The organism is Pseudomonas sp. W2-17 (genome assembly GCF_041060445.1).
GTDB lineage: Bacteria > Pseudomonadota > Gammaproteobacteria > Pseudomonadales > Pseudomonadaceae > Aquipseudomonas.
The window spans coordinates 1-56668 of record NZ_JAUFNS010000023.1 but is presented as its reverse complement, the minus strand read 5'-3'; the positions used below and the strand labels follow the sequence as shown (position 1 = coordinate 56668).

The following is a 56668-nucleotide window of genomic DNA, read 5'->3' as shown; positions in this document are numbered from 1 at the left end:
GTTCAGGTCGGCGGTGTAGTCGGCGTTACGCTGTGCTTCAGCGCGCAGCGTGGTGATCGTGGCCTGGCTTTCCTTATTGGCGTCGACGGCTTCCTGTTTGGCTTTGGCCTCGACACTGATGGCCCCTTGCAACGTGACCACGCGGATCTGCTGGATAGCAATCAACAGGCCCATGACGATGACGATGACGATGACGATGACGATGACGACCGCAATGGCCCGAAATGTAGAGCCGACCCTGGCTACTACGGCGACTGGTTCGAGGCTCATAGCGAGTCCGCCTTGCGTCCGAGGAACCTGATAATCAGCTCGCGGATCGCGGTCACGCCGATGAACCCGATGGTGCCGCCGGCGGCAACGGACAGGCTCGACGGCCAGGCCATCCATTCGATGACGCTGCTGGCTGACAGGCTCAATGCACCACAGATCAGCGCCTCAAGCATAACGCGCCATTTGTTGGCTTCTTTGCCTTCATAGACCACGCGCAATAGAGAAATGGTTGCGGCCATGATCGCTCCTTGCCAGAGCGGCGTCGTGATGATCAGCCAGACGTGGGCCCAGAAGTCAGGTGTTTTTTCTGGCATCTTCGTCGACCTCCGAGAGTCCGCCCTCTCGGGCTCGGGGAATGGGTAAACCCCCCAGCAATCCCCGCACGGAGCGGTGAATGTGGCAGGGCTGAATACGAAAAAGCCCCGGCAAATGCCGAGGCTCTGAATAAGCGCATGCCCCCCACGCTGCCCGTCAGAGCAGCGCAGGTGCTGTTATGTACCGTTCCGGATCGAGTGTTCACACACGCGGTCACTGAAAGAATGGGCAGGAGCCCCCCCTCGAAATGGGAGGCTCACGCTCTGCCAGCCAGACCTACGCTTGCGCGTAACCCCACTGAGTGATGCGCTCAGCAAAGTATGGCTTCACCATCGTAACCGTTGCCGCATGGTTACTCGCTTCGAGGCTCATCTTCTCGCCGTCAGTTCCCGGGCCCGCGACCCATAGGGTGACAGGAATTTTCTCAGCCTTGGCTTTGTCGAGCAGATTCTTCAGCGCGGTACGGCCAGCATCCGTTGGAGGAATGCCAGTCTCACCGATGAATGCTGCCATCTTGTTGGCTTTGGCGTAAGTCAGAAACGGACCCACGATTTGGTCGCGCAGCGCTGTTGGCGAGATTTGGGTGTTATCGCTGTTGTAGGCACCGCTCGAGCCGCCATCGACGTCAGCATAGGCGTGCGCTTCCCACACGATAGAATTCGCCGGATCCACAATCTTCGACTGTAGATTCGCCGAGACACCCGCCCAGTCCTTGGCACTCGCGTATTGCAAGCCACAGATGAAGACTGGCTTTTTGGAGCTGTTGCGTAGCGCTTTAAGAACGGTGTTCATCGTGCTGATGTACAGGGTCTCCAGGTCAGTCGGGGTGATGTAGTCCTTCGCGCCGGTATCACCATTTGAGTACGGCTCATTACCCAGACCCCAACCAAGAACCATGGGGTCGTCGCATGCAACAACCAACTTCTGGTGGAAGTTCGCCAAGTGGACCGCACTCCAAGAGCCACCACCGACGGAGTTACCATCCTGGATCAGAACCTGCTCCGTAACCTTCCAACCGTCTTGGTTACCCGCCTGATCGCTCGGGTAAAGCGCGCCGGTCAGCTGGCCGTTCGCATCGGTCTGGTAGCGATGCAGGCGCATGTAGTGATGCGGATCGGGAATAATTCGAGCCTCACCATTCGACGCCTCTCTGATCAGTTTGAGCATGATCTGCCACTGATCGATGAACGCCTGATTGAGGTTTGCGCCTTGGCCAGGCAGACCGTCTATCGTCGATAGCTGAATCGCACGCTGAAGTTCGAAAGGAAACCGAATCAGGCGTACGCCCAGATCCTTGACCCAGTGGTTGATGGTGTCCTTATTGGGCCATTGATAATGAGTACCGGCCGAACCTGGAAGGATTTGACCAGCATTGGCGACCGAGCCCAGGTTGATCCCTACCAGAGGAATGTTTTTGAGCTGGGGAATGACTGAGCTGCTATTAGACATTTTGATTACCTTGAGTCGAATGATTGTGGGCGGAGACTTCCGCACTCATGTCGCTCACAGGCGATAGCTCGGGGCCCGAGGCCCTCACATGATTCAACGTCCCGCATCGGGAACATTTGATCTGGAGCTCCGTCATCTCACCGATACGGGCGAGAAGTCTTTTGCACTTTCCACATCTGCAATCTTTCAACATTCTGCAAAGCCTTTTGGTCTCTGCCAGGCTCCGCCCCGATCACTCCAGGAATAAAGGCCTTGGCTTGGTTGCACATTGCGCTGCTACGTTGATTTCCCGTCTGGCCCTGCTGCCAAGGCAAGCCAGTGAAATCGGTGATTCCGTTCTGCTTAAAGAGCTTTGATCCAGTCGGTCCCTTGTCGGGGCTGGGAGACCACTTCGCTGGTCCCTGGCTATCTGGCGGCTTCACCAGTCATGTACCGCTGCGGTATGTCGCTGCGATAGATTCAAATTAGCAAACGCTAAATGTGCCGTCAATAGCTAGCGCTAAATTATTTACGTACCTGTAATGGGTGCTTGTCTCTCGAGGCAGGTCGATATTTCTGACAGGGGTTTTGCAAACAGCTGACTGTCGTTATGCTTACGAAAGCTGTACGCATATACAGTAATCAAGGAGAAACTGATGTCCCTGCCAGAGAAGAACAAGCCTCAAGAGCGCGAGCCCATGTCCGGCCTTGAGCGCCTGAACCTAAGGGTCGCGAGCATGATCAACCACCCCATCGCTCAGGATCAGATGTGGGTCACGATCCATAAGCTGGACACCGACGGCGAGCGAGAGTGGGACGAAGTGATGGGGGCTATTGCGGAAGTGGATGGAATAGAGATGGTTTTCAATGATGAAGACAGTTCGGTCACGCTGAAGTGGGAAGCGCCGTCAGATGACGATCCCCGCGTCCAAGTGCGGGACGAATTCGAAGCACTGGAGGAAGCCGCGCCTTTCTGAGTGCACAAAAAAGCCCGCTTGATTGGCGGGCTTCACGACCATCAACTTCACTTTCTGCAGCTTGCCAGGACCAGCAGCAGCTCCAGCACATCAAGCCTGTATTTCTGTTAAATAAATTCATTGCAGATACCGAGACTTGGCCTCTACCGAGCAAGTATTCAAACCACTTCTTCATAGCCCGGGTGCCACATACCAGCTCGCCACCCTCGGTATGAGTCGCCGCCGCATCAGTGTCATTTTGTGCAATGGGCTAGGCCTTCCTGGCATTCCAAATCAATAAAACCTTCGCATGGATCGTCACGTCGTCGATCCTCGCCGTCTGGTTCTCGTAATGCTGATTGTCTGAAATGAGCCTGTAATTCTCTTCGTCCAGTCGCATCACGCGTTTGATATAGAGCTCCTGGTGCCAAGTCAGCACGTAGATCCCCTCTCCAATGAACTCCTGTACGCCTTTGTCGACGATCACCAGGTCTTTATCGTTGATGGTTCCTTCCATGCTTTGACCCCAGCCACTGATCATGGCCAGAGCTGTCTTCGAGGTGTATGTCACACCTTTTTCGCGAAGAATTTCTTCCCTGACAACCAAGTTGCGCACTACCTCATTGTAATCAGGCGGCACCTGTCCGTGACCCATCGCTGCACGTATGTCGTACTGGCGAATGACAATCTCTTCCTGGGTAGGACGAAGCGCGGCGTAATTGGCCGGAAGCACTTCTGTGCTCTGGTCATCCGGGTCGGCAGCCGCCGCCACAATCCGGTCCCGCGCCTCATTTGAAAAGCCTTTCACCTTGGCGAGGGACTGCTTGAGCTGTTCCAGTGCCGAAAGCCCGGCCTTCACTGCTGTCGCGGAAGTCTCGGACGCAGCAGGGCTGACCAGGCTTCCCGAAGGAAGGCCAATCTTCTCTTCCAAATTCGCAGCAGCTTTCTCGCCGAGATTTCTGTGCCCGTTAAGAATCTGGGACAGATACGACGCATCAAGGCCGTGCCGATTGGCGAAATCTTTCTGGGAGGCCCCGGCCATCAGGGCTTTCAGGGCGTCAGCTCTAAGCTTGTTAATGTCCATGTCCCATCATCGCTTCCGGTTAGCATACAGTAAATTACGGCCTGCTATCAGCCACATGATTAGCGCTTGCTAATTTTCACGCAAGCCGGGCAGGATGATCCGAAAGATGAAGATCAAGTGCAGCCCAGCGAAAACCAGACCCCGAAAACGAAAAAAGCCCCGCATATGCAGGGCTTTTTACTGTGTTTGGCGGGGAACTAGGGATTCGAACCCTAGAAACGCTATTAACGTTCGCCGGTTTTCAAGACCGGTGCATTCAACCACTCTGCCAATTCCCCGAAGCATTTGGCGGCGAAGGTTTTTCACCCCTCCGTCGCTTTGCGGGCGCCATAATACCGTAATGAAACAAGCTGTCAAACTCTCCGGCTAGCGCGCTGCCCCGCCTCTGTTATGATCTTTGCAACTTGAGGTTTCAAACCCTTCGTTTTCACCATCAGGAGTAGCGCCATGCGCGAACAGGATTACGCAGTCAACAACCGCGTGCAGGTCGAGCAGCTAGAGGTTAGCCGCGTCCTGCGCAACACTTACGGCCTTCTGGCCCTCACCCTCGCCTTCAGCGGCGTCATGGCGTTCGTTGCCCAACAGATGAACGTGCGTTACCCGAATGTCTTCGTCGTGCTGATCGGCTTCTACGGTCTGTTCTTCCTCACCAACAAATTGCGCGATTCGGCGTGGGGTCTGGTCTCGGCGTTCGCGCTGACGGGCTTCATGGGATTCATCCTCGGCCCGATCCTCAACCGTTACATCGGCATGCAGGGCGGCGCTGGAGTCGTTGCTTCCGCGTTCGCCATGACGGCGCTGGTCTTCGGTGGTCTGTCGGCCTACGTGCTGATCACCCGCAAGGACATGAGCTTCCTCGGCGGCTTCATCACCGCAGGCTTCTTCGTGTTGCTCGGTGCCGTTGTGGCCAGCATGTTCTTCCAGATCAGCGGCCTGCAACTGGCGATCAGCGCTGGCTTCGTGCTGTTCTCGTCGGTCTGTATTCTGTTCCAGACCAGCGCGATCATCCACGGCGGTGAGCGCAACTACATCATGGCGACCATCAGCCTGTATGTATCGATCTACAACCTGTTCATCAGCCTGTTGCAGATCTTCGGCATCATGGGCAGCAAAGACTGATCAGTTTGCCCGCTTCAACAAAAAGCCCGCTTCGGCGGGCTTTTTGCTGTCCGGCGTTCATGAATTCTTTATCATTGCGCCCATGTTCCCTGCCAGCGCCCCACCGAGCCGCCCATGAAGTTCGCCATCGCCCTGCACTCGCCCGCCCACGCGCCCTCCTCCCGACGTGCGTTGCTGTTCGCCAAAGCCGCGTTGGCGCAGGGCCATGAAATCGTCCGTCTGTTCTTCTATCAGGACGGCGTACACAGCGCGTCCGGCAATGTCGTGTCGCCTCAGGACGAGGCGGACACCGCCGCGCAATGGCGTGATTTCGTCACTACCCACCAGCTTGATGGCGTGGTCTGCATCGCAGCGGCCCTGCGCCGGGGCGTATTGAATGCTGAGGAAACAGAGCGTTATTCGCGACCTGCGGCGAACCTGCCGGCACCCTGGGAATTGTCGGGGCTGGGTCAGTTGCACGACGCCGTGCAGGCAGCCGATCGTTTGATCTGTTTTGGGGGGCCGTGAAATGGCAAAGTCATTGTTGATCATCAGCCGTCAGGCACCCTGGTCTGGTCCGGATGCCCGCGAGGCATTGGACATTGCCTTGGCCGGCGGCGCGTTCGATCTGCCGGTCGCTATGCTGTTCATGGACGACGGCGTGTTTCAGTTGGCGACGGCGCAGAACGCCAGCCAGGTGCAGCAGAAAGACCTGAGCGCCAACCTGCAAGCGTTGTCGATGTTCGGTGTGGAAGATCTGTTCGCCTGCGGCACTAGCCTGAACCAGCGTGGGATGCAGCCAACCGGCTTGAGCGTCGAACCCCTTCAGGTACTGGATGACCCGCAAATCACTGCGCTCATTGACCGTTACGACCAGGTGATCACGATCTGATGGCTACCCTGCACGTACTCTCTCACTCACCTTTTACCGACTCGCGCCTCAGCAGTTGCCTGCGCGTGCTAGGCAGTCAAGACGCGATCCTGTTGTGCGGCGACGCGACCTATGCGCTGCGCGAAGAAACCGCTGCCGCCGAGGCACTGAGCGCGAAAACCGACAGCCTGAAGCTGTTCGTGCTCGATGAAGACGCCACCGCTCGAAACATCGCGCTGCCTGACTGGGCGCATGGCGTCGACTATGCCGGCTTCGTCGCGCTCTCGGTGCAATACAACAAGGTCAATACGTGGCTATGAAACAGCTCATCGTCGACGGGCACAGCATCGCGCTGGACAAAGACGGCTATCTTGAGAACATCCACGACTGGTCCAATGACGTCGCCGAAGCCCTGGCCCTTGAAGAAGACATCGCCCTTACTCCCGATCACTGGGAAATTCTCGAACTGCTGCGTGCGTTCTACGCAGAATTTCAGCTGTCCCCGGCCACACGGCCACTGGTCAAGTACACCGCGCTGAAACTGGGCGCCGACAAGGGCAACAGCTTGCACCTGAATCGTCTGTTCAATGGCACTCCCGCCAAACTTGCCGCCAAGCTGGCGGGCCTGCCCAAGCCGACCAATTGCCTATGACTGACTTCGCCTCCCTCGTCACCGAAACCCCTGCCGAGCATCCGTTCGCGCCCTTCGTTCGTATTCTCGGCAAGGGCAAGCGTGGCGCGCGCAACATGACGCGCGCCGAAGCCCGGGAAGCCATGGGCATGGTGCTCGATGAAAAAGTCGAAGACACCCAGCTCGGTGCTTTTCTGATGCTGCTGCGGCACAAGGAAGAGAGCCCGGATGAGCTCGCAGGCTTCACCGAAGCGGTGCGCGAGCGTCTGCATGCGCCGGAACTGACGGTCGATATCGACTGGCCGACGTATGCCGGCAAGAAGCGCCATCTGCCGTGGTACCTGCTGGCGGCCAAGTGCCTGGCACAGAATGGCGTGCGCGTATTGATGCACGGCGGCGGCGCCCACACCGCCGGCCGTCTGTACAGCGAGCAGTTGCTGGAGCTGTTGGGCATTCCGCTGTGTCGCAACTGGCAAGCGGTGGGTGAAGCGCTGGAGCAGCAGAACATTGCGTTCTTCCCCCTCGGCGACTGGGCGCCACAGCTGCAGCGAATGATTGATCTGCGCAACACGTTGGGGCTGCGCTCGCCGATCCACTCGCTGGCGCGCATTCTTAATCCGCTGGGCGCTCGGTGCGGGCTGCAGAGTATTTTCCATCCGGGCTATCAGGGCGTGCATCGCGATGCCAGCAGCCTGCTCGGCGACCACGCCATTGTGATCAAGGGCGACGGCGGTGAAGTCGAGATTAATCCCGACACCATCAGCCACTTGTATGGCACGACTAACGGCCAGCCGTGGGACGAGGAATGGCCGGCATTGTCGGACCGTCGCCACGTGAAGCCGGCCACCCTCGACCCGCAGCATCTGGTCGCGATCTGGAAAGGCGACATCGAGGACAGCTACCCGCAACTGGCGCTGATCGCGACGATGGCGCTGGCACTGCGGGGCCTCGGGATGCCGCGGGATGAAGCCTTCGCTCAGGCAGATCAGTATTGGGCAAACCGGAACAGATCGATTTAGCCGATAGCTACCCCCCAGTCTTTGCGTTATTCGTTCGAACGATTGCCTTTAGACTGATCTCCAACGTACTTCGGTACAGCTCAATTTGGAGTCAGACATGGGCCTTCTCGTTGAAGGACGCTGGCAAGACCAGTGGTACGAAAGCAGCAAAGACGGCGCTTTTCAGCGCGAGCAAGCCAAGCGCCGGAACTGGGTTACCAGCGATGGTCGGCCCGGCCCGTCCGGTGAAGGCGGCTTCAAGGCGGAAGCCGGTCGCTACCATTTGTACGTTTCCCTGGCCTGCCCGTGGGCCCATCGGACGCTGATCGTCCGTAAGCTCAAGGGCCTGGAAAGTTTGATCGACGTCTCCGTGGTCAGTTGGCTGATGCGCGAAAACGGCTGGACGTTCGACAAGCAGAAAGGGTCTACCGGCGACGCGCTGGATGGCCATACGTTCATGTACCAGCGCTACCTCGCCGACACCGCCGATTACACCGGTCGCGTTACTGTGCCGGTGCTATGGGACAAACAACTGAATCGCATCGTCAGCAATGAATCATCGGAAATCATCCGGATGTTCAATTCGGCGTTCGACGATCTGACCGGCAATCACCTGGATCTGTATCCGGAGCCGCTGCGCGACGAGATCGACCGGCTGAACGACCGTATTTACCCGGCCGTGAACAACGGTGTCTATCGCGCAGGCTTCGCGACGTCACAAGGTGCGTACGAAGAGGCCTTCGATGAAGTGTTTGCCGAGCTCGATTCCCTGGAAACACTGCTCAGCGAGAAACGCTACTTGACGGGTGAATACCTGACCGAAGCGGACGTGCGCCTGTTCACCACGCTGATTCGCTTTGACGCGGTGTACCACGGGCACTTCAAGTGCAACCTGCGGCGCATTGCCGACTACCCGAACCTGAGCAACTGGGTGCGCGAGATGTACCAGCTGCCGGGCGTAGCTGAGACAGTGGATTTCGTGCACATCAAGCATCACTACTACGCGAGCCACGCCACCATCAACCCGACCGGCATCGTGCCAAAAGGCCCGCAGCAAGACTTTAGCGGCGAGCATGATCGCGGGCGTTTGAGCGGAAAAGGGATCTTGCAGAACGACTGATGGGTTTCAGTTTAAGACCTGAAACCCATCACCCGGTGCATGATCATTGTGGGAGCGAGCTTGCTCGCGAATAGGCCAGAGCATCCGCAAAATTTTCAGCGGCTGGAAGGCAGTCTTCGTGAGCAAGCTCACTCCCACAAGAATTGTGTAGCTCTCGCGAAGCCAGGCAGGCGCATGTCGTGATCAAACGCTCGCCTGCGCCCCTTCGAACCACGCCAATTTTTCCCGCAACTTCACCACTTCGCCCACAATCACCAGGGTCGGCGCATGAACCTCATGCTCCGCCACCAGTTGCGGCAGATTGGCCAGCGTGCCGGTGAAGACGCGCTGGTTGACGGTGGTGCCCTGTTGAATGAGCGCAGCAGGGGTGTCGGCCGAACGGCCGTGCTTGATCAACTGGTCGCAAATGACCGGCAGTCCGATCAGGCCCATGTAGAGCACCAAGGTCTGCGATGGTGACACCAGGTCTTTCCATGGCAGATCGGTAGAGCCGTTCTTAAGGTGCCCGGTCACGAAACGCACGGACTGCGCGTGATCGCGATGGGTCAGCGGAATACCGGCATAGGCCGCGCAACCACTGGCCGCCGTAATGCCCGGCACGACCTGGAAGGGAATGCCGTGGGCCGCCAGTTCTTCGATCTCTTCACCGCCACGGCCGAAGATGAACGGATCACCGCCCTTCAGTCGCACCACGCGTTTGCCCTGCTTGGCCAGATCCACCAGTTGCTGGTTGATCTGATCCTGGGGCAAGGCGTGATCGGCGCGCTGCTTGCCCACGTAGACGCGGTCAGCGTCACGGCGGCACAGATCCAGAATCGCCGGTGCTACCAGACGGTCGTACAGAACGACATCCGCCTGCTGCATCAAACGCAGCGCGCGGAAGGTCAGCAGATCAGGATCACCCGGCCCCGCGCCCACGAGGTACACCTCGCCGGTGGTGGCCGGCGCATCGCCGTCAATCTTTGCCTGCAACAGCCGCTCGGCTTCGGCGCCCTGCCCCGCCAGTTGCCGGTCAGCAATGGGCCCCTGAAATACATCCTCCCAGAACGCCCGACGCTGCTGAACATTCGGGAACAAGCCTTTCACCTGATGCCGGAAGCGTGCGGCCAGACCGGCCAGATGCCCGTACGTGGGCGGAATCCAGGTTTCCAGCTTGGCGCGAATCAGCCGTGCCAGCACCGGCGCATCGCCACCGCTGGACACCGCAATCACCAGCGGCGACCGATCAACAATGGCCGGGAAGATCACGCTGCACAGCGCAGGCGCATCCACCACGTTGACCGGCACACCGCGCTGGCGGGCATCGGCCGACACCTGCGCATTAAGCGGTTCGTCGTCGGTGGCAGCGATAATCAGCACGCAACCGTTGAGGTCCGACTCGGTGTAGCCGCGCAGAATCTCTTCGCCGCCGCTGCGCTCGATCAGCTCGCGCACCTCCGGGCCGATCTCGGGGGCAACCACGCGCAGCACCGCCCCGGAATCAGCCAGCAGGCGAGACTTGCGCAAGGCAATCTCGCCACCGCCCACCACCAGCACCCGAGCGCCCCGAAGGTTATGGAACAGCGGCAGAAATTCCATTTAGCCGATCACCTCGATGCCACCCATCCATGGCTTGAGGACGTCCGGCACGCGGATCGAGCCGTCGGCCTGCTGGTAGTTTTCCAGCACCGCCACGAGCGTGCGACCCACCGCGAGACCCGAACCGTTCAGCGTATGAACCAGTTCCGGCTTGCCGGTTTCAGGGTTGCGCCAGCGGGCCTGCATGCGACGCGCCTGGAAGTCGCCGCAGTTGGAGCACGACGAGATTTCACGGTATTTGTCCTGACTCGGAATCCACACTTCCAGGTCGTAAGTTTTCACTGCGCTGAAACCCATGTCGCCGGTGCACAGCGCCAGTACGCGGTACGGCAATTCGAGCAATTGCAGAACGCGCTCGGCATGACCGGTCAGGCTTTCCAGTGCTTCCATGGATTTTTCCGGCTCGACGATCTGCACCATCTCGACCTTGTCGAACTGGTGCTGACGGATCATGCCGCGGGTATCACGGCCCGACGCGCCGGCTTCGCTGCGGAAGCACGGGGTATGGGCGACGAATTTCAACGGCAGCTGCTTGGCGTCGATGATTTCGCCGGAGACAATGTTGGTCAGCGACACTTCGGCGGTCGGGATCAGGTACAGATCGGCCTCGCCTTCGCGGGAGATCTTGAACAGGTCTTCTTCGAATTTCGGCAGCTGGCCGGTGCCCTGCAACGCAGGCGCCTGGACCAGATACGGCGTGTAGGTCTCTTCGTAACCATGCTCGTTGATGTGCAGCGTGATCATGAACTGCGCGAGCGCACGGTGCAGGCGCGCAATAGGGCCACGCAACAACGCGAAACGGGCGCCGGACAGCTTGGCGGCAGTTTCGAAATCCAGCCAGCCGAACTTCTCGCCCAGGGCAACGTGGTCCTGAACCGCGAAATCGAACGACGCCGGCGTGCCCCATGTGCGCACTTCGACGTTCTCTTCTTCATCAGCGCCCACAGGCACGGATTCGTGGGGCAGGTTCGGCATGCTCAGGGCCATGGCATCGAGTTCAGACTGAATGGCGTCCAGCTCTTTCTTGCCGGTGCTCAGCTCTTCGGCCATGCGGTCGATGTCGGCCATCAGCGGCGCGATGTCTTCGCCGCGTTGCTTGGCCTGGCCGATGGATTTGGAACGGGCGTTACGCTCGGCCTGAAGCTGTTCGGTGCGGGTCTGCACCGTCTTGCGCTGGGCTTCCAGCGCTTCGATGCGGGCCACGTCCAGTGTGAAGCCACGGGAAGCCAGGCGATCCGCTACGTCCTGAAGTTGAGTACGCAGCAGTTTGGAGTCGAGCATATCGGTCTCTCGTATATTAAATTCGGGTCAAAGACAGGCCAGCCCATGTCGCGAGCAGCCCGCCCAGTACGCTGATGAGGGCGTAACCAATGGCCAGAGGAGCCTGGCCGCTTTCAAGCAGGCGAATCGTGTCCAGTGAGAAAGACGAAAACGTCGTCAGACCACCGAGGAATCCAACCATCAAACCGGCGCGCAGCTCGATCGGCACTTCCGGGCGAATCAGAAACAGACCGTAGAGCAGACCGATCAGCAGGCAGCCCACCAGATTCACGGCAAGCGTTGCTGTGTAGAAATAGCGCGGCCAGTTCGCAGCGACCACGTTAGCCGTCGCGAAACGCAGTAATGTACCAGCCACGCCACCGGCGGACACGGCAAGAATCAACTGAATCACTATTTTCTCCGTTGCCGAGGGCTGGCGCGGTCGAGCGCCGACAGGTGTTTAAGTTTTTCGCCGATCTTCAGCTCAAGGCCTCGGGGCACAGGCTGATAATACTGGCGCGGTTCGAGTTCGTCGGGGAAGTAGTCTTCACCCGCCGCGTAAGCGTCCGGTTCATCATGGGCGTAGCGGTATTCTTCGCCGTAGCCGAGTTGTTTCATCAGCTTGGTCGGCGCGTTGCGCAGGTGCAACGGCACTTCCAGCGAACCGTGCTCGGTGGCTTCGCGCATGGCCATTTTGAAACCCATGTACACGGCGTTGCTCTTCGGCGCGCAGGCCAGATACACGATGGCCTGGGCCACGGCAAGCTCGCCTTCCGGACTGCCGAGGCGTTCCTGCACATCCCACGCCGACATGCACAGCGGCAAGGCGCGCGGGTCGGCGTTACCGATGTCCTCGCTGGCCATGCGCACCACGCGCCGCGCCAGATACAGCGGATCGCAGCCGCCGTCGATCATCCGCGCGAACCAGTACAGCGCGGCGTCGGGGTTGGAGCCGCGAATGGATTTGTGCAGCGCGGAAATCTGGTCGTAGAACGCTTCGCCGCCCTTGTCGAAACGCCGACGGCTGTCGCCGAGCAGGCTTTGCAGCAACTCGGGATCGATTTCGCTGCCGTCTTCCGCCAGGTCCGACGCGTTCTCCAGCAGATTGAGCATCCGCCGACCGTCGCCATCCGCTGCGGCCAGAAGCGTATTGAAGGCTTCATCGCCCAGGGTCAGATGCCGATTGCCCAGCCCGCGCTCTTCTGTCAGCGCGCGGTTGACCAATTGACGCAGCGCCCCTTCGTCCAGGCTCTTGAGCACATAGACCCGGGCGCGGGAGAGCAACGCGTTGTTCAGTTCGAAGGACGGGTTTTCAGTGGTGGCGCCGATAAAAATCAGCGTGCCGTCTTCAACGTAGGGCAGAAACGCATCCTGCTGCGACTTGTTGAAGCGGTGCACTTCGTCGACGAACAGAATGGTCCGGCGGCCATACTGACCGGCCTGTTGCTTGGCGATCTCTACGGCCTGCCGGATCTCTTTGACCCCCGCCAGCACCGCCGACACCGTTTCAAAATGCGCGTCGGAGACTTTGGCCAGCAACCGCGCCAGCGTGGTTTTGCCCACGCCGGGCGGTCCCCAGAAAATCATCGAATGCAGCGCGCCCTGCTCCAGTGCTTCACGCAGTGGCTTGCCGTGGGCGAGCAGGTGCTGCTGGCCGACGTACTCGTCCAGATTGGTCGCTCGCAGGCGGGCGGCCAACGGTTGCGCGATCGGTTCAGTGCTGAACAGGTCCATGAAACAGGGGAACCCCTTTTATTCCTGAATGACGTCAGCGCCTTTCGGGATCTGGAACTGGAATTTGCTCGCCGCGACAGGCTCGTTGGCCTTGACGCCGGTGAACAGGATATTGGTGCGCTGGCCGACGCTGTCGATCAGTTGCATGTCGTTGATCATGCCGTTGCGGAACGACAGACGCAGGCTGTCGAACAGGGTGTCCTTGGACTTGGGCTTGAGCACGAAGTCGATCACGCCACCCGCTTCCTTGGCAGTGATGTCGAAGCTTTCGCTGATTTTCGACACGTCGCCGGACAGCAGCAGCGCCGGGGTCTGGGTCAGACGCTGGTCGAGGGTCTTGATGGTGACCTGCTCCAGATCAGGGTCCCACAGGGAAACCTTCTTGCCATCGGACACCATGGTTTGCTCCTGCGGCGGGTCGGTGTGCCAGTAGAACAGGCCGGGGCGCTGCAAGGTCATCTCGCCGGCGGTTTCCTGCAACTGGGTGCCGCCACCGTCGAGGGTGAGCTGGGAGAAACGCCCGCTCAGGGTTTTCGAGTTTTCCAGCAGTTGGGTCAGGCGCGCCACGTCCTTGCTGTCGGCGTGGGCCGAGACAGCGGAAAAAGCCAGTGCAGATACCAACAGCATGCGGATAAGACGCATGGGATTCCTCTTTGAGTGTGGTTGAAGCCGGGCACCGCCGCGGTGGCGATGCCCGGTAACGCGTGACCGGGAAGTGTCAGTCACGCACAGGGGCTGGCGCAATCACTTCGCGCGAGCCGTTGGTGTTCATCGGCGTCACGACGCCGGCGTTTTCCATGGTTTCGATCATGCGCGCGGCGCGGTTGTAGCCAATCTTCAGCTTGCGCTGCACCGCAGAGATCGACGCACGACGGCTTTCCAGCACGAACTTGACCGCCTCGTCGTACAGCGCATCGCTTTCGCTGTCTTCGCCATCACCGCCGCCACCGCCACCGTCGAAGCCGCTGCCCGGCTCTTCGACGCCGGCCAGGATGTCATCGTTGTAGTTCGGGGTGCCGCGCAGCTTCCACGCCTCGACCACGCGGTGAACCTCTTCGTCCGACACGAACGCGCCGTGCACACGAATCGGCAGGCTGGTGCCTGGCGGCATGTAGAGCATGTCGCCGTGACCGAGCAGTTGTTCGGCGCCGCCCTGATCGATGATGGTCCGGGAGTCGATCTTGCTCGACACCTGAAACGCCATACGCGTCGGGATGTTCGCCTTGATCAGGCCGGTGATCACGTCCACCGAAGGTCGCTGGGTCGCGAGGATCAAGTGGATACCCGCCGCACGCGCCTTCTGGGCAATACGCGCGATGAGTTCTTCGACCTTCTTGCCGACGATCATCATCATGTCGGCGAACTCGTCGACCACCACAACGATCGTCGGCAGCTTGGTCAGCAGCGGCGCTTCGTCGTGAATGCTTTCGCGGTGGTACAGCGGGTCGGACAGCGGCGTGCCGGCTTCTTCCGCTTCGCGCACCTTCTGGTTGAAGCCCGACAGGTTACGCACGCCCATCTTGGCCATCAGTTTGTAGCGGCGTTCCATTTCAGCCACCGACCAGCGCAAGGCGTTGGCGGCGTCTTTCATGTCGGTCACCACCGGGCACAGCAAATGCGGGATGCCTTCGTAGATCGACAGCTCGAGCATTTTCGGGTCGATCATGATCAGCTTGGCGTCTTCCGGCCCGGACTTGAACAGGATCGACAGGATCATCGCGTTCACGCCCACCGACTTACCGGAACCGGTGGTACCGGCGACCAACAGGTGCGGCATCTTGGCGAGGTCGGTAATGACCGGCTTGCCGCCGATGTCGTGACCCAGCGCCAGGGTGACCGGCGATTTCGCGTCGTCGTATTCCGGCGTCGACAGGACCTCGGAGAAGCGCACGATCTGGCGATCTTCGTTGGGGATTTCAATACCGACGGTGGTCTTGCCGGGAATGACCTCGACCACACGGACGCTGGTCACTGCCAGGGAGCGCGCCAGGTCTTTCGCCAGGTTCGAGATACGGCTGACTTTCACGCCGGCAGCCGGCTGGATTTCGTAACGGGTAATCACCGGGCCGGGATGGATCGAATCCACCGTGACCTCAACGCCGAACTCCTTGAGCTTGATCTCCAGCAGATGACCCACCGCTGCCAGGGATTCAGGCGAATAGTTGAGCTGCTTTTTCTCAGCCGGGTCGAGGATCGAGATCGGCGGCAAGGTGCCTTCCACGGCGCTGTCGACGAACAACGGCGCCTGTTTCTCTTTCTGTACGCGTTTGCTCGGCTCCGGTGCCCGTGGAGGTGCCGGCGCAATGACGGCGGGCACGTGCTTCTCGCGGGCGGCCATGTGCTCGGTCAACGCCTGTTCGCGCTCGATCAGGCGCTCCTTGGCTTTGGCCTGCTCCCGTCGATCCGGGGCAACCGGCGCGACCACTTCGTCGACACGCATGTCGACTTCACGCAGCTGAGCCACCATCTGCTTGCGCTCGTTGCGGGCGGTCCACCAGCGGTTGAGCGAGCCCGTGAACAGTTCGATCAGGTCCAGGGTGATCTTGCCGGTGTTGTCCATGACCTTGAACCAGGACAGATCGGTGAACACGGTCAGACCGAACAAAAACAAGGCGATGAACAGCAACGTGCTGCCCTGAACATTCAGCGCGCGCTTGGCCAGATCGCCCAGCACTTCGCCCAGCACGCCACCGGCAGAACCCGGCAGGCCCGATGCCGAATGAAAGTGCAAGTGCGCCAGCGACGCGCCGGCCAGCACCAGAAACACCAGACCGATCATGCGCCAGGAAAACAGCCAGCCGCTCCACTGCCACGGCTCATGGCGATGGCGGAAAACCTGATAGGCCTTGATCCCCAGCAAGAGCGGGAAGATGTAGGCGAAGTAGCCGAGGATCATGAACAGGATGTCGGCAGAGTACGCACCGGCGAAGCCTGCGGCGTTCTGAACCTGGGCAGAATTGCTTGAGCTGCTTGTGTGGCTCCAGCCTGGATCGCCCTGATCGTAGGTCAGCAGCGCCATGATCAGATACAGACACAGCGCGCCGAACGCGATTAGTGCACCTTCCTTGAGCCGGTAGTGCAGGTGCTGCCGCCAGAGCGGAACGGGGGTGGGTGCTATGGTGGATTTCTTCAAAACGCTTCAATTCCTGCGCGCAAGCGCGAACATCTGATGATTGACTGTGTACGACTGCCTTGACGAAATGGCAGTGGTTTTCCCGAACATCGGCCTGAAGATCGGCCCGACGGTCAGCCTGACGACCGAGGAAAACACGACTGCGATGACGCACACTCGACAGGTGACTTGAAATGAGGTTAAACAACATCGGCATTGTACGGATTTGCACGCCGCGCGCTACGTTAGTCTGGCTCGGAGCTTGCCGATCTTCAAGCTTCGACGGCCGCAGACGATTGCGGCACGCATTTTCTTTGCCGACAAAGGCTTATGACGCGTAGCTACTGCTTCCTTGAACTGTCAAAAGGCCATGCCGGGATGAAGAAATCAAGCGTCCGACATCCCGGTTCGATCAGGCGGCTTGTGACCCCGTTTGAAGCACGGAGTTGCAATTCGCAACGGCGAACCGCGCTGACTCCCCTCCCCTCTCGTAAAGTCTGGATGCCATGCTGACCTGGTTACAACGCGACACCCTTGATTTCCCTGCGCTGGAAAAAGCCATGCGCGAACCCAACGGACTGTTGGCCGGCGGCGGCGATTTGTCTGCCGATCGCCTGATCGCTGCGTACCGCCATGGCTGTTTTCCCTGGTATCAGCAGGGCCAGCCGATTCTGTGGTGGTCGCCGGACCCGCGTACCGTGCTGTTTCCGGATGAACTGCATGTATCGCGCAGTCTGGGCAAGTTGCTGCGCCAGGGGCGTTATAGGGTCACGTTCGATCAGGACTTCCCGGCGGTCATTCAAGCGTGCGCCGAACCTCGGGCCTACGCAGACGGCACGTGGATAACCGACTCCATGCAGGCGGCGTACATCGAACTGCACGCGCGTGGCTTCGCCCACAGCGTAGAGGTCTGGGACGGCGACGCCTTGGTGGGCGGCTTGTATGGATTGGCCATGGGCCAGTTGTTCTTTGGCGAATCCATGTTCAGCCGCGCCGACAACGCTTCAAAGGTTGGCTTTGCGACGCTAGTCGAACATTTGCAAACGTGGGGATTTGTCCTGATCGATTGCCAGATGCCGACCGACCACCTGCTAAGCCTTGGCGCTCGGTCGATTCCACGGCAGACCTTCGCCGACTATTTGCGCGAACATCTGGATAAGAGCACTTGCGCCGACTGGCTGCCTAGGCGAGTTTGAGTCTGCTGGCATACACTCTTAACTCAAGGTTTTTCTCGAGGGTTGATCATGACCGAGCTGGCGCGGCTGAAGTTCTATGCCACTCAACCCCACTCCTGTAGCTACCTGCCCGAGGAACAAGCCACCACGCTGTTTCTCGACCCCAGCCAGCCGATGGACGTCCAGGTCTATGCCGATCTCTCGGACATGGGGTTTCGCCGCAGTGGCGACCATTTGTACCGTCCGCACTGCCAGAACTGCAGCGCCTGCGTGCCTGCGCGCATTCCGGTCGGGCTGTTCGTGCCTGATCGTCAGCAGAAACGTATTTTCAGAAGGAACGCCGACCTCGAAGTGACGAGCACCAAGCCGCACTTCAGCGAGGAGTACTTCGACCTGTATCAGCGCTACATCGAGCACCGCCATGCCGATGGCGATATGTTCCCGCCAAGTCGCGACCAGTTTTCCACGTTCCTGGTACGGGACCTGCCGTTTTCGCGTTTTTACGAATTTCGCCTGGAAGGCCGCCTGCTTGCAGTGGCAGTTACCGACCTGTTGCCCAATGGGCTTTCGGCCGTTTACACGTTCTATGAACCCTCGGAAGAGCGCCGCAGCCTGGGGCGTTACGCGATTCTCTGGCAGATCGCCGAAGCCGCACGCATGCAATTGCATGCCGTGTACCTCGGCTACTGGATAAAGAACTGCAAAAAGATGAATTACAAGACCCAATATCGCCCCATCGAGCTGCTCACCAATCAAAGATGGGTCACTCTTTACTGAAGCCCTTGGCTTAAACCTCAATTTTCGGGCACAATGCAGCCCGCTTTTGCCTGGCTGCCGTTTGCACCGGGCCATTCATTGGATACCGAGGGCTTTACTGCATGTCGAAAGAAGACAGCTTCGAAATGGAAGGCACTGTCGTCGACACCCTGCCCAACACCATGTTCCGTGTGGAGTTGGAAAATGGGCACGTCGTAACCGCGCACATCTCCGGCAAGATGCGCAAGAACTACATCCGCATTCTTACCGGCGACAAGGTCCGCGTTGAGCTGACGCCCTACGACTTGAGCAAAGGGCGCATCACTTACCGCGCCCGCTAACAGGTCTTAACAAAAACGCCCGGCTCATGCCGGGCGTTTTTGTGTGCGCGGGATATAGAGGCGGCATCACTCAATCCCACAGACCGCGGCACGTTGCAAAAAAGGCAGAGCACTCGGTCCGTCAGAACGCGGCACGTTTCAACAGATGTAGGAGTGAGCTTGCTCGCGATTGCTTCGTGTCAGTCACCTAATGTGTCTCAGACAAATCGCAATCGCGAGCAAGCTCACTCTTACAGGGTTCTGCACATTCGCACCCAACAAAAAAGGCGCCAATCGGCGCCTTTCAGGTTTGTTGCAATAACCGAAACGTCAGGCCAGTTCAGCCGTGGTTTCGTAATCGAACGAGATCTCGCCGTCCTTGATGTCGATGTGTACCACACCGCCATGCTCGGACAACTCGCCGAACAAAATCTCCTCGGCCAGCGGACGCTTGATCTTGTCCTGGATCAGACGTGCCATCGGGCGTGCCCCCATCGCTGCGTCGTAACCCTCCTCGGCCAGATAACCCCTCACCGCGTCGGTCACCTCCAGCAATACGCGCTTGTCTTCCAGTTGCGCCTGAAGTTCGGTGAGGAACTTGTCTACCACGTTCTTGATAACCTCATGGCTGAGGCGACCGAATTGAATGATGGTGTCCAGACGGTTGCGGAATTCCGGCGTAAAGCTCTTCTTGATCACTTCCATCGCATCAGAGGAGTGATCCTGATGGGTGAAACCGATCGAAGCACGGGCCGCAGTTTCTGCACCGGCGTTGGTGGTCATGATCACGATCACGTTGCGGAAGTCCGCCTTGCGCCCGTTGTTGTCGGTCAGCGTCCCGTGGTCCATCACCTGCAGCAGCAGGTTGAAGACCTCGGGGTGCGCCTTCTCGATTTCATCGAGCAGCAGCACGCAATGCGGCTGCTTGGTGACGGCTTCGGTCAACAAACCGCCCTGATCAAAACCGACGTAGCCCGGCGGCGCACCGATCAGACGCGATACGGTATGGCGCTCCATGTACTCGGACATGTCGAAACGCACCAGCTCGATACCCAGTGCCTTGGCCAGCTGACGCGCTGCCTCGGTCTTGCCCACACCGGTCGGACCTGCGAACAGGAACGAACCGACAGGCTTGTCCGGCGACTTGAGACCTGCACGCGACAACTTGATCGCGGTGGACAGCGAGTCGATGGCCGCGTCTTGACCAAACACGGTCAGCTTCAGGTCGCGCTCCAGGTTACGCAGCAACTCCTTGTCGGAGCTGTTGACGTGCTTCGGCGGAATCCGCGCGATCTTCGCCACGATGTCTTCAACCTGCGGCACTTCAATGCGCTTGACGCGCATTTCCACTGGTTGCAGCCGCTGGTAGGCACCCGCCTCGTCGATCACGTCGATGGCCTTGTCGGGCATGTGGCGATCATTGATGTAGCGCGACGCCAGTTCGGCAGCGGCACGAAGGGCTTCGTCGCTGTATTCGATATTGTGATGCTGTTCGAAACGGCCCTTCAGGCCGCGCAGAATGCCGATGGTGTCTTCGACTGAAGGCTCCGAGACGTCGACCTTCTGGAAGCGACGGGCCAGCGCACGGTCTTTTTCGAAGATGCCGCGGAATTCCTGGAACGTGGTCGAACCGATGCAACGGATATCACCCGACGACAGCAGCGGCTTGAGCAGGTTGGAGGCATCCATCACGCCACCGGACGCAGCGCCGGCACCGATGATGGTGTGGATTTCATCGATGAACAGGATCGCGTGCGGACGTTTCTTCAACTCGCCGAGCAGCGCCTTGAAGCGCTTCTCGAAATCGCCACGGTATTTGGTACCGGCCAGCAGTGCGCCCAGGTCGAGGGAGTACACGACGCTGTTGGCCAGCAAATCCGGCACCTGATTGTCGACGATGCGTTTGGCCAGGCCTTCGGCAATGGCGGTTTTACCCACCCCGGCCTCGCCCACCAGCAGCGGGTTGTTCTTGCGGCGCCGCGCGAGAATCTGAGCGACGCGCTCGACCTCCATCTCGCGCCCTACCAGCGGATCGATGCGGCCTTGACGGGCCAGCTCATTCAGGTTGCTCGCATAGGCATCCAGAGGATTGCCTGAGGAAGAAGACTCACCGCCCTCGTCATCCTGCATATCTTGCTCACCTTCAGATTGATCGCCATGCCCAGGCACTTTGGAAATACCGTGGGCGATATAGTTGACGACATCGATACGGGCAACGCTCTGCTGCTTAAGCAGGAACACTGCCTGGCTTTCCTGCTCGCTGAAGATCGCCACGAGCACGTTTGCGCCAGTGACTTCTCGCTTGCCGGAGCTCTGCACATGAAAAACCGCACGCTGAAGAACGCGTTGGAAGCCGAGTGTAGGTTGGGTCTCGCGATCCTCGTCATGCACGGGGATCAGCGGCGTGGTGGAGTCGATGAACTCCTGGAGGTCGTGTTTGAGTTTGTCGAGGTTTGCGCCGCAGGCACGCAGTACGGTGGCGGCAGCCTCATTGTCCAATAGGGCCAGCAGGAGGTGCTCGACGGTCATGAACTCATGACGTTTAGAGCGGGCCTCCTTGAAAGCCAGATTGAGGGTGACTTCGAGCTCACGGTTTAACATAGCTTCACCTCATACCCAAGTGTCCGGCGTTAACCGTCCTTCTCGATTTCACAGAGTAGCGGATGCTGGCTTTCCCTGGCGTACTGGTTGACCTGCATAGCCTTGGTTTCGGCGATGTCGCGGGTAAACAATCCGCAAACGGCCCGTCCCTCTGTATGGACGGCCAGCATGACCTTGGTCGCCAGCTCACGATTCAGGTTGAAAAACACCTCGAGCACTTCGACAACGAAATCCATCGGGGTGTAGTCATCGTTGAACAAAACCACCTTGTACATAGGCGGCACCTGCAATATCGGCTTGGCTTCCTGTACAGCGGTGCCCGACGCATCGTCCTCATGGGGATGCGGGTCATCCTGATTGAATGTTAGTCGAATCTTGCTGATTGCATGCATGGTAAAGAAGGTTCACAGAGGACGTGATTGAAATAAATGGTGGCGGTGATACCGGTTTTCAACTGGACCGCCGCTTGACCTTGACTATCGGCCAATCGGTGTTACAAACAATAGAACCCACATTGGGTAAAAAGGGTCCGCGCAGTCAACCAAAATTTTTTAGGTCCGGCGGATGAGAGGTGATGATACTCCCATCGGAGTCCTTTGCAGAGGGATGTGACTATGCTAAGCGGTAAGGTCAAGTGGTTTAACAACGCCAAGGGGTATGGCTTCATCGTTGAAGACGGCAAGTCTGAAGACCTGTTCGCGCACTACTCGGCGATCACCATGGACGGCTATAAAACGCTGAAGGCCGGACAGCCGGTTCAGTTCGAAATCATCCAGGGTCCCAAGGGTCTTCACGCCGTCGCGATCAGTGCGCAGGTCACTGCTGTGGTCCAGGAGCCTGTGACTCATCACGAGAGACAGCACGAGAAGCAGCAGGCATAGCGCGACAATCACGCCTGAGCCGGACCGTTCAAGCGCGAGATTCGAGAAGCCGGTCAATCCGTTCAGGGTTGGCCGGCTTTTTTTGTGCCTCTCACCACCCGTTGCGTGCATCTATATAGAAGTGAGCAACATGGAAGTTACCAACGCCATTGCGCCGTTGATGCTCCTTTAGTCGAAATCCGGTGATCGACGGGACAAGGCGCACAGGCCACGAGCTACTGCGACAGGTTGCCGCAGGCCCCGTGGCACAAGGGCTGAGCGGTTTTTCGAGGAAATCATGGCACCTCTCGCGACCGCGACTATTGATCCTGCGACCACAAAGCCGTCACACGAGTACCGTAGTAATGGCCGGGTGCAGTGATATACTCAGCGCCGGTGACCGTTGGGTCATTGGGGGCCGAACCACCTGAAACCAGGCTTTCAGCCCTCGACAGGCCGGACCGCTACCCGGGTCCGACCGTTTGACGCTCGACTGATGCACCCCCTATCACGCGACGAAATTCTCGACTTTCGGCTCATCGATACCTTGGGCGAAAGTGCCTACCCTGCGCATCTCGAAATTTTGTGTACGCTCAGCAAAGAAGAGAGTTATCCCGAATATGTCCAACCGCTCGAAGATCATCTACACCTTCACTGACGAAGCGCCAGCCCTCGCCACCTACTCACTGCTGCCTATCATCGAAGCGTTCACCGCCTCCGCTGACATCGCCGTTGAAACCCGCGACATCTCGCTTGCAGCCCGCATCCTCGCCAGCTTTCCCGAGCGCCTGGGTGACAAGAAGGTGTCCGACGATCTGGCAGAGCTCGGCCAACTGGCGACCACGCCGGAAGCCAACATCATCAAGCTGCCGAACATCAGCGCCTCGGTTCCACAACTGAAGGCCGCGATCAAGGAACTGCAAGCCAAGGGCTACGACATCCCGAACTACCCGGATGAAGTCGTCACCGAAGCCGACAAGGTTGCCCAGGCTGGCTATGACAAAGTGAAAGGCAGCGCCGTGAACCCGGTGCTGCGTGAAGGTAACTCTGATCGCCGGGCGCCGCTCTCCGTCAAGAACTACGCGCGCAAGCACCCGCACAAAATGGGCGCCTGGTCTGCGGACTCCAAGTCCCACGTGGCGCACATGGACAACGGCGACTTCTACGGCAGCGAAAAATCCTCGCTGATCGAAGCCGCTGGCGCCGTGAAGATCGAGCTGATCGGCGAAGACGGCAGCACCACTGTCCTCAAGGACAAGACGTCGGTACTGGCGGGCGAGATCATCGACTGCGCCGTCATGAGCAAGAAAGCCCTGCGCGCTTTCGTGGCCCGTGAAATCGAAGACGCCAAGAAGCTCGGCGTGCTGTTCTCCGTGCACTTGAAAGCCACCATGATGAAGGTCTCCGACCCGATCATGTTTGGCGAGTTCGTCGCCGAGTACTATCAGGAAGCGCTGAGCAAGCACGCTGACGTCCTGAAGGAAATCGGCTTCAACCTGCACAACGGCATCGGCGACCTGTACGCCCGCATCAAGGACCTGCCCGCTGACCAGCAAGCGCAGATCGAAGCGGACGTCAAAGCCGTCTATGCGACCCGCCCTGCCCTGGCGATGGTCAACTCCGACAAAGGCATCACCAACCTGCACGTGCCGAGCGACGTCATCGTCGACGCCTCGATGCCGGCGATGATTCGTGATTCCGGCAAGATGTGGAACAATGACGGCGTCCTGCAGGACACCAAGGCCGTGATCCCGGATCGTTGCTACGCGACCATCTATCAAGCCGTGATCGAAGACTGCAAGCAACACGGTGCCTTCGACCCGACCACCATGGGCAGCGTGCCAAACGTTGGCCTGATGGCGCAGAAAGCCGAAGAGTACGGCTCGCACAACAAAACCTTCCAGATCGAAACCGATGGCGTGGTCCGCGTGACCGACGACAAAGGTCAGGTCTTGATGGAGCAGAACGTTGAAGCCGGCGACATCTGGCGCATGTGCCAGACCAAGGACGCGCCGATTCAGGACTGGGTCAAACTGGCCGTCAACCGTTCGCGCCTGAGCAATACCCCGGCGATTTTCTGGCTGGACCCTGAGCGCGCCCACGATGCGGCGATGATCAAGAAGGTCGAGCATTACCTGAAGGATCACGACACGGCAGGCCTGGACATCAGCATCCAGTCGCCGGTCGACGCGATGAAGGTTTCCCTGGAGCGTATCCGCGCGGGCAAGGACACCATTTCGGTGACCGGCAACGTGCTGCGTGACTACCTGACCGACCTGTTCCCGATCATGGAACTGGGCACCAGCGCCAAGATGCTGTCCATCGTGCCGCTGATGAGTGGCGGTGGTCTGTTCGAAACCGGCGCAGGTGGTTCGGCGCCGAAGCACGTTCAACAGCTGAACGAAGAGAACTTCCTGCGCTGGGATTCCCTGGGCGAATTCCTGGCACTGGCCGCTTCTCTCGAGCACTTGGGCAATGTCTACGACAACCCGAAAGCGCTGGTACTTGCTACTGCCCTGGACAAGGCCACCGGTCAGTTCCTGGACAACAACAAGTCGCCATCGCGCAAGGTCGGCGGTATCGACAACCGTGGCAGCCACTTCTACCTGGCCACCTACTGGGCTCAGGCTCTGGCGGCACAGACCGAAGATACAGCGCTGCAAGCCAAGTTCACGGAGCTTGCAAAAACCCTGGCTGACAACGAAGCGACCATCGTCGCCGAACTGAACAGCGTACAGGGCAAGCCATTGGACATCGGCGGCTACTACTTCCCTACCCCGGAACTGGCCAGCAACGCCATGCGCCCAAGCAAGACCCTGAACGACGCGATCAATGCGTTGAAGTAAGGTTGTAACGCTCGATAACAAACCCCGGCCCCGTGCCGGGGTTTGTGTTTCTGCGCAACGCTGCAATCTGTACACACGACCGGTGGGAGCGAGCTTGCTCGCGAAAGGGTCTCGAGCTTCAACATCACGACCGACAGATACACCGCTTTCGCGAGCAAGCTCGCTCCCACACTGATTGATACCTGCCGCATGAGCGAAATATCTATGACCTGGCATCCCCACATCACCGTCGCAACCGTCATCGAAGACAACGGCCGTTTCCTGTTCGTCGAAGAATTGAAAAACGGCAAGCTCGTGCTCAATCAGCCTGCCGGGCACTTGGAGCCTGATGAGACGTTGCGTGAAGCGGCCATCCGCGAAACCCTGGAAGAAACCGGATGGGACGTCGAATTGACCGGGGTCGTCGGCATTTACCTGTACACAGCGCCAACAAATGGCGTGACATACCAGCGCGTGTGTTTTTCGGCCAAAGCGACGCGACACCACCCCGAGCGTGCGCTGGACACCGGCATCGTCGGCGCGCCCTGGTTCAGCCGCGACGAACTCGCCAGCCAACCGGAGCGCTGGCGCAGCGAGCTGGTATTGCGCTGCATCGACGACTACCTGGCAGGCCCGATTCACAGTCTGGAAGTTGTGCGCGACTGACCGGCCACCCAGCGCAACTGAATAGCTTTTAGCCTTGGCGCCGACTCCCTGCTAGAATCGCGTCCTTTCCTGCTGCTACCCAATCGAATTCCTATGTCTGATTCAGCCTTTTCCGATACAGAAAAGAAGCGCGTCATCGTCGGCATGTCCGGCGGCGTGGATTCTTCGGTCTCCGCCCTTCTGCTCATGGAGCAGGGGTATCAAGTGGAAGGCCTGTTCATGAAGAACTGGGAAGAAGACGACGGAACGGAATACTGCACCGCCATGGACGACCTCGCGGACGCCCAGGCCGTGTGCGACAAGATCGGTATCAAACTGCACACCGTGAATTTCGCGGCCGAGTACTGGGATCACGTCTTCGAGCATTTCCTCGAAGAATACAAGGCCGGGCGCACGCCGAACCCGGACATCCTGTGCAACCGCGAGATCAAGTTCAAAGCCTTTCTCGACTACGCCTTCATGCTCGGCGCCGACCTCATCGCTACCGGTCACTACGTGCGTCGCCGCGACATCGACGGCCGCACCGAACTGCTCAAGGGCCTGGACCCGAACAAGGACCAGAGCTACTTCCTGCATGCCGTCGGCGGTGAGCAGATCGCCAAGACCCTGTTCCCGGTCGGCGAACTGGAGAAGCCCGAGGTGCGTGCCATCGCCGAGAAATACCAGCTGGCGACCGCGAAGAAGAAGGACTCGACCGGCATTTGCTTCATCGGCGAGCGTCGTTTCACCGACTTCCTCAAGCAATACCTGCCTGCGCAGCCCGGCGAGATCAAGACCACCGAAGGCGAAGTCATTGGCCGGCATGCCGGCCTGATGTACCACACCATCGGCCAGCGCCAGGGCCTGGGCATCGGCGGACTGAAGGACGCTGGCGATGAGCCGTGGTACGTGCTGGTCAAGGACCTGGAGCACAACGAGCTGATCGTCGGCCAGGGCAACGAACACCCGTGGCTGTTCTCCCGCGCCCTGCTCGCCTCGGAAATCTACTGGGTCAACCCGATTGACCTCAGCAGCCCGCGCCAGTTGACCGCCAAAGTGCGTTACCGCCAGAGCGACCAAAGCTGCACCCTGGAACGCACTGAAACCGGTTACCGCGCCACCTTCGACGAGCCGCAACGCGCCGTGACGCCGGGCCAGTCCGTGGTGTTTTACGACGGCGAGGTCTGCCTGGGTGGCGGCGTCATCGAAATCGCCGAGCCGTGGCACACCAGGGATGCACGTTGATGACCCCGATTCAGGAACAACTTGTCGCCCTGGCCGGGGTTTTCCAGGCCGCCGTGCTGGTCGATCGCATCGCCAAGACCGGTCAGGCCGGTGAAGCCGCTGTTGGCTGCCTGATGGGCACGCTGCTGGTCATGGACCCGAAAGACACGCTGGACGTGTTCGGTGGCGACGACCTGAATCTGCACGAGGGCTATCGCGCCCTCGCCAGCGCTCTGGAACGCGATCCGGCCACGCTGCAACGGGAACCACTGCGTTATGCCCTGGCAATGCTGGGCCTGGAACGTCAACTGTCCAAGCGCGAGGACATGCTCGACACCATCGGCAAGCGCCTGCCGCAGATCAAATCCCAGGTGGAGCATTTCGGTATCGCTCACGAAAACGTCATTGCCGCCAGCGGCGCGCTGTATCAGGACACCCTGAGCACCTTGCGTCAGCGGATTCAGGTCCACGGCGACATGCGCAATCTGCAGCAACCCAACAATGCCTCGAAAATCCGCGCGCTGTTACTCGCCGGTATTCGCTGCGCGCGACTGTGGCGACAAGTGGGCGGTCACCGCTGGCAACTGGTCATCAGCCGCCGCAAGTTATTGAAAGAACTGTATCCATTGCTTCACCGCTGAGTGGCCAACGCCATTCAGCCCGCTCCGAACCTGACATCGCGCGAGTCATAACGGTCAGCCAGCCTCGGCTGACCGGAATTTTCATGTATGATACGCGCCCCTTTTCGTCGCCTGACAGTCCGAGAACACCCCATGCAGCTTTCTTCGCTCACTGCGGTTTCCCCTGTAGATGGCCGCTACGCCGGCAAAACCCAGGCCCTGCGCCCGATTTTCAGCGAGTACGGCCTGATCCGTTTCCGCGCCCTGGTGGAAGTACGCTGGCTGCAACGCCTGGCGGCTCACCCGCAAATCCCTGAAGTGCCGGCATTCTCCGCCGAAGCCAACGCCATCCTCGATGCCCTGGCTAACGATTTCGCGCTCGAACATGCCGAGCGCGTGAAAGAGATCGAGCGCACCACCAACCACGACGTCAAGGCCATCGAGTACCTGCTCAAGGAGCAGGCGGCCAAGTTGCCGGAGCTGGCCAAGGTCAGCGAGTTCATCCACTTCGCCTGCACCAGCGAAGACATCAACAACCTGTCCCACGCGCTGATGCTGCGTGAAGGCCGCGACACGGTGCTGCTGCCGCTGATGCGGGAGATCGCCGAGTCGATCCGCGAGCTGGCGATCCGCTTCGCCGCCGTGCCGATGCTGTCGCGCACCCACGGTCAGCCAGCCTCACCGACCACCCTGGGCAAGGAACTGGCCAACGTCGTCTATCGCCTGGAGCGTCAGATCGCTCAAGTCGCTGCCGTGCCGCTGCTGGGCAAGATCAACGGCGCCGTCGGCAACTACAACGCGCACCTGTCGGCCTACCCGGACATCGACTGGGAAGCGAACGCCCGCGCCTTCATCGAAGACGAGCTGGGTCTGGGCTTCAACCCCTACACCACGCAGATCGAGCCGCACGACTACATCGCCGAGCTGTTCGACGCGATCGCCCGTTACAACACGATCCTGATCGACTTCGACCGCGACATCTGGGGCTACATCTCCCTGGGCTATTTCAAGCAGCGCACCATCGCGGGTGAAATCGGTTCGTCGACCATGCCGCACAAGGTCAACCCGATCGACTTCGAGAACTCCGAAGGTAACCTCGGCATCGCCAACGCACTGTTCCAGCATCTGGCCAGCAAGTTGCCGATCTCCCGCTGGCAGCGTGACCTGACCGACTCCACCGTGCTGCGCAACCTCGGCGTGGGCTTCGCTCACAGCGTGATTGCCTACGAAGCCAGCCTGAAAGGCATCGGCAAGCTGGAGCTCAACGAGCAGAAGATCGCCGCCGATCTGGACGCTTGCTGGGAAGTCCTGGCCGAGCCGATCCAGACGGTCATGCGTCGCTACGACATCGAGAACCCGTACGAGAAGCTCAAGGAATTGACGCGCGGCAAGGGCATCGGCCCTGAAGCACTGTTGACCTTCATCGACGGTCTGGACATGCCTGCCGAAGCCAAGGCCGAGCTGAAAAAGCTCACGCCGGCGAACTACATCGGCAACGCCGTGGCGCAAGCCAAGCGCATCTGACCGCACTGCACACGCTCTGAACGCCCGGCTGAGCCGGGCGTTTTTATTCCCGTCGTAAAAACTCGTTTTTTCAATAGGTTACACATGAATCCTGACATCCCTCTTCAGCTCCTAGGTGGCATCACAGCGCGCGAGTTCCTGCGTGACTACTGGCAGAAGAAACCTTTGCTGATCCGTCAGGCCATTCCGGATTTCCAGAGCCCGATCGACGCCGACGAACTGGCCGGCCTGGCGCTGGAGGAAGAAGTTGAATCGCGCCTGGTCATCGAGAAAGGCGAGCGCCCGTGGGAGCTGCGCCGCGGCCCGTTCGCCGAAGACGAATTCAGCAAACTGCCGGAGCGTGAGTGGACCTTGCTGGTCCAGGCCGTGGATCAGTTCGTGCCTGAAGTCAGCGAACTGCTGGAACACTTCCGGTTCCTGCCGAGCTGGCGCATCGATGACGTGATGATCAGCTACGCCGCGCCGGGCGGCAGCGTGGGTCCGCATTTCGACAACTACGACGTGTTCCTGCTGCAGGGCCACGGCAAGCGTCACTGGCAGATCGGTCAGATGTGCGACGCCGAGAGCAAACTGCTCGAGCACGCCGACCTGCGCATCCTCGCCGACTTCCAGGGGACCGACGAATGGACGCTGGAACCGGGCGACATGCTCTATCTGCCGCCACGTCTGGCCCACTGCGGCGTCGCGGTGGATGAGTGCCTGACGTATTCGGTGGGCTTCCGCGCGCCAAGCGCCGCTGAAGTGCTGACCCACTTCACGGACTTCCTCAGCCAGTTCATGTCTGAAGAAGAACGCTACACCGATGCCGACGCGCAACCGGTGAGCGATCCGCACCAGATTCAGCGTGATGCCCTCGACCGCCTGAAAGGCTTGCTGGCCGAGCACATGGGTGACGAGCGCCTGCTGCTGACCTGGTTCGGCCAGTTCATGACCGAGCCGCGTTATCCCGAGCTGGTGGTTGGCCCGGAACTGGCCGAGAGCGAGCTGCTCGACAGTCTGGAACAGGGCGCCGTGCTGATCCGCAACCCGAGCGCGCGACTGGCGTGGTCGGAAGTCGACGACGACCTGCTGCTGTTCGCCAGCGGTCAGAGCCGTCTGTTGCCGGGTCATCTGCGTGAATTGCTTAAAATGATTTGCGCGGCCGATGCGCTGCACATCGACAATCTGGGCCAATGGCTGGCAGATGACGATGGACGTAACCTGCTCTGTGAGCTGGTCAAACAAGGAAGTCTGGGGTTTGCTGATGAATAAAATCCACGTACGGGTAGCCGACTGGCAGAAAGACAACGCCGACATCCGGCGCATTCGCGACGCTGTATTCGTGTCCGAGCAGTCGGTGCCGCCCGAACTGGAATGGGACTCGGAAGATGCAGACGCTCTGCACTTTCTGGCGCTGGAAGGCGATTACGCCGTGGGCACCGCGCGCCTGTTGCCGGACGGTGAGTTCGGCCGACTGTCCGTGCTCAAGGACTGGCGTGGCCTGAATGTGGGTGAAGCGTTGATCACCGCGATCCTCGCCGAAGCGCAGCGCCGCGATCTGAAACAGACGCGGCTCAGCGCTCAGGTTCATGCCACCGCGTTGTATGAGCGCTTTGGCTTTACCGTGGTCAGTGACGAGTTTCTCGAAGCCGGCCTGCCCCACGTGGACATGGTGCGCAACGCGCACTGATTGCCCATCGCTGCATCCGGCGCCCCGGCGTTCGCGCTTTAGCTGTCTATGCTGAAACGCGGGCGCCGGGGCGTTTTGCTGCCTGGGAATTCAACTTGGCGCTGCGCAGGCCGACAAACTGGCAAACTCGTCGTTTAGACGTGCCTTTCGCGGAGACCACATTGATGTCATTACGCACCCTGCTCGCTTCATTGCTGTTGGCCTGCAGCTTCACGGCTGCGGCCGCCACTGAAGTCATCCCCCTGAATTACCGCACCAGCGACGATCTGCTGCCCACCGTGAAGTCGTTTCTGGGCAATGAAGGCAGCGTCAATGCCTATGGCAACAAGCTGATCGTCAACGCCGAACCGGACAAGATCAGCGAGCTGCGCGACCTCCTCGGCCAGCTCGACACTGCGCCCAAACGGCTGATGATCAGCGTCGACACCAGCGACAGCACGGTCCAGAGCGACCAGGGCTACTCGGTCAACGGCACCGTGCGTTCCCAGGACGGACGCATCAGCGCCGACGGCCGGACCCGCATCCAGAATTACGGCACCGCCAGCCGCGACGGCGGCGTGCAGCAGGTTCAGGCCAATGAAGGTACGCCGGCTCTGATTCAGATGGGCCAGAGCATACCGATCACCTCGGTGCAGTCCGATGCTTATGGCTACCCGCAGACCAACACGCAATACCGCAACGTGACCCAGGGCTTCTATGTCACCGCGACGGTCACCGGCGACATCGTCCACCTGAGCATCAGCACCAACAACGACCGCATGAGTCAGCAACAGGCCGACGCCATCAAGGTGCAGAGCACCGACACGCAAGTCAGCGGTCGGCTGGGTGAGTGGATTACGCTCGCCGGCGTCAGCGACCAGTCCCGCGCCGACGAGCATGGTGTGGCCCGTCGCTACTCAACGCAGGGCAGCAACGACATGCAGCTGCGGGTGAAGGTTGATAGCCTGGATTGAGGGGAACCGCTCGTTATCACGACGCTAGACCCCATGGTGTGCTGGCCACTGCACAAATCTTGTGGGAGTGAGCTTGCTCGCGAAGAGGCCGGTTCGGCCAATGGCTTTCTGGTGGCTGACACAAGGCTTTCGCGAGCAAGCTCGCTCCCACATGGACCGTGGCCATCCGTGCTATTCCGGTTAGATACCGCCAATTATGTAGTGCCTGAACAGACACTACATCCTGCCTTCATGCCGTGACCGCCCAGTACCCGCGCTGACTTCCCCTTCCCAGCACCCGCACGCCCGAAACTGACCGCCAAGTCGCATTCGACGAATTATGTAGTGCAACCAGAAAAGCACTACAAAGTATTTGACGAGGCCAAAGTGTCGAGGCATGATGGCCTCGCTCCCGCTGATCGGAGGCTGCGCAGAACGCCTCCTGATCGCGCTCGAACTCAACACGTTCGTGCCGATTAGCGTCCTTTCCGCCCAAAAGGCAGCTTCATCGCCTCATCATCCTGATGGCGAAAAAATCTGACTGAGAATCCATGCTTTCCGATTCAGTGAGCAGCCATCAGTGCGCCTTGAAGAAACACCCGGCGCCGGCGAAGCAAGGAGCTTCACCTCAAGACCCACAACACCAAGCAACGAGGTTTACCCCATGGCACTGACACGCGAACAACACATTGCAGCCATCGAGAAAGACTGGGCCGAGAATCCACGCTGGAAAGGCGTGACCCGCACCTACTCCGCTGCTGACGTCGTCCGCCTGCGTGGCTCGGTTCAGCCTGAACACACGTTTGCAAAGCTGGGCGCTGACAAGCTGTGGAACCTGGTGACCCAGGGCGCCAAGCCGTCCTTCCGACCCGACAAGGATTTCGTCAACTGCATGGGCGCCCTCACCGGTGGCCAGGCCGTGCAACAAGTCAAAGCCGGCATCCAGGCGATTTACCTGTCAGGCTGGCAAGTCGCGGCGGACAACAACTCCGCTGAATCGATGTACCCCGATCAGTCGCTGTACCCGGTGGACTCGGTGCCGACCGTGGTCAAGCGCATCAATAACTCGTTCCGCCGTGCCGACCAGATCCAGTGGAAAGCCGGCAAGAACCCGGGCGACGACGGCTACATCGATTACTTCGCGCCGATCGTTGCCGACGCTGAGGCCGGTTTCGGCGGCGTGCTCAACGCTTATGAACTGATGAAGAGCATGATCGAGGCAGGCGCTGCCGGCGTGCACTTCGAAGACCAACTGGCCTCCGTGAAAAAATGCGGCCACATGGGCGGCAAGGTTTTGGTTCCCACCCAGGAAGCCGTACAGAAGCTGGTGGCTGCCCGCCTGGCGGCTGACGTGGCCGGCGTGCCGACGATCATTCTGGCGCGTACCGACGCCAACGCCGCCGACCTGCTGACCTCGGACTGCGACCCGTACGACCAGCCGTTCGTGACCGGCACCCGCACGCCGGAAGGCTTCTACAAAGTCCGCGCCGGCCTTGACCAGGCGATTGCCCGTGGCCTGGCGTACGCGCCGTATGCCGATCTGATCTGGTGTGAGACCGCCAAGCCGGATCTGGACGAGGCCCGCCGCTTCGCCGAAGCGATCAAAAAGGAATACCCGGATCAGCTGCTGTCCTACAACTGCTCGCCTTCCTTCAACTGGAAGAAGAACCTGGACGACGCGACCATCGCCAAATTCCAGCGCGAGCTGTCGGCAATGGGCTACAAGCATCAGTTCATCACCCTGGCAGGCATCCACAATATGTGGCACAGCATGTTCAACCTCGCGCATGACTACGCCCGCAACGACATGACTGCCTACGTGAAACTGCAAGAGCAGGAGTTTGCCGACGCCGCCAAGGGCTACACGTTCGTGGCGCACCAGCAGGAAGTGGGCACCGGCTACTTCGATGACATGACCACGGTCATTCAGGGCGGCAAGTCTTCAGTGACCGCACTGACTGGCTCGACGGAAGAAGAACAGTTCCATTAAGCCACTATGCAATGGGATTCAGAGGCCGCCTGCGGGCGGCTTTCTGATGACAGCGAGGGATTTAACCTACGTTGCCAGTCAACTATTAACGATAGACAACTCAAATCAGCGCCTAAAAGTTAATTAACCACACAATCAATTACCGACTTGTTCTCCCGGCTAATTTATCGGGAACTTCGTCACGTTCCAGTGACACACATCAAATACTGCCGCCAAATGATATTTATTATCATTTAAGTCCGGCTGAACTGTCGCCGCTCCGTAAGAAACATATTTCTCCAAACCCTCTTCGATGCCCGTCCCCGCTGGGGCTAAGCATGAAAACCGTGACCTATCTCATTAATCCTGCGAATAAATTTGATGCAGAAAATTTACTTGCCCTCCTTTTGCACATAAAATCCCGGAATTGATCGCACTGCGACATATCGTCACTGCTTCTACTTCTTTTCCAAGCCCAGAGACCTTTGCTCTCTGTTAAGGACTGCCAGCATGCCCGACTCGACAGGATTGATTGCCCACAATTGGGGCTTCGCCGTGTTTCTCCTTGGTGTAGTCGGCCTCTGCGCCTTCATGCTCGGCCTTTCCAGCCTGCTGGGTTCCAAAGCGTGGGGCCGCAGCAAAAACGAACCGTTCGAATCCGGCATGCTGCCCACCGGCGGCGCCCGTCTGCGGCTCTCGGCAAAATTCTATCTGGTCGCGATGCTTTTCGTGATTTTCGACATTGAAGCCCTCTTTCTGTACGCCTGGTCTGTGTCCGTCCGCGAAAGCGGCTGGACCGGCTTCGCCGAAGCGCTCGTTTTCATAGCAATTCTGTTGGCAGGTCTTGTCTACCTATGGCGGGTAGGGGCGCTCGATTGGGCTCCCGTTGGTCGTCGTAACCGGCAGGCGAAGCTAAAACAATGAGGCTTTGGCAATGCAATATAATCTCACCAGGATCGACCCGGATGCTCCTAACGAGCAGTACCCCATCGGCGAACGCGAAGTCGTTTCCGATCCGTTAGAAGACCAAGTCCACAAAAACATCTACATGGGCAAGCTCGAAGACGTGCTGAATGGTGCCGTCAACTGGGGTCGCAAGAACTCCCTTTGGCCGTACAACTTCGGTCTGTCGTGCTGCTATGTGGAAATGACCACCGCCTTCACGGCGCCCCACGACATCGCGCGCTTCGGCGCCGAAGTGATCCGGGCATCGCCGCGTCAGGCGGATTTCATGGTGATCGCCGGCACCCCGTTTCTGAAGATGGCCCCGATCATCCAGCGCCTCTATGAGCAAATGCTGGAGCCCAAGTGGGTCATCTCCATGGGCGCCTGTGCCAACTCCGGTGGCATGTATGACATCTATTCCGTGGTTCAGGGCGTGGATAAATTCCTCCCTGTGGATGTTTACGTGCCCGGCTGCCCGCCCCGTCCAGAGGCATTTCTGCAAGGCCTGATGTTGTTGCAGGAATCCATTGGCCAGGAGCGTCGTCCCCTTTCCTGGGTCGTCGGTGATCAGGGCGTTTATCGCGCCGAGATGCCGTCGCAGAAGGAACAGCGCCGCGAACAGCGTATTGCGGTGACCAACCTGCGCAGCCCCGACGAAGTCTGATCCAGTTTTTCTTTTACAAAAAGAAGCCTGAACCTGGGTTCATTCTGTACGTTGACCGATAGCGATCGAGACCTATGACTGCAGACACCGCTCTGTACATCCCGCCTCACAAGGCTGACGACCATGAAGTCGTCGTTGAACTCCATAACCGTTTTGGCGCTGAAGCCTTCAGCGCCCAGTCCACCGTCACTGGCATGCCCGTGCTGTGGGTGCAACGTGCCCGGCTGATCGAAATCCTGACCTTCCTGCGTCAGATGCCCAAGCCGTACGTGATGCTGTACGACCTGCACGGCGTCGACGAACGCCTGCGCACCAAGCGCCGTGGCCTGCCGGACGCCGACTTCACCGTGTTCTATCACTTGATGTCGATAGAACGTAACAGCGACGTCATGATCAAGGTCGCGCTGTCCGAAAGCGACCTGAGCATGCCGACCGTGACCGGCATCTGGCCGAACGCCAACTGGTACGAGCGTGAAGTCTGGGACATGTTCGGGATCGACTTCCCGGGCCACCCGCACCTGACCCGGATCATGATGCCGCCGACCTGGGAAGGTCACCCGCTGCGCAAGGACTTCCCGGCCCGTGCCACCGAGTTCGACCCGTACAGCCTGACCCTCGCCAAGCAGCAACTGGAAGAGGAAGCCGCGCGTTTCCGTCCGGAAGACTGGGGCATGAAGCGTTCCGGTACCAACGAGGACTACATGTTCCTCAACCTGGGCCCGAACCACCCTTCGGCCCACGGCGCCTTCCGCATCATCCTGCAGCTGGACGGCGAAGAGATCGTCGACTGCGTGCCTGACATCGGTTACCACCACCGTGGTGCCGAGAAGATGGCCGAGCGCCAGTCATGGCACAGCTACATTCCGTACACCGACCGCATCGATTACCTCGGCGGCGTGATGAACAACCTGCCGTACGTGCTCTCGGTCGAGAAACTGGCCGGCATCACCGTGCCGGATCGGGTCAACGTCATCCGCATCATGATGTCCGAGTTCTTCCGCATCACCAGCCACCTGCTGTTCCTGGGGACGTACATCCAGGACGTGGGCGCCATGACCCCGGTGTTCTTCACCTTCACCGACCGTCAGCGCGCCTACACCGTGATCGAAGCCGTCACCGGTTTCCGTCTGCACCCGGCCTGGTTCCGCATCGGCGGCGTTGCCCACGACTTGCCGCGCGGCTGGGAGAAACTGGTCAAGGACTTCATCGACTGGATGCCCAAGCGTCTCGACGAGTACACCAAGGCGGCGCTGCAGAACAGCATCCTCAAGGGACGTACCGTCGGCGTCGCTGCGTACAACACCAAGGAAGCGTTGGAATGGGGCGTCACCGGGCCGAGCCTGCGGGCGACCGGTCTGGACTTCGACCTTCGCAAGGCGCGTCCGTATTCGGGCTACGAGAACTTCGAGTTCGAAGTGCCCCTGGCCCACGATGGCGACGCCTACGATCGCTGCATCGTGCGCGTCGAAGAGATGCGCCAGAGCCTGAAAATCATCGAGCAGTGCATGCGCAACATGCCGGCCGGCCCGTACAAGGCGGATCACCCGCTGACCACGCCGCCGCCGAAAGAACGCACCCTGCAGCACATCGAAACCCTGATCACGCACTTCCTGCAGGTTTCGTGGGGCCCGGTCATGCCGGCCAACGAATCCTTCCAGATGATCGAGGCGACCAAGGGCATCAACAGTTATTACCTGACGAGCGACGGCGGCACCATGAGCTACCGTACCCGGATTCGCACCCCAAGCTACCCGCACCTGCAGCAGATCCCTTCGGTGATCAAAGGCAGCATGGTGGCGGACTTGATTGCGTACCTGGGTAGTATCGATTTCGTTATGGCCGACGTGGACCGCTAAGCATGAACAGCACGCTTATCCAGACAGACCGTTTCGCCCTGAGCGAATCCGAGCGCTCGGCCATCGAGCACGAAATGCATCACTACGAGGACCCGCGCGCGGCGTCTATCGAAGCCCTGAAAATCGTTCAGAAGGAACGCGGCTGGGTGCCGGACGGCGCCATCTACGCGATCGGCGAAGTGCTGGGCATCCCTGCCAGCGATGTTGAAGGCGTGGCGACGTTCTACAGCCAGATCTTCCGTCAGCCGGTAGGCCGCCACATCATTCGCGTGTGCAACAGCATGGTCTGTTTCATCGCCGGTCACGAAGACATCGTCAGCGAGATTCAGAGCAAGCTGGGCATCGGCCTGGGGCAGACCACCGCCGACGGCCGCTTCACGCTGTTGCCGGCCTGCTGCCTGGGCAACTGCGACAAGGCGCCGGCGGTCATGATCGACGACGACACTTTCGGCAATCTGCAGCCAGCGGGCGTCGCCCCGCTGCTGGAGGGTTACGTATGACCATCACTTCCTTCGGCCCCGCCAACCTGATCGCCCGCGCCCCGGAAACCCATCCGCTGACCTGGCGTCTGCGCGATGACGGCGAGCCGGTGTGGCTCGATGAATATCAGAAGAAAGACGGTTACGCAGCGGCGCGCAAAGCGTTCGCTACGCTGTCGCCTGACGAAATCGTCCAGGCCGTCAAAGACTCCGGCCTCAAGGGTCGTGGCGGCGCCGGCTTCCCCACGGGCGTGAAGTGGGGGCTGATGCCCAAAGACGAATCCATGAACATCCGTTACCTGCTGTGTAACGCCGATGAAATGGAGCCGAACACCTGGAAGGACCGCATGCTGATGGAGCAACTGCCCCATCTGCTCATCGAAGGCATGCTGATCAGCGCTCGCGCACTGAAGGCCTACCGCGGTTACATCTTCTTGCGCGGCGAATACACCACCGCGGCGGTGCACCTGCGCCGTGCGGTGAAAGAGGCCGAAGCGGCCGGCCTGCTGGGCAAGAACATTCTCGGCACCGGTTTTGATTTCGAGCTGATCGTGCACACCGGCGCCGGGCGTTATATCTGCGGCGAAGAAACCGCGCTGATCAACTCCCTGGAAGGCCGTCGCGCCAACCCGCGCTCCAAGCCGCCCTTTCCCGCTGCGGTGGGCGTATGGGGCAAGCCGACCTGCGTCAATAACGTCGAAACGCTGTGCAACGTCCCGGCCATCGTCAACAACGGCAACGATTGGTACAAAGCCATCGCGCGTCCGGGCAGCGAAGACATGGGCACCAAGATCATGGGCTTCTCCGGCAAGGTGAAGAATCCGGGCCTGTGGGAGTTGCCATTCGGCCTGCCGGCGCGCGAGCTGTTCGAAGACTACGCAGGCGGCATGCGTGACGGCTTCAAGCTCAAGTGCTGGCAACCCGGCGGTGCAGGCACAGGCTTCCTGCTTCCTGAGCATCTGGATTGCCAGTTCTATGCAGGCGGTGTCGCCAAAGTGGGCACGCGGATGGGCACCGGCATGGCGATGGCGGTTGATGACAAAGTCAACATGGTCTCGCTTATGCGCAACCTGGAAGAGTTCTTCTCCCAGGAATCGTGTGGCTTCTGCACCCCGTGCCGTGACGGCTTGCCGTGGAGCGTGAAAATCCTGCGCTCCATCGAAAAAGGCGAGGGTCAACCCGGCGATATCGAGACGCTGCTGGGCCTGGTCAACTTCCTCGGCCCTGGCAAGACGTTTTGTGCTCACGCACCGGGCGCCGTGGAACCGCTGGGCGCCGCGATCAAGTATTTCCGGTCTGAGTTCGAAGCAGGCATCGCCCCGGCACGTCCGGGCAGCCTGACTCAAGTCAGCAGTCCGACCGTGGTCGGCGCATAACACGATAAACGGTTGGCGGCCCACAAGGCCGCCTTCCCTGCATCCGACGACGCCGCGAGGCTGTTTGAGTCGGATGGCACCGAGATTCCATTAGCCACGCCCGCTGACACCGGGCCAACGAAGAACTTTGAACCATGGCCACTATCCACGTAGACGGCAAAGCGCTCGAAGTCGATGGCGCAGACAACCTGTTACAGGCGTGTCTGTCGCTGGGCCTCGACATCCCTTATTTCTGCTGGCATCCGGCACTTGGCAGTGTTGGCGCCTGTCGCCAGTGCGCGGTCAAGCAGTACACCGACGAGAACGACACCCGTGGTCGTATCGTCATGTCCTGCATGACACCCGCCACTGACAACACCTGGATCTCCATCGAAGACGACGAATCCAAGGCGTTTCGCGCCAGCGTCGTCGAATGGCTGATGACCAACCACCCGCACGACTGCCCGGTCTGCGAGGAAGGCGGTCACTGTCATTTGCAGGACATGACGGTGATGACCGGCCACAACGAGCGCCGCTATCGCTTCACCAAACGCACCCACCAGAATCAGGAACTGGGGCCGTTCATCGCACACGAGATGAACCGCTGCATCGCCTGCTATCGCTGCGTGCGCTTCTATAAGGACTACGCCGGCGGCACTGACCTCGGCGTGTTCGGCGCCCACGACAACGTGTACTTCGGTCGCGTTGAAGACGGCACCCTGGAAAGCGAGTTCTCCGGCAACCTTACCGAGGTCTGCCCAACCGGCGTGTTCACTGACAAGACCCACTCCGAGCGCTACAACCGGAAATGGGACATGCAGTTCTCGCCAAGCATCTGCCACGGCTGCTCCAGCGGCTGCAACATCAGCCCGGGCGAGCGTTATGGCGAAATCCGCCGTATCGAGAACCGCTACAACGGTTCGGTGAACCAGTATTTCCTCTGCGACCGTGGCCGTTTCGGTTATGGCTACGTCAACCGCACGGACCGTCCACGCCAGCCGCTGGCCGAAGGCATCAAGCTGGGCCTGGACGCTGCGCTGGACAAGGCCGCTGACCTGCTGCGCGGGCGCAACATCGTTGGTATCGGTTCGCCGCGCGCCAGCCTGGAAAGCAACTTCGCCCTGCGCGAGCTGGTCGGCGCCGAGCACTTCTACTCGGGCATCGAAGCCGGTGAGCTGGAGCGCCTGCGTCTGATCGCCCAGGTGCTGAAAGACAGCCCGCTGCCGATCCCGACGATGCGTGAAGTCGAAGAGCACGACGCCGTGTTCATCCTCGGCGAAGACGTCACCCAGACCGCTGCGCGCATGGCCCTCGGTCTGCGTCAGTCGGTGAAGAACAAAGCCGAAGACATGGCCGCTGCGATGAAAGTCCAGCCATGGCTCGACGCTGCGGTGAAGAACATCGGCCAGCACGAGATGAACCCGCTGTTCATCGCCAGCCTGACCGACACCCGCCTCGACGACATCGCCGAAGAGTGCGTGCACGCGGCGCCTGACGACCTGGCGCGCATCGGTTTCGCGGTGGCCCACGCCATCGACCCGAGTGCCCCGGCCGTTGCCGGTCTGGACAGCGAAGCGCTGGAGCTGGCCGAGCGCATTGCTGCTGCTCTGCTCGAAGCCAAGCGCCCACTGATCGTGTCCGGCGCCTCGCTGGGTTCGAACGCGCTGATCGAAGCCGCAGCGAACATCGCCAAAGCCTTGAAGCTGCGCGACAAGCAGGGTTCGCTGAGCCTGATCGTACCGGAAGCCAACAGCATGGGCCTGACCCTGTTCGGTGGCGACTCGGTCGACGCTGCGCTGCAGGCCGTGATTTCGGGCCAGGCCGATGCCATCGTTGTGCTGGAAAACGACCTGTTCACCCGCGTTGACGCGGCGACGGTCGAGGCTGCACTGAAGGCGGCGAAAGTGGTGATCGTTGCCGATCACCAGAAGACTGCGACCACCGACCGTGCGCATCTGGTGCTGCCGGCTGCAAGCTTCGCCGAAGGCGACGGCACCCTGGTGAGCCAGGAAGGCCGCGCCCAGCGCTTCTTCCAGGTCTTTGATCCGACTTACCTGGACGCGAGCATTCTGGTTCACGAAGGCTGGCGCTGGCTGCATGCCCTGCGCGCTACCCTGCTGAATCAGCCGGTTGACTGGACACAGCTTGACCACGTCACTGCCGCCTGCGCCGCCAGCAATCCGCAACTGGCCGGCATCGTCGGTGCCGCGCCGTCTGCTTCCTTCCGCATCAAGGGTCTGAAACTGGCCCGTGAACCGCTGCGTTACAGCGGCCGGACCGCCATGCGCGCCAACATCAGCGTGCACGAACCCCGTATGCCGCAAGACATCGACACCGCGTTCGCGTTTTCGATGGAAGGTTACTCGGGCTCGGCCGAGCCACGCTCCCAGGTGCCGTTTGCCTGGTCGCCGGGCTGGAACTCGCCACAAGCGTGGAACAAGTTCCAGGACGAAGTCGGTGGTCACCTGCGTGCTGGCGATCCGGGCGTACGCCTGATCGAAAGCAGCGGCAACAAGCTGGGCTGGTTCGCCAATGTCCCGCGTGCCTTCTCCCCTGCACAAGGAACCTGGCAGGTCGTGCCGTTCTATCACCTGTTCGGCAGCGAAGAGACCTCTTCCAAAGCCGCGCCGGTTCAAGAGCGCATTCCTCAGGCCTATGTGGCGCTGGCCAAGTCCGAAGCGGACCGTCTAGGCGTCAACGACGGCGCACTGCTGAGCCTGAGCGTTGCCGGCCAGACCCTGCGTCTGCCGCTGCGCATCAGTGAAGAACTGGGCGCAGGCCTGGTGGCGCTGCCGTCCGGTCTGGCCGGCATTCCTCCGGCGCTGTTCGGCAAAACTGTTGATGCAGTGCAGGAGGCCGCTCAATGACCTGGTTCACCCCTGAAGTGATCGACTCGATCATCGCTGTCGTCAAGGCCATCGTGGTGCTGCTCGCCGTGGTGGTCTGCGGCGCGCTGCTCAGCTTTGTCGAACGTCGTCTGCTGGGCTGGTGGCAGGACCGTTACGGTCCGAACCGCGTCGGTCCGTTCGGCATGTTCCAGATCGCCGCCGACATGCTGAAGATGTTCTTTAAAGAGGACTGGAACCCGCCCTTCGTCGACCGAGTGATCTTCACCCTGGCGCCGGTGGTGGCCATGAGCGCGCTGTTGATCGCGTTCTCGGTCATCCCGGTCACCCAGACCTGGGTGGTCGCCGACCTGAACATCGGTCTGCTGTTCTTCTTCGCCATGGCCGGTCTGTCGGTCTATGCGGTGCTGTTCGCCGGTTGGTCATCGAACAACAAGTACGCCCTGCTGGGCAGCTTGCGTGCCTCGGCGCAGACCGTGTCGTACGAAGTGTTCCTCGGCCTGTCGCTGATGGGCATCGTGGTGCAGGTCGGTTCGTTCAACATGGGCGACATCGTCAAGTACCAGGCCGATCACCTGTGGTTCATCATTCCGCAGTTCTTCGGCTTCTGTACGTTCTTCATCGCTGGCGTCGCTGTGACTCACCGTCACCCGTTCGACCAGCCGGAAGCGGAACAGGAACTGGCCGACGGTTACCACATTGAATACGCCGGCATGAAATGGGGCATGTTCTTCGTCGGTGAGTACATCGGCATCATCCTGATCTCGGCGCTGCTGGTGACCCTGTTCTTCGGTGGCTGGCACGGTCCGTTCGATATCCTGCCGCAACTGTCGTTCATGTGGTTTGCCCTGAAAACCGCGTTCTTCATCATGCTGTTCATCCTGTTGCGTGCTTCGATCCCTCGTCCGCGTTATGACCAGGTGATGGATTTCAGCTGGAAGTTCTGCTTGCCACTGACCCTGATCAATTTGCTGGTGACCGCTGCGGTCGTCCTGGCGGCTCAGTGAGGATTTGACCCATGTTCAAATATATTGGCGACATCGTTAAGGGTACGGGTACCCAGCTGCGCAGCCTGATCATGGTCTTCGGCCATGGCTTCCGTAAGCGTGACACCCTGCAATATCCGGAAGAGCAGGTCTATCTGCCGCCGCGCTACCGTGGCCGCATCGTCCTGACCCGCGACCCCGACGGCGAAGAGCGCTGCGTGGCGTGCAACCTGTGCGCCGTGGCGTGCCCGGTGGGTTGCATCTCGCTGCAAAAGGCCGAGACCGACGACGGTCGTTGGTACCCGGAGTTCTTCCGCATCAATTTCTCGCGTTGCATCTTCTGCGGCATGTGTGAGGAAGCTTGCCCGACCACCGCGATCCAGCTGACACCGGATTTCGAGATGGCCGAGTTCAAACGTCAGGATCTGGTGTACGAGAAGGAAGATCTGCTGATCTCCGGCCCCGGCAAGAACCCTGATTACAACTTCTACCGCGTTGCAGGGATGGCCATCGCCGGCAAGCCGAAAGGCGATGCACAGAACGAAGCCCAGCCCATCAACGTCAAGAGCTTGCTGCCTTAAGGAAGAAAGATGGAATTCGCTTTCTATTTCGCATCCGGCATCGCTGTGGTGGCCACCCTTCGGGTGATCACCAACACGAACCCGGTGCACGCCCTGCTCTACCTGATCATTTCGCTGATCGCCGTGGCCATGACCTTCTTCAGTCTCGGCGCACCGTTTGCCGGTGCCCTGGAAGTCATCGCTTACGCGGGCGCCATCATGGTGCTGTTCGTCTTCGTGGTGATGATGCTGAATCTGGGCCCGGCCTCGGTTCAACAAGAACGCGCCTGGCTCAAACCCGGCATCTGGCTCGGCCCTATTCTGCTGGGCGGCCTGCTCCTGGCGGAATTGATTTATGTGCTGTTCGCGAACTCCACCGGCGCTTCCATCGGGCACACCACGGTGGACGCCAAAGCCGTCGGCATCAGCCTGTTCGGCCCTTACCTGCTGGTTGTCGAACTTGCCTCGATGCTGCTGCTTGCGGCAGCCGTGACGGCGTTCCATGTCGGCCGCAACGAGGCGAAGGAGTAAAGCCATGAACTCAGCAATCCCTCTGGAACATGGTCTGGCGGTCGCCGGCATCCTGTTCTGCCTCGGCCTGGCGGGCCTGTTGGTACGCCGCAACATTCTGTTCGTGTTGATGAGCCTGGAAATCATGATGAACGCAGCCGCGCTGGCCTTTGTCGTCGCGGGCAGCCGTTGGGCACAGCCTGACGGCCAGATCATGTTCATTCTGGTGATCAGCCTTGCCGCAGCCGAGGCCAGCATTGGCCTGGCGATCCTGCTGCAACTGTATCGCCGCTTCCACACGCTCGATATCGACGCTGCCAGCGAGATGCGCGGATGAACCTACTCTTTCTGACTTTTGTATTCCCCCTGATCGGTTTCCTGTTGCTGTCGTTTTCGCGCGGCAAATGGTCGGAAAACCTTTCAGCCCTGATCGGCGTGGGCTCCATTGGCCTGTCGGCCATCGTGGCCGCGTACGTGATCTTCCAGTTCAACGTCTCACCACCGGAAGGCGGTCACCTGACCATGGTGCTGTGGCGCTGGATGTCGGTGGACGGCTTCGAGCCCAACTTCGCCCTGTATGTCGATGGCCTGTCCATCACCATGCTGGGTGTGGTGGTCGGCGTCGGCTTCCTCATTCACCTGTTCGCCTCGTGGTACATGCGCGGTGAAGACGGCTATTCGCGCTTCTTCGCCTACACCAACCTGTTCATTGCCAGCATGTTGTTCCTGATCCTGGGCGACAACCTGTTGTTCATCTACTTCGGTTGGGAAGGCGTGGGCCTGTGCTCGTACCTGTTGATCGGTTTCTATTACAGCAACCGCAACAACGGCAACGCGGCACTGAAAGCCTTCATCGTGACCCGCATCGGCGACGTGTTCATGGCCATCGGCCTGTTCATTCTGTTCCAGCAACTGGGCACCCTGAACATTCAGGAACTGCTGGTTCGCGCGCCACAGCACTTCAAGGTCGGTGACTTCTGGATTGTTCTGGCCACCCTAATGCTGCTGGGCGGTGCTGTCGGCAAGTCAGCGCAACTGCCGCTGCAAACCTGGCTGGCAGACGCAATGGCCGGTCCTACTCCGGTTTCAGCACTGATCCACGCCGCAACCATGGTAACGGCGGGCGTTTACCTGATCGCACGGACCCACGGCCTGTTCATCCTCGCGCCGGACATCCTGCATCTTGTAGGGATCGTCGGCGGCGTGACCCTGGTGCTGGCGGGTTTCGCGGCACTGGTGCAGACCGACATCAAACGTATCCTCGCCTACTCGACCATGAGCCAGATCGGCTACATGTTCCTGGCGCTGGGTGTGGGTGCATGGGACGGTGCAATTTTCCACCTGATGACTCACGCGTTTTTCAAGGCGTTGCTGTTCCTTGCGTCCGGTGCGGTGATTGTCGCCTGCCACCACGAGCAGAACATCTTCAAGATGGGCGGCCTATGGAAGAAACTGCCACTGGCCTACGCCAGCTTCATCGTCGGCGGCGCTGCGCTGTCGGCCTTGCCGCTGGTCACGGCGGGCTTTTACTCCAAGGACGAAATCCTCTGGGAAGCGTTCGCCAGCGGCCATCAGTACTTGCTCTACGCAGGTCTGGTCGGTGCGTTCATGACCTCGCTGTACACCTTCCGCCTGATCTTCATCGCCTTCCACGGCGAAGCGAAGACCGAAGCCCATGCCGGCCACGGGATTTCCCACTGGTTGCCGCTGGGTGTACTGATCGTGCTGTCGACGTTCATTGGTGCCTGGATTCATCCGCCACTGGCCGGCGTGCTGCCGGAAAGCGCGGGTCATGCGGGCGGCGAAGCCAAGCACAGTCTGGAAATCGCTTCGGGCGCCATTGCTCTGGCCGGTATCCTGCTGGCGGCGGTGCTGTTCCTCGGCAAGCGTCGTCTGGCCACGGCCATCGCCAACAGCGGGCCGGGGCGTTTCCTGTCTGCATGGTGGTTTGCGGCCTGGGGCTTCGACTGGGTGTATGACGTGTTGTTCGTCAAACCTTACCTGGCGATCAGCCGACTGCTGCGTGGCGACCCGCTCGACCACACAATCGGCCTGATTCCGCGTCTGGTCAAAGCCGGCAACGGCTTGATGACCCGCACCGAAACCGGTCAGCTCCGTTGGTACGCCGCTTCGATCGCCGCAGGTGCCGTACTGGTACTCGGCGCGATTGTGCTGGTCTGATGAGTCGAACTGACATGAACCTTGCGACTTTGCGAAAGGAATTGAGCCCGTCATGATTCTGCCTTGGCTAATCCTGATCCCCTTCATCGGCGGCCTGCTGTGCTGGCAAGGTGAGCGCTTCGGCCCCACCCTGCCGCGCTGGATTGCGCTGTTGACCATGTCTCTCGAGACGATTCTGGGCCTGTGGGTCTGGAGCACCGGTACGTTTACCTACGCTCCGGCTCCGGGCGCCGATCCGACCTGGGCCCTTGAATTCAAGCTCCAGTGGATCCAGCGCTTCGGCATCAGCGTGCACCTGGCCCTCGATGGCCTGTCCCTGCTGATGATTCTGCTAACCGGCCTGCTGGGTATCCTCTCGGTACTCTGCTCGTGGAAAGAGATCCAGCGTAACGTCGGCTTCTTCCACCTGAACCTGATGTGGATCCTGGGCGGTGTCGTCGGCGTGTTCCTCGCCATCGACCTGTTCATGTTCTTCTTCTTCTGGGAAATGATGCTGGTGCCGATGTACTTCCTCATCGCGCTCTGGGGTCACAGCTCGGCAGACGGCAAGAAGACCCGGATCTACGCAGCGACCAAGTTCTTCATCTTCACTCAGGCCAGCGGCTTGATCATGTTGGTGGCGATCCTGGGTCTGGTACTGGTGCACTTCAACCAGACCGGCGTGATCACCTTCGGCTACGCGGACCTGCTTAAAACCAAGCTGTCCCACGGCACCGAATACATCCTGATGCTGGGCTTTTTCGTCGCGTTCGCGGTGAAATTGCCGATCGTGCCGTTGCACTCATGGTTGCCTGACGCTCACGCCCAGGCGCCGACCGCAGGTTCCGTGGACCTGGCAGGCATCCTGCTGAAGACCGCTGCGTATGGTCTGCTGCGCTTTGCCCTGCCGCTGTTCCCGAATGCGTCGGCGGAGTTCGCGCCGATCGCCATGGTGCTGGGCCTGATCGGTATCTTCTACGGTGCCTTCCTCGCCTTCGCCCAGACCGACATCAAGCGCCTGATCGCGTTTTCCAGCGTTTCACACATGGGCTTCGTGCTGATCGGCATCTACTCCGGTAGCCAGCAGGCGCTGCAAGGCGTCGTCGTTCAGATGCTCGCTCACGGTCTGTCGGCTGCCGCGCTGTTTATCCTCAGCGGCCAGTTGTATGAGCGTCTGCACACCCGCGACATGCGTGAAATGGGTGGCCTGTGGAGCAAGATTGCTTACCTGCCGGCCATCAGCCTGTTCTTCGCCGCCGCGTCGCTCGGCCTGCCAGGCACCGGTAACTTCGTCGGTGAATTCCTGATCCTGATCGGCAGTTTTGTCAGCGCGCCATGGATCACCGCCATCGCCACTTCCGGCCTGGTGTTCGGTTCTGTCTACTCGCTGATCATGATCCACCGCGCCTACTTCGGCCCGGCCAAATCCGACGCGGTCTATAAAGGCATGGACGGTCGGGAATTGATCATGGTGCTGGGTCTGGCGGTGTTGTTGATTCTGCTGGGCGTGTACCCGCAACCGATTCTCGACACCTCCTCGGCGACCATGCATGGCGTGCAGCAATGGCTCGGCACCGCCTTCACTCAACTCGCTTCGGCCCGGTAAGAGCGCTATGGACCTGACGATTCAACACTTTATTGCGCTGGCGCCGCTGCTGATTACCAGCATCACCATTGTGGTGGTGATGCTGGGCATCGCATGGCGTCGCAATCACTCGCAATCATTCCTGCTGACGGTAGCGGGACTTAACCTGGCTTTGCTGTCCATCTACCCGGCGCTGAAAGTTGCGCCGCTGGTGGTCACGCCTTTGCTGCAGATCGACAGCTTCGCCTGCCTTTACATGGGCATTATCCTGGTGTCGACGCTGGCCTGCGTCACCCTGGCTCACGCCTATCTGGGTGAAGGGAAGGCAGGCTACCCGGGCAACCGCGAAGAACTTTACCTGCTGATCCTCATGGCTGCGGCCGGCGGGCTGGTGCTGGTCGCCGCGCAACACCTGGCGAGCCTGTTCATCGGTCTGGAGCTGCTGTCGGTGCCGGTCTACGGTCTGGTGGCTTACGCGTTCTTCAACAAGCGTTCGCTGGAAGGCGGCATCAAGTACATGGTGCTGTCGGCGGCCGGCTCGGCGTTCCTGCTGTTCGGTATGGCGCTGCTGTATGCCGAATCCGGCAGCCTGGGTTTCAGCGAGATCGGCAAGGCCATCGCCGCCACCGGCATGCCAAGCCCGATCGCCAGCCTGGGTCTGGGCATGATGCTGGTGGGTCTGGGCTTCAAGCTGTCGTTGGTGCCGTTTCACTTGTGGACACCGGACGTGTACGAAGGCGCCCCTGCCCCGGTAGCGGCTTTCCTCGCCACGGCCAGCAAGGTCGCGGTGTTCGGTGTGCTGGTTCGTCTGTTCCAGATCTCCCCGGCGGCCACCAGTGGCGTGCTGACGGACGTGATGTCGGTCATTGCCGTGGCGTCGATTCTGGTCGGTAACCTGCTGGCGCTTACGCAGAACAACCTCAAGCGTCTGCTGGGTTACTCGTCCATCGCGCACTTCGGTTACCTGATGATCGCGATGGTGGCGAGCAAGGGCATGGCGGTCGAGGCGATCAACGTCTATCTGGTCACCTACGTGCTGACCAGCCTGGGCGCGTTCGGCGTGGTCACGCTGATGTCGTCGCCTTACAGCGGCCGCGATGCCGACGCGATGTTCGAATACCGCGGCCTGTTCTGGCGTCGTCCGTACCTGACGGCGGTGCTGACCGTGATGATGCTGTCCCTGGCGGGTATCCCGCTGACGACGGGCTTCATCGGCAAGTTCTACATCATCGCAACCGGCGTCGAAGCGCACCTGTGGTGGCTGACCGGTTCGCTGGTCGTGGGCAGCGCCATCGGCGTGTTCTATTACCTGCGGGTGATGGTGACGCTGTACCTGCAAGACTCGAAGATCCAGCGCCACGACGCCCCGTTCAACTGGGCGCAACGTGCAGGTGGGGTGATGCTGTTGGGGATTACGCTGCTGGCGTTCTTCCTGGGCGTTTATCCGCAACCGCTGCTGACCCTGGTGGGCCATGCGGGTTTGTGATGGTTGAGTGATGCACCAAAAACCCTGCTTTCGAGCAGGGTTTTTTTATGGCTTTTGATTTTAGAGGATCAAGAGCGTCGGCCTAACGGCCTCGGTTTCGCCTTCGGCGAGTTACTTATGGGTAGCTCTTGATCTTAAAAACACAGGCTAACCGGGCAATCGAACGGTTTTCTTGTCGCCGGTAAACAACGCCCACGTCGACATAAACAATGCCGCCACCATCGGCCCGATCACAAACCCGTTCAACCCGAACACCGCCATCCCGCCCAGCGTCGAAATCAGAATCAGGTAATCGGGCATCCGCGTATCTTTGCCCACCAGTATCGGACGCAACACGTTGTCCACCAGCCCGATCACAAACACCCCGAACAGCCCCAACACCACGCCCTGCCAGATCATCCCGCTGAGCAGGAAATACAGCGCAACCGGCGCCCAGACAATCCCCGCGCCTACCGCCGGCAGCAACGACAGAAACGCCATCATCACCGCCCAGAGCAAGGCACTCGGAATATCCAGTGCCCAGAAAATAAACCCGCCCAGCGCGCCTTGAGTCACAGCCACCACGATATTGCCCTTCACCGTCGCGCGCACGACGCGGGTGAATTTCAACTGCAAGCGGCGCTTCTGCGGCTCGGCCAGCGGAATCGCGATGCGGATCTTGCGGGTAAGGTCCTGCCCATCGCGCAGGAAGAAAAACAGCAAGTACAGCATGATGAAAAAACTGACGACGAAATCGAATGTGCCCTGCCCAAAGCTGAAGGCCTGGGTGGCCAGGTAGTTGCTGCCCTGCATCGCGCTTTTGGCAATCTTGTCGCGCAGCCCGTTGAAATCTCCCATGCCCAGGCGATCAAGCCAGTGCTGCACATAAGGCGGCAACAGCACCTTGAACTCAGCCAGGTATTTGGCGATGTCGAGCTGACCACTTTCCACATTCTTGTAAAGCGTCGCCCCCTCCTGAACCATCAACGCCGCGATGACGATCACTGGCAGAATCGCGATCAGCAAACAAATCGTCAGCGTGCACAAAGAGGTCAGGTTGCGCTGCCAACCGAAGCGGGCCAGCAGACGGCGTTGCAGCGGCGCAAAGATAATCCCGAGGATCACCGCCCAGAACACCGCGCCGTAGAACGGCAGCAGAATCCAGATGAACGCGAGGGTCACCAGTATCAATAACAGCAACAGGGTTTTGTTTTGTAGCGCGGTTTCGTTCATGTTTCTTCCATGTCATTACACCGCGCCAAGCACACGGTCTGATGCTTAGTCCGTTTATCGCCGCAGGAGTGCCGCGCCTGAAGCGCAAGGTCAATGGAGGAAGTGCGGACGGCGGGCCGAGAGAGAAGCCCGCTATCCCGATCTAGATTCTGAACTGCCGGACCAACTGGCCGAGACGCTGATTCAGCTCTGTGAGGTTGCGCGACGTGGCGGCGCTGTGGCGGGTTTCATCCGCCACGCTTTCGACCGCCACGGCAATCTGGTGGACGCTGCGATTGATCTCTTCCGCCACGGCCGTCTGCTCTTCTGCGGCGCTGGCGATCTGCGCGTTCATGGCGTTGATCGTGCCGATCAGTTGACCGATCGTATCCAGCGACGCGCCCGCTTCATTCGCCCGCGCGGAGGTCCCGTCGCCCGCCTCGCTAGAACGTCGCATCGCCTGCACCGCGCCTTGAGTGCCCTGCTGCAAGCGTTCGATCATGCCCTGGATTTCCTGAGTGCTTTGCTGCGTACGGCTCGCCAGCGCACGTACCTCATCCGCTACCACGGCGAATCCTCGGCCTGCTTCACCGGCACGCGCAGCCTCGATCGCGGCGTTGAGCGCCAGCAGATTGGTTTGATCGGCGATGGATCGAATCACCCCGAGCACGCCGACGATGGACGACACGTCATTCTGCAGGCTGTCCAGTGAAGTACCGCTGTCGCGGATGTCGTTCACTAGCGCGTGAATCTGCTGGATGCTGCCGTCGACCACTCGCTTGGCGGCCTGACCTTCGGCATCGGTTTGCTGCGCCGCAACCGAAGCACCTTGAGCGCTCTTCGCGACTTCCTGGGCCGCGGCCGACATCTGATTGATCGCCGTGGCGACCTGATCAGTCTCGTGACGCTGACGCTCCATTGCCTGCTCGGAACGTTGCGCCTGGTCGGTCACTTCACCCACCAGCCCGGTCAGTTGCGCGGTCATTTCGGCGATCTGCCGGACCAGCCCATGAATCTTGTCGACAAAGCGGTTGAACGACCCGGCCAGCTCGCCGAGTTCGTCCTGGGAGGTCACCGCCAAGCGCTGGGTGAGATCACCCTCACCGGCGGCGATGTCATCAAGGTTGGCTTTCATCAGGCGCAGCGGCCGCAGAATACCGCCCGCGATCCAGAAGCCCACCGCTGCGATAATCACCAATACCAGCAGCGTGATGCCAATGATGCTGACCAGCATGTTCTGCCGGCGCTCGGCGACATTCTTCTGCAGCTCCTGGACCTTGGCATCGATGTTGTCCAGATTGATCGACGACCCGAAGGCCATGTCCCATTTCGGCAGGTATTCGGTGTAACCCAGCTTGGGAACCAGCTCGCTCGAACCGGGCAGCGCGGAGGAATATTCCAGGTAATGAGTACCCGCTTTCGCCACGTCAACGAGGCCGGCATTCACGAAAACGCCTTTTGGATCGCGGGCGTCCTTGAAGCTCTTGCCGATGCCGTCCGGGCTATTGCCCTTGAACAGCCGCACCGCCTGAGAGTCGTAGCCGAAGAAATACCCGTCCTTGGCGTAGGTGACCTGGGAGAGCATCTTGATGACCTGCGCCCGGGCTTCCATGTCACCTGGGGCCGACGCGTCATACAGCGGTTTGATGGTGCCCAGCGCAACTGCCACGTAACTTTGCAACGTGGCTTTGGCCTCCGCGAGCAGGTGCTGGCGGGTTTCCTCCACATCGCGCTTGCCCTGTTCACGCAGCATGATGACGGTGCTGACGCTGATGATCAGTGCGAACACCAACACCGGAAGCACGGCAAGCGAAAGTACTTTGGCTTTGAGATTTAGCCGCATGGCAGTCATGACCCTTTGTTTTTGTGCGTTGAGCCGTTGGGGTTCCTTTACGGTTAACGGCCCGACGCACAAAAAGTTGAGGTCACTTGGGTTGAGGCGCGCTTTCGCTCCCCGGCAGTTGCGGGCTGAGTCGCTCGGGCAGATCGATGCGCACTTGCAGCCCGCCCATGGGGCTGTCCAGCAACTGAATGCGCCCGCCCCACGCCTCGACAATGTCCTTGACGATGCCGAGACCCAGACCGTGGCCGGTCACTTGCTCATCCAGACGATTGCCACGGCCGATCACTTCATCGCGATGCTTCGAGGGGATGCCCGGGCCATCGTCATCGATCAAAAGACAGTAGCCATCAGCGCCTTTGGCAATGGTCAGCCTGACCTGACAGTCGGCCCACTTGCAGGCGTTGTCCATCACGTTGCCCAACAGCTCGAGGATGTCCTCCCGATCCCACGGCAGGAACAGATCCGCAGCGATCTCACTGCTCAGCTCCAGATGCTCGCCATGAATCATCCGCAATGTGGAGAACAGTCCGGGTATCTCCGCAGCGCAATCAAATCGCGCGCCCGGCAAGGCATCGCCTGACAACCGCGCACGATTGAGCTCACGCTCCAGACGCTGCTGAATGTGCAGCAGCTGATCGCGCAGGGTATCGCGCACATGCGGATGACCTGCCAGCCTGTCGCCTTCGGCCAGGCTCATCAACACGGCCAGCGGCGTTTTCAGCGCATGGCCCAGATTGCCAAGGGCATTGCGGGAGCGCTTGAGACTGTCCTCGGTGTGGGCCAGCAGATGATTGATCTGCGCGACCAGCGGTTCAAGTTCCACCGGCACTCGCTCATCAAGTTGCGAGCGCTGTCCTTGTTGCAGCTGGAAAATCTGTTCTCTGGCCCTTTCCAGCGGGCGCAATGCGCGGCGAACCGTGACGCGCTGCAACACCAGAATCAATATCAGGGCCATCAGCCCCAATCCGAGACCGATGCGCTGGACCAGTGCGAAACTGTTCCGCACCGGGGTGTAGTCCTGAGCGACAGTGATAGAAATGGTCTGCCCGAACTTGCGGTAATCGGTGTGCAGCAGCAACAGCGATTGGTCGGTCTTCTCAAGCGCGAGATCGGCGTGCAGACCTGGCTTGCCCGGATGCGGCAACTCCAGATCCCACAGCGAGCGCGAGCGCCAATGGCCCTGGTCGAAATCAATCCGGAAATAATGGCCTGAATAGGGTCGTTGATAGCCGGGCGACAGTCGATGCTCATCTAGCTGCAGGCCGTCAGGGCCGCGCACCAATGCCACCAGCAGCAGCTCGCTTTCATTGCGCAGGCCAGACTCGAGATAACGCTGCAAGCCGACTTCAAACAACCACAGGCTGATCTGCGCCAGGACCAGCCCGACAATCAGCAGCACGCTGATCAGGCCCAGGCTCAAGCGTCGCTGTATCGACCTCACTCGCCCGTCCCGCCAAAACGATAGCCTTGCCCGCGTCGTGTCTCGACCACGGCCCGCCCAAGCTTGCGGCGCAAATGGTTGACGTGGACCTCGATCACGTTCGAGTCCCGCTCGTTCTCCCCGTCATAAAGATGCTCGGCCAGATGACTTTTGGACAGAATCTGCCCGGGGTGCAGCATGAAGTAACGCAGCAGGCGAAACTCCGCCGCCGTCAGCTGGATGTCCTCCTCGCCGCGACTGACGCACTGGCGCCCTTCGTCCAGGTGCAGGCCGGCGGCTTCAAGTTTCGGCTGATTGGCCAGACCACGGACACGGCGAAGCAGCGCCTGAATGCGCAGCTGCAACTCTTCGGGATGAAAGGGTTTGGTCAGATAGTCGTCGGCGCCAGCCTTCAGGCCTTCGATACGTTCGGCCCACGAGGCCCGCGCCGTCAGAATGAGTACGGGGGTGGACAGCCCGCCGGACCGCCATTTCTGCAGGACCTCTAGTCCCGGAACGCCTGGCAAACCGAGATCAAGCACGATCAGGTCGTAAGGCTCGGTAGCCCCTTGATGAACCGCATCCCGGCCGTCAGTCAGCCAGTCGATCGCGTAACCCTGCCGGCCCAGCGTACTGATGAGCTCGTCCGCCAGAGGAACGTGGTCCTCAACCAATAACAAACGCATCAATCGTCTTCCTTGTCTTGCAACAGGCGGCTGTCACCGGCATCGAATTTCAGCTCGCGCACCACATGATCGGCAGTAAGCAGCTCGATCTCATAGACCAACACACCGTGTTTTTCCTCAAGTTCGGCTTCAAGCAGCTTGGAGCCGGGGTAACGTCCCAGTGCCTGATCAATGAACTGCTCAAGCGGCAGAATCACGCCTTTTCTGCGCAGCTCAAGCACCTCGTCCTGATTCAGATCCCGAGCCAGACACGCCAGGCTCGGGGTGACCGCACAGGCGGCCGCCAGACAGTAAACGAAACGCTTGGCGGGACGCTTACTGGAGATCATCAGGCGTCCTGGTGGTCTTTGAGGATCTGGCCACTGACGGCGTCGACTTCAACGTCCCACTCCACACCTTGCGCATCGCGCAGTTCGATCTGGTAAACATACTTGCCATATTCCTGTTCCAGCTCGGTGTCAGTGATGGTGGATTTCGGATGCTTCGCCAAGGCGACGGCGTTGAGCTTTTCAAAGGACTGAATAGTACCCGCATCGCGCAGTTTCAGCGCCTCATCTGGACCCAGATCCCGGGCCTGGACATAACCGGCTGTGACGGTGAGTGCAGTGGCAGCGATAAAGGCAGTCAGGAATTTCATGGTGGATCTCCGTAGTGGTCTGGTTGTTTACGGAGCCCACCATAAACGGACGAACTTAATTGAAGCTGAATTCATCTGGCTACGTGCCACTACCTGGCGAGCCGCCAGTGGATGTAAGCGAGATCCACGATATGATTCTCCCCTGTCCGACCACGGAGGGGCCATGAGCAGCATTCACATCAAATACCCGGCATTGACTATCAAGGCCGGCAGGCGCGCGTTGACGCGGATCAGCGAGCAAGGGCTGTCGCCGATAGACGTCGGCATCATTCCTGGCGCTGCGGGTGGTCCGAAAGCATTGGGGATTCAGGGACTGGATCTGGCGCTGTTCGGCGAATGGCTGCCCCGGGCTCAGCGGGAGCGCTCGTTGATTGGCGCCTCCATCGGTTCGTGGCGCTTTGCGAGCGCATGCTTGCCGGACCCGGTTGCAGGAATCCAGCGACTTGGGCGACTGTACAACGAGCAGAGTTTCGCCAAAGGCGTAACTATGGCGCAGGTCACTCGCAGTTGCATGAAGATGCTCGACGCGCTTTTGCAGGCGGATGATGCACACGTCCTGACGAACGCCCATTACCGGCTCAACGTGATGATCGTCAGAAGCCGCGGCTTGCTTGCCCGAGATCATCGTGCTGGGTTGAGCCTGGGACTGGGAGCCGTGATCGCAGATAACCTGCTCGGACGCGCGCGCCTGTCGCGGCATTTCGAGCGGCTGGTCATGCACGACCCACGCCTCGCCCCTCCCCTTCTGCCAATGACTGACTTTCCGTCTCATTGCTTGCCACTGAATACGCTCAACCTGCGCCAGGCATTGCTGGCGTCAGGCTCCATTCCCATGGTTATGGAGGGCGTTGCAGAGATACCCGGTGTCGGCGCAGGGATGTTCCGTGACGGCGGCCTGCTCGACTACCATTTGGATCTTCCTTACAGCGGAAGCGACATCGTGCTGTATCCGCACTTCACCGACAAAATCATTCCAGGCTGGTTTGACAAGGCGCTGCCCTGGCGCAGAGGCGACCAGACTCGGCTTCAAGACGTCGTGCTGCTTGCGCCCTCAAAGGAGTACCTGGCGACGCTGCCCTATGGCAAGCTGCCTGATCGAAGCGACTTCAAGCGGTTCGTCGGGAGGGATGCGGATCGGCAGCGGTATTGGCGGGCCGCAATGGAAAGCAGCCAGCGACTGGGGGATGAGTTCCTGGAGCTCGTCGACACAGGCCGCCTCGTTCGACGCCTGCAGCCCTTGGTTTAACCACGTGATCAGGTTCTGCCTGTCACTGGCCAAACCATTACTGATAAACTCGCCGCTTGCATTTATCGCTCTGGCGATCGCCACTTCTCAAGGCTTATATCACCGTGGAAATTTTTAAAGAATTTACGTTCGAGTCAGCTCACCGGCTCCCTCACGTGCCAGACGGCCACAAGTGCGGACGTCTGCACGGTCACTCATTTCGTATAGCGATCTATCTGCAGGGCGAACCCGATCCCCATACCGGATGGATTCGCGATTTCTCCGAGATCAAGACGATATTCAAGCCTCTATACGAGCGTCTGGATCATAACTACCTCAACGACATTCCCGGCCTGGAAAACCCGACCAGTGAAGTGTTGGTGAAGTGGATCTGGAAGGAGTTAAAGCCGCTGCTGCCAGAGCTGTCCGCTATACGGATTCATGAGACATGCACCAGCGGGTGCGTGTATCGCGGTGACTGATCAGCGTTACCAAATACCAAAACCACCTCATCTCGGGTGGTTTTTTTTGGACCAGGGTTTAGCAGCTTTCCGCGCGCAAAAACAAAACCCCATCTGCTTTCGCAAATGGGGTTCTGGAATTTAATCTTGACGATGACCTACTCTCACATGGGGAAACCCCACACTACCATCGGCGAT

At 59.9% G+C, this 56668-nt stretch carries 56 protein-coding genes and 1 tRNA gene (1 of these 57 cut by a window edge); 37 read left to right on the top strand and 20 right to left on the bottom strand.

Features of this window, described 5'->3' with window-relative positions; translation table 11 throughout:
* The 4 genes from QWI20_RS22910 to QWI20_RS22895 form a co-directional block, all read right to left on the bottom strand.
* Positions 1-270, bottom strand: the 5' portion of a protein-coding gene (locus QWI20_RS22910) for a hypothetical protein (protein WP_369307349.1). Its footprint begins 174 nt before the window's first position; 270 of the gene's 444 nt are visible here — the first part of the coding sequence; it begins with the start codon at positions 268-270; the stop codon falls past the left edge of the window.
* Positions 267-584: a phage holin, lambda family gene (locus QWI20_RS22905; RefSeq protein ID WP_369307348.1), complete on the bottom strand. Its 318-nt coding sequence runs from the start codon at positions 582-584 to the stop codon at positions 267-269. The genes QWI20_RS22910 and QWI20_RS22905 overlap by 4 nt, the downstream gene beginning before the upstream one ends.
* Before the next feature lie 277 nt (positions 585-861).
* The gene (locus tag QWI20_RS22900; protein WP_369307347.1) at positions 862-2034 is read right to left on the bottom strand and encodes a cellulase family glycosylhydrolase; all 1173 of its coding nucleotides are present in this window, start codon (positions 2032-2034) and stop codon (positions 862-864) included.
* Positions 2027-2227: a Com family DNA-binding transcriptional regulator gene (locus QWI20_RS22895; RefSeq protein WP_369307346.1), complete on the bottom strand. Its 201-nt coding sequence runs from the start codon at positions 2225-2227 to the stop codon at positions 2027-2029. The genes QWI20_RS22900 and QWI20_RS22895 overlap by 8 nt, the downstream gene beginning before the upstream one ends.
* 442 nt (positions 2228-2669) lie before the next feature.
* Here QWI20_RS22895 and QWI20_RS22890 point away from each other — a divergent pair, with 442 nt between their 5' ends.
* Complete coding sequence (locus tag QWI20_RS22890; RefSeq protein ID WP_369307345.1) at positions 2670-2990, top strand: DUF1654 domain-containing protein; 321 nt, start codon at positions 2670-2672, stop codon at positions 2988-2990.
* Positions 2991-3240: 250 nt separating this feature from the next.
* Here the strand turns inward: QWI20_RS22890 and QWI20_RS22885 are convergent, their stop codons facing one another.
* Together QWI20_RS22885 and QWI20_RS22880 are read right to left on the bottom strand one after the other, a co-directional pair.
* Entirely contained in the window at positions 3241-4053 is an 813-nt protein-coding gene (locus QWI20_RS22885; protein WP_369307344.1) for an XRE family transcriptional regulator, read from the bottom strand.
* Positions 4054-4240: 187 nt separating this feature from the next.
* A tRNA-Ser gene (locus QWI20_RS22880) sits at positions 4241-4331 on the bottom strand.
* Between the two features lie 169 nt (positions 4332-4500).
* On the opposite strand from QWI20_RS22880, the gene QWI20_RS22875 reads away from it, so the two are divergent.
* From QWI20_RS22875 to QWI20_RS22845, 7 genes are all read left to right on the top strand, one after another.
* Positions 4501-5172, top strand: coding sequence for a Bax inhibitor-1/YccA family protein (locus tag QWI20_RS22875; RefSeq protein ID WP_369307343.1), 672 nt, complete (start codon positions 4501-4503; stop codon positions 5170-5172).
* 114 nt (positions 5173-5286) lie between these two features.
* Positions 5287-5679: a sulfurtransferase complex subunit TusD gene (gene tusD, locus QWI20_RS22870; RefSeq protein WP_369307342.1), complete on the top strand. Its 393-nt coding sequence runs from the start codon at positions 5287-5289 to the stop codon at positions 5677-5679.
* A 1-nt stretch (position 5680) separates the two neighbouring features.
* Positions 5681-6043, top strand: a complete 363-nt coding sequence (gene tusC / locus QWI20_RS22865) for a sulfurtransferase complex subunit TusC (protein ID WP_369307341.1) — start codon at positions 5681-5683, stop codon at positions 6041-6043.
* Positions 6043-6342, top strand: a complete 300-nt coding sequence (tusB, locus tag QWI20_RS22860; protein ID WP_369307340.1) for a sulfurtransferase complex subunit TusB — start codon at positions 6043-6045, stop codon at positions 6340-6342. Before tusC ends, tusB begins: the two co-directional genes overlap by 1 nt.
* Positions 6339-6674, top strand: coding sequence for a TusE/DsrC/DsvC family sulfur relay protein (locus QWI20_RS22855; protein ID WP_369307339.1), 336 nt, complete (start codon positions 6339-6341; stop codon positions 6672-6674). The genes tusB and QWI20_RS22855 overlap by 4 nt, the downstream gene beginning before the upstream one ends.
* Positions 6671-7672, top strand: a complete 1002-nt coding sequence (locus tag QWI20_RS22850; RefSeq protein ID WP_369307338.1) for a glycosyl transferase family protein — start codon at positions 6671-6673, stop codon at positions 7670-7672. Before QWI20_RS22855 ends, QWI20_RS22850 begins: the two co-directional genes overlap by 4 nt.
* A gap of 97 nt (positions 7673-7769) precedes the next feature.
* The gene (locus QWI20_RS22845; protein WP_369307337.1) at positions 7770-8771 is read left to right on the top strand and encodes a glutathione S-transferase family protein; all 1002 of its coding nucleotides are present in this window, start codon (positions 7770-7772) and stop codon (positions 8769-8771) included.
* A gap of 183 nt (positions 8772-8954) precedes the next feature.
* Here QWI20_RS22845 and cysG read toward each other — a convergent pair whose 3' ends face one another.
* From cysG to QWI20_RS22815, 6 genes are all read right to left on the bottom strand, one after another.
* A complete protein-coding gene (gene cysG, locus QWI20_RS22840) occupies positions 8955-10349 on the bottom strand; it encodes a siroheme synthase CysG (RefSeq protein ID WP_369307336.1) in 1395 nt (464 codons plus the stop codon).
* Positions 10350-11630, bottom strand: coding sequence for a serine--tRNA ligase (gene serS, locus QWI20_RS22835; RefSeq protein WP_133777214.1), 1281 nt, complete (start codon positions 11628-11630; stop codon positions 10350-10352).
* Between the two features lie 16 nt (positions 11631-11646).
* The gene (gene crcB, locus QWI20_RS22830) at positions 11647-12021 is read right to left on the bottom strand and encodes a fluoride efflux transporter CrcB (RefSeq protein WP_065989163.1); all 375 of its coding nucleotides are present in this window, start codon (positions 12019-12021) and stop codon (positions 11647-11649) included.
* A complete protein-coding gene (locus tag QWI20_RS22825; protein ID WP_369307335.1) occupies positions 12021-13343 on the bottom strand; it encodes a replication-associated recombination protein A in 1323 nt (440 codons plus the stop codon). Before QWI20_RS22825 ends, crcB begins: the two co-directional genes overlap by 1 nt.
* A gap of 18 nt (positions 13344-13361) precedes the next feature.
* Positions 13362-13985, bottom strand: coding sequence for an outer membrane lipoprotein chaperone LolA (lolA, locus tag QWI20_RS22820; protein WP_282370037.1), 624 nt, complete (start codon positions 13983-13985; stop codon positions 13362-13364).
* Positions 13986-14061: 76 nt separating this feature from the next.
* Positions 14062-16476 carry a DNA translocase FtsK gene (locus QWI20_RS22815; RefSeq protein ID WP_282370040.1) on the bottom strand — a complete coding sequence of 805 codons (2415 nt, stop codon included), beginning with the start codon at positions 16474-16476 and terminating at the stop codon, positions 14062-14064.
* A gap of 485 nt (positions 16477-16961) precedes the next feature.
* Here QWI20_RS22815 and aat point away from each other — a divergent pair, with 485 nt between their 5' ends.
* The 3 genes from aat to infA all read left to right on the top strand — a co-directional run bounded on the left by aat (position 16962) and on the right by infA (position 18727).
* Positions 16962-17651: a leucyl/phenylalanyl-tRNA--protein transferase gene (gene aat / locus QWI20_RS22810; protein WP_369307334.1), complete on the top strand. Its 690-nt coding sequence runs from the start codon at positions 16962-16964 to the stop codon at positions 17649-17651.
* Between the two features lie 48 nt (positions 17652-17699).
* Positions 17700-18407 carry an arginyltransferase gene (locus tag QWI20_RS22805; protein WP_369307333.1) on the top strand — a complete coding sequence of 236 codons (708 nt, stop codon included), beginning with the start codon at positions 17700-17702 and terminating at the stop codon, positions 18405-18407.
* A gap of 101 nt (positions 18408-18508) precedes the next feature.
* Positions 18509-18727: a translation initiation factor IF-1 gene (gene infA / locus QWI20_RS22800; protein ID WP_002553999.1), complete on the top strand. Its 219-nt coding sequence runs from the start codon at positions 18509-18511 to the stop codon at positions 18725-18727.
* Positions 18728-19036: 309 nt separating this feature from the next.
* Here infA and clpA read toward each other — a convergent pair whose 3' ends face one another.
* Together clpA and clpS are read right to left on the bottom strand one after the other, a co-directional pair.
* Positions 19037-21307 (bottom strand): ATP-dependent Clp protease ATP-binding subunit ClpA, encoded by a 2271-nt coding sequence (gene clpA / locus QWI20_RS22795; protein ID WP_346631382.1) that lies wholly within the window; start codon positions 21305-21307, stop codon positions 19037-19039.
* A gap of 29 nt (positions 21308-21336) precedes the next feature.
* A complete protein-coding gene (gene clpS / locus QWI20_RS22790) occupies positions 21337-21699 on the bottom strand; it encodes an ATP-dependent Clp protease adapter ClpS (protein WP_122536342.1) in 363 nt (120 codons plus the stop codon).
* A gap of 222 nt (positions 21700-21921) precedes the next feature.
* Here clpS and cspD point away from each other — a divergent pair, with 222 nt between their 5' ends.
* The 24 genes from cspD (at position 21922) to nuoN (ending at position 49007) form a co-directional block, all read left to right on the top strand.
* Positions 21922-22188, top strand: a complete 267-nt coding sequence (gene cspD / locus QWI20_RS22785) for a cold shock domain-containing protein CspD (RefSeq protein WP_369307332.1) — start codon at positions 21922-21924, stop codon at positions 22186-22188.
* Positions 22189-22787: 599 nt separating this feature from the next.
* A complete protein-coding gene (locus tag QWI20_RS22780; protein WP_369307331.1) occupies positions 22788-25013 on the top strand; it encodes an NADP-dependent isocitrate dehydrogenase in 2226 nt (741 codons plus the stop codon).
* Between the two features lie 204 nt (positions 25014-25217).
* Entirely contained in the window at positions 25218-25658 is a 441-nt protein-coding gene (locus QWI20_RS22775) for an NUDIX hydrolase (RefSeq protein WP_369307364.1), read from the top strand.
* Positions 25659-25751: 93 nt separating this feature from the next.
* Entirely contained in the window at positions 25752-26882 is a 1131-nt protein-coding gene (gene mnmA, locus QWI20_RS22770) for a tRNA 2-thiouridine(34) synthase MnmA (protein WP_192174839.1), read from the top strand.
* Positions 26882-27502 carry a high frequency lysogenization protein HflD gene (gene hflD / locus QWI20_RS22765; RefSeq protein WP_346628115.1) on the top strand — a complete coding sequence of 207 codons (621 nt, stop codon included), beginning with the start codon at positions 26882-26884 and terminating at the stop codon, positions 27500-27502. Before mnmA ends, hflD begins: the two co-directional genes overlap by 1 nt.
* A gap of 132 nt (positions 27503-27634) precedes the next feature.
* On the top strand, positions 27635-29005 hold the full coding sequence (purB, locus tag QWI20_RS22760; protein ID WP_369307330.1) for an adenylosuccinate lyase: 1371 nt from the start codon (positions 27635-27637) through the stop codon (positions 29003-29005).
* A gap of 84 nt (positions 29006-29089) precedes the next feature.
* A complete protein-coding gene (locus QWI20_RS22755; protein ID WP_369307329.1) occupies positions 29090-30256 on the top strand; it encodes a cupin domain-containing protein in 1167 nt (388 codons plus the stop codon).
* Positions 30249-30674 carry a GNAT family N-acetyltransferase gene (locus QWI20_RS22750; RefSeq protein ID WP_369307328.1) on the top strand — a complete coding sequence of 142 codons (426 nt, stop codon included), beginning with the start codon at positions 30249-30251 and terminating at the stop codon, positions 30672-30674. Before QWI20_RS22755 ends, QWI20_RS22750 begins: the two co-directional genes overlap by 8 nt.
* A 164-nt stretch (positions 30675-30838) precedes the next feature.
* Entirely contained in the window at positions 30839-31627 is a 789-nt protein-coding gene (locus QWI20_RS22745) for a secretin N-terminal domain-containing protein (protein WP_369307327.1), read from the top strand.
* 376 nt (positions 31628-32003) lie between these two features.
* Positions 32004-32147 carry a hypothetical protein gene (locus QWI20_RS22740; RefSeq protein ID WP_369307326.1) on the top strand — a complete coding sequence of 48 codons (144 nt, stop codon included), beginning with the start codon at positions 32004-32006 and terminating at the stop codon, positions 32145-32147.
* Positions 32148-32270: 123 nt separating this feature from the next.
* Positions 32271-33596, top strand: coding sequence for an isocitrate lyase (aceA, locus tag QWI20_RS22735; RefSeq protein WP_369307325.1), 1326 nt, complete (start codon positions 32271-32273; stop codon positions 33594-33596).
* A gap of 489 nt (positions 33597-34085) precedes the next feature.
* A complete protein-coding gene (locus QWI20_RS22730; protein WP_037008823.1) occupies positions 34086-34499 on the top strand; it encodes an NADH-quinone oxidoreductase subunit A in 414 nt (137 codons plus the stop codon).
* A gap of 10 nt (positions 34500-34509) precedes the next feature.
* Positions 34510-35184 (top strand): NADH-quinone oxidoreductase subunit B family protein, encoded by a 675-nt coding sequence (locus QWI20_RS22725; RefSeq protein WP_065989126.1) that lies wholly within the window; start codon positions 34510-34512, stop codon positions 35182-35184.
* A 74-nt stretch (positions 35185-35258) separates the two neighbouring features.
* Positions 35259-37040, top strand: coding sequence for an NADH-quinone oxidoreductase subunit C/D (nuoC, locus tag QWI20_RS22720; RefSeq protein WP_369307324.1), 1782 nt, complete (start codon positions 35259-35261; stop codon positions 37038-37040).
* A gap of 2 nt (positions 37041-37042) precedes the next feature.
* Complete coding sequence (gene nuoE, locus QWI20_RS22715) at positions 37043-37540, top strand: NADH-quinone oxidoreductase subunit NuoE (RefSeq protein ID WP_065989124.1); 498 nt, start codon at positions 37043-37045, stop codon at positions 37538-37540.
* The gene (gene nuoF / locus QWI20_RS22710; protein ID WP_133777188.1) at positions 37537-38895 is read left to right on the top strand and encodes an NADH-quinone oxidoreductase subunit NuoF; all 1359 of its coding nucleotides are present in this window, start codon (positions 37537-37539) and stop codon (positions 38893-38895) included. Before nuoE ends, nuoF begins: the two co-directional genes overlap by 4 nt.
* A gap of 134 nt (positions 38896-39029) precedes the next feature.
* Positions 39030-41741, top strand: coding sequence for an NADH-quinone oxidoreductase subunit NuoG (nuoG, locus tag QWI20_RS22705; protein ID WP_369307323.1), 2712 nt, complete (start codon positions 39030-39032; stop codon positions 41739-41741).
* On the top strand, positions 41738-42727 hold the full coding sequence (nuoH, locus tag QWI20_RS22700) for an NADH-quinone oxidoreductase subunit NuoH (RefSeq protein WP_037008811.1): 990 nt from the start codon (positions 41738-41740) through the stop codon (positions 42725-42727). The genes nuoG and nuoH overlap by 4 nt, the downstream gene beginning before the upstream one ends.
* A gap of 11 nt (positions 42728-42738) precedes the next feature.
* A complete protein-coding gene (gene nuoI / locus QWI20_RS22695) occupies positions 42739-43287 on the top strand; it encodes an NADH-quinone oxidoreductase subunit NuoI (protein ID WP_037008808.1) in 549 nt (182 codons plus the stop codon).
* 9 nt (positions 43288-43296) lie between these two features.
* A complete protein-coding gene (gene nuoJ, locus QWI20_RS22690; protein ID WP_037008804.1) occupies positions 43297-43797 on the top strand; it encodes an NADH-quinone oxidoreductase subunit J in 501 nt (166 codons plus the stop codon).
* A 4-nt stretch (positions 43798-43801) separates the two neighbouring features.
* Positions 43802-44113 carry an NADH-quinone oxidoreductase subunit NuoK gene (nuoK, locus tag QWI20_RS22685; RefSeq protein WP_065989117.1) on the top strand — a complete coding sequence of 104 codons (312 nt, stop codon included), beginning with the start codon at positions 43802-43804 and terminating at the stop codon, positions 44111-44113.
* Positions 44110-45957 (top strand): NADH-quinone oxidoreductase subunit L, encoded by a 1848-nt coding sequence (gene nuoL / locus QWI20_RS22680; protein WP_172611451.1) that lies wholly within the window; start codon positions 44110-44112, stop codon positions 45955-45957. The genes nuoK and nuoL overlap by 4 nt, the downstream gene beginning before the upstream one ends.
* Positions 45958-46009: 52 nt before the next feature.
* Complete coding sequence (nuoM, locus tag QWI20_RS22675; protein ID WP_369307322.1) at positions 46010-47542, top strand: NADH-quinone oxidoreductase subunit M; 1533 nt, start codon at positions 46010-46012, stop codon at positions 47540-47542.
* Between the two features lie 7 nt (positions 47543-47549).
* Positions 47550-49007, top strand: a complete 1458-nt coding sequence (nuoN, locus tag QWI20_RS22670; RefSeq protein ID WP_074892029.1) for an NADH-quinone oxidoreductase subunit NuoN — start codon at positions 47550-47552, stop codon at positions 49005-49007.
* A 147-nt stretch (positions 49008-49154) separates the two neighbouring features.
* Here nuoN and QWI20_RS22665 read toward each other — a convergent pair whose 3' ends face one another.
* The 6 genes from QWI20_RS22665 to QWI20_RS22640 form a co-directional block, all read right to left on the bottom strand.
* Positions 49155-50219 (bottom strand): AI-2E family transporter, encoded by a 1065-nt coding sequence (locus QWI20_RS22665; protein ID WP_369307321.1) that lies wholly within the window; start codon positions 50217-50219, stop codon positions 49155-49157.
* Positions 50220-50361: 142 nt separating this feature from the next.
* A complete protein-coding gene (locus QWI20_RS22660; RefSeq protein WP_369307320.1) occupies positions 50362-52041 on the bottom strand; it encodes a methyl-accepting chemotaxis protein in 1680 nt (559 codons plus the stop codon).
* An 82-nt stretch (positions 52042-52123) separates the two neighbouring features.
* The gene (locus QWI20_RS22655) at positions 52124-53482 is read right to left on the bottom strand and encodes an ATP-binding protein (RefSeq protein ID WP_369307319.1); all 1359 of its coding nucleotides are present in this window, start codon (positions 53480-53482) and stop codon (positions 52124-52126) included.
* Positions 53479-54147, bottom strand: a complete 669-nt coding sequence (locus QWI20_RS22650; RefSeq protein WP_369307318.1) for a response regulator transcription factor — start codon at positions 54145-54147, stop codon at positions 53479-53481. Before QWI20_RS22650 ends, QWI20_RS22655 begins: the two co-directional genes overlap by 4 nt.
* Entirely contained in the window at positions 54147-54476 is a 330-nt protein-coding gene (locus QWI20_RS22645; protein ID WP_369307317.1) for a PepSY domain-containing protein, read from the bottom strand. Before QWI20_RS22645 ends, QWI20_RS22650 begins: the two co-directional genes overlap by 1 nt.
* Positions 54476-54784, bottom strand: coding sequence for a PepSY domain-containing protein (locus tag QWI20_RS22640; RefSeq protein WP_369307316.1), 309 nt, complete (start codon positions 54782-54784; stop codon positions 54476-54478). Before QWI20_RS22640 ends, QWI20_RS22645 begins: the two co-directional genes overlap by 1 nt.
* A gap of 163 nt (positions 54785-54947) precedes the next feature.
* Between QWI20_RS22640 and QWI20_RS22635 the strand changes: the two genes are divergently transcribed.
* Both QWI20_RS22635 and queD read left to right on the top strand, forming a co-directional pair.
* Positions 54948-56030 (top strand): patatin-like phospholipase family protein, encoded by a 1083-nt coding sequence (locus QWI20_RS22635; protein ID WP_369307315.1) that lies wholly within the window; start codon positions 54948-54950, stop codon positions 56028-56030.
* A 104-nt stretch (positions 56031-56134) separates the two neighbouring features.
* Positions 56135-56491, top strand: a complete 357-nt coding sequence (gene queD, locus QWI20_RS22630; protein WP_172611443.1) for a 6-carboxytetrahydropterin synthase QueD — start codon at positions 56135-56137, stop codon at positions 56489-56491.
* Positions 56492-56668 lie beyond the last annotated feature (177 nt).

Bases quoted from the DNA above. Each gene is read 5' to 3' on its own strand.
- QWI20_RS22905 (WP_369307348.1), bottom strand. From the start codon at position 584: ATGCCAGAAAAAACACCTGACTTCTGGGCCCACGTCTGGCTGATCATC.
- QWI20_RS22900 (WP_369307347.1), bottom strand. From the start codon at position 2,034: ATGTCTAATAGCAGCTCAGTCATTCCCCAGCTCAAAAACATTCCTCTG.
- QWI20_RS22895 (WP_369307346.1), bottom strand. From the start codon at position 2,227: ATGTTGAAAGATTGCAGATGTGGAAAGTGCAAAAGACTTCTCGCCCGT.
- QWI20_RS22890 (WP_369307345.1), top strand. From the start codon at position 2,670: ATGTCCCTGCCAGAGAAGAACAAGCCTCAAGAGCGCGAGCCCATGTCC.
- QWI20_RS22885 (WP_369307344.1), bottom strand. From the start codon at position 4,053: ATGGACATTAACAAGCTTAGAGCTGACGCCCTGAAAGCCCTGATGGCC.
- QWI20_RS22875 (WP_369307343.1), top strand. From the start codon at position 4,501: ATGCGCGAACAGGATTACGCAGTCAACAACCGCGTGCAGGTCGAGCAG.
- tusD (WP_369307342.1), top strand. From the start codon at position 5,287: ATGAAGTTCGCCATCGCCCTGCACTCGCCCGCCCACGCGCCCTCCTCC.
- tusC (WP_369307341.1), top strand. From the start codon at position 5,681: ATGGCAAAGTCATTGTTGATCATCAGCCGTCAGGCACCCTGGTCTGGT.
- tusB (WP_369307340.1), top strand. From the start codon at position 6,043: ATGGCTACCCTGCACGTACTCTCTCACTCACCTTTTACCGACTCGCGC.
- QWI20_RS22855 (WP_369307339.1), top strand. From the start codon at position 6,339: ATGAAACAGCTCATCGTCGACGGGCACAGCATCGCGCTGGACAAAGAC.
- QWI20_RS22850 (WP_369307338.1), top strand. From the start codon at position 6,671: ATGACTGACTTCGCCTCCCTCGTCACCGAAACCCCTGCCGAGCATCCG.
- QWI20_RS22845 (WP_369307337.1), top strand. From the start codon at position 7,770: ATGGGCCTTCTCGTTGAAGGACGCTGGCAAGACCAGTGGTACGAAAGC.
- cysG (WP_369307336.1), bottom strand. From the start codon at position 10,349: ATGGAATTTCTGCCGCTGTTCCATAACCTTCGGGGCGCTCGGGTGCTG.
- serS (WP_133777214.1), bottom strand. From the start codon at position 11,630: ATGCTCGACTCCAAACTGCTGCGTACTCAACTTCAGGACGTAGCGGAT.
- QWI20_RS22825 (WP_369307335.1), bottom strand. From the start codon at position 13,343: ATGGACCTGTTCAGCACTGAACCGATCGCGCAACCGTTGGCCGCCCGC.
- lolA (WP_282370037.1), bottom strand. From the start codon at position 13,985: ATGCGTCTTATCCGCATGCTGTTGGTATCTGCACTGGCTTTTTCCGCT.
- aat (WP_369307334.1), top strand. From the start codon at position 16,962: ATGCTGACCTGGTTACAACGCGACACCCTTGATTTCCCTGCGCTGGAA.
- QWI20_RS22805 (WP_369307333.1), top strand. From the start codon at position 17,700: ATGACCGAGCTGGCGCGGCTGAAGTTCTATGCCACTCAACCCCACTCC.
- infA (WP_002553999.1), top strand. From the start codon at position 18,509: ATGTCGAAAGAAGACAGCTTCGAAATGGAAGGCACTGTCGTCGACACC.
- clpA (WP_346631382.1), bottom strand. From the start codon at position 21,307: ATGTTAAACCGTGAGCTCGAAGTCACCCTCAATCTGGCTTTCAAGGAG.
- clpS (WP_122536342.1), bottom strand. From the start codon at position 21,699: ATGCATGCAATCAGCAAGATTCGACTAACATTCAATCAGGATGACCCG.
- cspD (WP_369307332.1), top strand. From the start codon at position 21,922: ATGCTAAGCGGTAAGGTCAAGTGGTTTAACAACGCCAAGGGGTATGGC.
- QWI20_RS22780 (WP_369307331.1), top strand. From the start codon at position 22,788: ATGTCCAACCGCTCGAAGATCATCTACACCTTCACTGACGAAGCGCCA.
- QWI20_RS22775 (WP_369307364.1), top strand. From the start codon at position 25,218: ATGACCTGGCATCCCCACATCACCGTCGCAACCGTCATCGAAGACAAC.
- mnmA (WP_192174839.1), top strand. From the start codon at position 25,752: ATGTCTGATTCAGCCTTTTCCGATACAGAAAAGAAGCGCGTCATCGTC.
- hflD (WP_346628115.1), top strand. From the start codon at position 26,882: ATGACCCCGATTCAGGAACAACTTGTCGCCCTGGCCGGGGTTTTCCAG.
- purB (WP_369307330.1), top strand. From the start codon at position 27,635: ATGCAGCTTTCTTCGCTCACTGCGGTTTCCCCTGTAGATGGCCGCTAC.
- QWI20_RS22755 (WP_369307329.1), top strand. From the start codon at position 29,090: ATGAATCCTGACATCCCTCTTCAGCTCCTAGGTGGCATCACAGCGCGC.
- QWI20_RS22750 (WP_369307328.1), top strand. From the start codon at position 30,249: ATGAATAAAATCCACGTACGGGTAGCCGACTGGCAGAAAGACAACGCC.
- QWI20_RS22745 (WP_369307327.1), top strand. From the start codon at position 30,839: ATGTCATTACGCACCCTGCTCGCTTCATTGCTGTTGGCCTGCAGCTTC.
- QWI20_RS22740 (WP_369307326.1), top strand. From the start codon at position 32,004: ATGATGGCCTCGCTCCCGCTGATCGGAGGCTGCGCAGAACGCCTCCTG.
- aceA (WP_369307325.1), top strand. From the start codon at position 32,271: ATGGCACTGACACGCGAACAACACATTGCAGCCATCGAGAAAGACTGG.
- QWI20_RS22730 (WP_037008823.1), top strand. From the start codon at position 34,086: ATGCCCGACTCGACAGGATTGATTGCCCACAATTGGGGCTTCGCCGTG.
- QWI20_RS22725 (WP_065989126.1), top strand. From the start codon at position 34,510: ATGCAATATAATCTCACCAGGATCGACCCGGATGCTCCTAACGAGCAG.
- nuoC (WP_369307324.1), top strand. From the start codon at position 35,259: ATGACTGCAGACACCGCTCTGTACATCCCGCCTCACAAGGCTGACGAC.
- nuoE (WP_065989124.1), top strand. From the start codon at position 37,043: ATGAACAGCACGCTTATCCAGACAGACCGTTTCGCCCTGAGCGAATCC.
- nuoF (WP_133777188.1), top strand. From the start codon at position 37,537: ATGACCATCACTTCCTTCGGCCCCGCCAACCTGATCGCCCGCGCCCCG.
- nuoG (WP_369307323.1), top strand. From the start codon at position 39,030: ATGGCCACTATCCACGTAGACGGCAAAGCGCTCGAAGTCGATGGCGCA.
- nuoH (WP_037008811.1), top strand. From the start codon at position 41,738: ATGACCTGGTTCACCCCTGAAGTGATCGACTCGATCATCGCTGTCGTC.
- nuoI (WP_037008808.1), top strand. From the start codon at position 42,739: ATGTTCAAATATATTGGCGACATCGTTAAGGGTACGGGTACCCAGCTG.
- nuoJ (WP_037008804.1), top strand. From the start codon at position 43,297: ATGGAATTCGCTTTCTATTTCGCATCCGGCATCGCTGTGGTGGCCACC.
- nuoK (WP_065989117.1), top strand. From the start codon at position 43,802: ATGAACTCAGCAATCCCTCTGGAACATGGTCTGGCGGTCGCCGGCATC.
- nuoL (WP_172611451.1), top strand. From the start codon at position 44,110: ATGAACCTACTCTTTCTGACTTTTGTATTCCCCCTGATCGGTTTCCTG.
- nuoM (WP_369307322.1), top strand. From the start codon at position 46,010: ATGATTCTGCCTTGGCTAATCCTGATCCCCTTCATCGGCGGCCTGCTG.
- nuoN (WP_074892029.1), top strand. From the start codon at position 47,550: ATGGACCTGACGATTCAACACTTTATTGCGCTGGCGCCGCTGCTGATT.
- QWI20_RS22665 (WP_369307321.1), bottom strand. From the start codon at position 50,219: ATGAACGAAACCGCGCTACAAAACAAAACCCTGTTGCTGTTATTGATA.
- QWI20_RS22660 (WP_369307320.1), bottom strand. From the start codon at position 52,041: ATGCGGCTAAATCTCAAAGCCAAAGTACTTTCGCTTGCCGTGCTTCCG.
- QWI20_RS22650 (WP_369307318.1), bottom strand. From the start codon at position 54,147: ATGCGTTTGTTATTGGTTGAGGACCACGTTCCTCTGGCGGACGAGCTC.
- QWI20_RS22645 (WP_369307317.1), bottom strand. From the start codon at position 54,476: ATGATCTCCAGTAAGCGTCCCGCCAAGCGTTTCGTTTACTGTCTGGCG.
- QWI20_RS22640 (WP_369307316.1), bottom strand. From the start codon at position 54,784: ATGAAATTCCTGACTGCCTTTATCGCTGCCACTGCACTCACCGTCACA.
- QWI20_RS22635 (WP_369307315.1), top strand. From the start codon at position 54,948: ATGAGCAGCATTCACATCAAATACCCGGCATTGACTATCAAGGCCGGC.